51 protein-coding genes, 1 other RNA gene and 5 pseudogenes (2 of these 57 running past the window's edge) are annotated in these 57,328 nt (G+C 55.2%); 32 read left to right on the forward strand and 25 right to left on the reverse strand.

The window, feature by feature from the left end; genetic code table 11:
- The 9 genes from LCH65_RS01665 to LCH65_RS01705 all read left to right on the forward strand — a co-directional run.
- Positions 1-561: the 3' end of an ATP-binding protein gene (locus LCH65_RS01665; RefSeq protein WP_003431607.1), read on the forward strand. It extends 699 nt beyond the left edge of the window; 561 of the gene's 1,260 nt are visible here — the last part of the coding sequence; the start codon falls outside the window, past its left edge; its stop codon occupies positions 559-561.
- Positions 558-1,121: a response regulator transcription factor gene (locus tag LCH65_RS01670; RefSeq protein ID WP_003395104.1), complete on the forward strand. Its 564-nt coding sequence runs from the start codon at positions 558-560 to the stop codon at positions 1,119-1,121. Before LCH65_RS01665 ends, LCH65_RS01670 begins: the two co-directional genes overlap by 4 nt.
- An 89-nt stretch (positions 1,122-1,210) precedes the next feature.
- Positions 1,211-2,929 (forward strand): ABC transporter ATP-binding protein/permease, encoded by a 1,719-nt coding sequence (locus tag LCH65_RS01675; RefSeq protein ID WP_226439079.1) that lies wholly within the window; start codon positions 1,211-1,213, stop codon positions 2,927-2,929.
- A 114-nt stretch (positions 2,930-3,043) separates the two neighbouring features.
- The gene (locus tag LCH65_RS01680) at positions 3,044-3,793 is read left to right on the forward strand and encodes a FadR/GntR family transcriptional regulator (protein WP_003313750.1); all 750 of its coding nucleotides are present in this window, start codon (positions 3,044-3,046) and stop codon (positions 3,791-3,793) included.
- 280 nt (positions 3,794-4,073) lie between these two features.
- Positions 4,074-4,985: a 5-dehydro-4-deoxyglucarate dehydratase gene (gene kdgD, locus LCH65_RS01685; RefSeq protein ID WP_044309446.1), complete on the forward strand. Its 912-nt coding sequence runs from the start codon at positions 4,074-4,076 to the stop codon at positions 4,983-4,985.
- A 165-nt stretch (positions 4,986-5,150) separates the two neighbouring features.
- The gene (locus LCH65_RS01690) at positions 5,151-6,536 is read left to right on the forward strand and encodes an MFS transporter (protein ID WP_003431603.1); all 1,386 of its coding nucleotides are present in this window, start codon (positions 5,151-5,153) and stop codon (positions 6,534-6,536) included.
- 10 nt (positions 6,537-6,546) lie between these two features.
- Positions 6,547-8,100: a galactarate dehydratase gene (garD, locus tag LCH65_RS01695; protein ID WP_003431601.1), complete on the forward strand. Its 1,554-nt coding sequence runs from the start codon at positions 6,547-6,549 to the stop codon at positions 8,098-8,100.
- 244 nt (positions 8,101-8,344) lie between these two features.
- A complete protein-coding gene (locus LCH65_RS01700; protein ID WP_003431600.1) occupies positions 8,345-8,584 on the forward strand; it encodes a PLDc N-terminal domain-containing protein in 240 nt (79 codons plus the stop codon).
- Between the two features lie 190 nt (positions 8,585-8,774).
- Positions 8,775-8,969 (forward strand): hypothetical protein, encoded by a 195-nt coding sequence (locus tag LCH65_RS01705; RefSeq protein WP_003431599.1) that lies wholly within the window; start codon positions 8,775-8,777, stop codon positions 8,967-8,969.
- 264 nt (positions 8,970-9,233) lie between these two features.
- Here the strand turns inward: LCH65_RS01705 and LCH65_RS01710 are convergent, their stop codons facing one another.
- The 3 genes from LCH65_RS01710 to LCH65_RS01720 all read right to left on the reverse strand — a co-directional run bounded on the left by LCH65_RS01710 (position 9,234) and on the right by LCH65_RS01720 (position 12,355).
- Positions 9,234-9,434, reverse strand: coding sequence for a hypothetical protein (locus tag LCH65_RS01710; RefSeq protein WP_003313743.1), 201 nt, complete (start codon positions 9,432-9,434; stop codon positions 9,234-9,236).
- A gap of 219 nt (positions 9,435-9,653) precedes the next feature.
- The gene (locus LCH65_RS01715; RefSeq protein ID WP_003368645.1) at positions 9,654-10,439 is read right to left on the reverse strand and encodes a sulfite exporter TauE/SafE family protein; all 786 of its coding nucleotides are present in this window, start codon (positions 10,437-10,439) and stop codon (positions 9,654-9,656) included.
- Positions 10,440-10,531: 92 nt separating this feature from the next.
- The gene (locus LCH65_RS01720) at positions 10,532-12,355 is read right to left on the reverse strand and encodes an EAL domain-containing protein (protein ID WP_226439080.1); all 1,824 of its coding nucleotides are present in this window, start codon (positions 12,353-12,355) and stop codon (positions 10,532-10,534) included.
- Positions 12,356-12,717: 362 nt separating this feature from the next.
- On the opposite strand from LCH65_RS01720, the gene LCH65_RS01725 reads away from it, so the two are divergent.
- On the forward strand, positions 12,718-13,173 hold the full coding sequence (locus LCH65_RS01725; RefSeq protein WP_226439081.1) for a GNAT family N-acetyltransferase: 456 nt from the start codon (positions 12,718-12,720) through the stop codon (positions 13,171-13,173).
- A gap of 13 nt (positions 13,174-13,186) precedes the next feature.
- Here LCH65_RS01725 and LCH65_RS01730 read toward each other — a convergent pair whose 3' ends face one another.
- The 4 genes from LCH65_RS01730 to LCH65_RS01745 all read right to left on the reverse strand — a co-directional run bounded on the left by LCH65_RS01730 (position 13,187) and on the right by LCH65_RS01745 (position 17,779).
- A complete protein-coding gene (locus tag LCH65_RS01730) occupies positions 13,187-13,687 on the reverse strand; it encodes a GAF domain-containing protein (protein ID WP_003431595.1) in 501 nt (166 codons plus the stop codon).
- Between the two features lie 415 nt (positions 13,688-14,102).
- Complete coding sequence (locus tag LCH65_RS01735; protein WP_003431594.1) at positions 14,103-15,728, reverse strand: methyl-accepting chemotaxis protein; 1,626 nt, start codon at positions 15,726-15,728, stop codon at positions 14,103-14,105.
- Positions 15,729-15,995: 267 nt separating this feature from the next.
- Entirely contained in the window at positions 15,996-16,919 is a 924-nt protein-coding gene (locus LCH65_RS01740) for a proline iminopeptidase-family hydrolase (RefSeq protein WP_226439082.1), read from the reverse strand.
- A gap of 95 nt (positions 16,920-17,014) precedes the next feature.
- Positions 17,015-17,779 (reverse strand): LuxR family transcriptional regulator, encoded by a 765-nt coding sequence (locus tag LCH65_RS01745; RefSeq protein ID WP_003368638.1) that lies wholly within the window; start codon positions 17,777-17,779, stop codon positions 17,015-17,017.
- Positions 17,780-17,962: 183 nt separating this feature from the next.
- Between LCH65_RS01745 and LCH65_RS01750 the strand changes: the two genes are divergently transcribed.
- The 8 genes from LCH65_RS01750 (at position 17,963) to LCH65_RS26260 (ending at position 26,219) form a co-directional block, all read left to right on the forward strand.
- Positions 17,963-18,118, forward strand: coding sequence for a hypothetical protein (locus LCH65_RS01750; RefSeq protein WP_003368637.1), 156 nt, complete (start codon positions 17,963-17,965; stop codon positions 18,116-18,118).
- Positions 18,118-19,065 (forward strand): ABC transporter permease, encoded by a 948-nt coding sequence (locus tag LCH65_RS01755; protein ID WP_226439083.1) that lies wholly within the window; start codon positions 18,118-18,120, stop codon positions 19,063-19,065. Before LCH65_RS01750 ends, LCH65_RS01755 begins: the two co-directional genes overlap by 1 nt.
- Positions 19,062-19,925 (forward strand): ABC transporter permease, encoded by an 864-nt coding sequence (locus tag LCH65_RS01760; RefSeq protein ID WP_044309452.1) that lies wholly within the window; start codon positions 19,062-19,064, stop codon positions 19,923-19,925. Before LCH65_RS01755 ends, LCH65_RS01760 begins: the two co-directional genes overlap by 4 nt.
- Positions 19,922-20,926, forward strand: a complete 1,005-nt coding sequence (locus LCH65_RS01765) for an ABC transporter ATP-binding protein (RefSeq protein WP_187598996.1) — start codon at positions 19,922-19,924, stop codon at positions 20,924-20,926. The genes LCH65_RS01760 and LCH65_RS01765 overlap by 4 nt, the downstream gene beginning before the upstream one ends.
- The gene (locus tag LCH65_RS01770; RefSeq protein WP_003368633.1) at positions 20,923-21,903 is read left to right on the forward strand and encodes an ABC transporter ATP-binding protein; all 981 of its coding nucleotides are present in this window, start codon (positions 20,923-20,925) and stop codon (positions 21,901-21,903) included. The genes LCH65_RS01765 and LCH65_RS01770 overlap by 4 nt, the downstream gene beginning before the upstream one ends.
- Before the next feature lie 50 nt (positions 21,904-21,953).
- Positions 21,954-23,468: an ABC transporter substrate-binding protein gene (locus LCH65_RS01775; protein ID WP_042930652.1), complete on the forward strand. Its 1,515-nt coding sequence runs from the start codon at positions 21,954-21,956 to the stop codon at positions 23,466-23,468.
- 163 nt (positions 23,469-23,631) lie between these two features.
- Complete coding sequence (nhaA, locus tag LCH65_RS01780; RefSeq protein ID WP_046718991.1) at positions 23,632-24,810, forward strand: Na+/H+ antiporter NhaA; 1,179 nt, start codon at positions 23,632-23,634, stop codon at positions 24,808-24,810.
- 101 nt (positions 24,811-24,911) lie between these two features.
- Positions 24,912-26,219, forward strand: coding sequence for a PAS domain-containing protein (locus tag LCH65_RS26260; RefSeq protein ID WP_003431576.1), 1,308 nt, complete (start codon positions 24,912-24,914; stop codon positions 26,217-26,219).
- 81 nt (positions 26,220-26,300) lie between these two features.
- Here LCH65_RS26260 and katG read toward each other — a convergent pair whose 3' ends face one another.
- Positions 26,301-28,571, reverse strand: a complete 2,271-nt coding sequence (gene katG, locus LCH65_RS01795) for a catalase/peroxidase HPI (RefSeq protein WP_122240798.1) — start codon at positions 28,569-28,571, stop codon at positions 26,301-26,303.
- A 392-nt stretch (positions 28,572-28,963) separates the two neighbouring features.
- Between katG and LCH65_RS01800 the strand changes: the two genes are divergently transcribed.
- Entirely contained in the window at positions 28,964-29,395 is a 432-nt protein-coding gene (locus tag LCH65_RS01800; RefSeq protein ID WP_003431571.1) for a GNAT family N-acetyltransferase, read from the forward strand.
- A gap of 15 nt (positions 29,396-29,410) precedes the next feature.
- On the opposite strand, the gene LCH65_RS01805 is transcribed toward LCH65_RS01800, so the two are convergent.
- Both LCH65_RS01805 and LCH65_RS01810 read right to left on the reverse strand, forming a co-directional pair.
- Entirely contained in the window at positions 29,411-30,496 is a 1,086-nt protein-coding gene (locus tag LCH65_RS01805; RefSeq protein WP_345945902.1) for a GGDEF domain-containing protein, read from the reverse strand.
- A 201-nt stretch (positions 30,497-30,697) separates the two neighbouring features.
- Positions 30,698-30,876 (reverse strand): annotated as a pseudogene (locus LCH65_RS01810) (chromosome segregation protein SMC); the annotation flags it as partial.
- Positions 30,877-31,739: 863 nt separating this feature from the next.
- On the opposite strand from LCH65_RS01810, the gene LCH65_RS01815 reads away from it, so the two are divergent.
- The 3 genes from LCH65_RS01815 to LCH65_RS01825 all read left to right on the forward strand — a co-directional run bounded on the left by LCH65_RS01815 (position 31,740) and on the right by LCH65_RS01825 (position 34,669).
- Positions 31,740-32,261 carry a hypothetical protein gene (locus LCH65_RS01815; RefSeq protein WP_226439085.1) on the forward strand — a complete coding sequence of 174 codons (522 nt, stop codon included), beginning with the start codon at positions 31,740-31,742 and terminating at the stop codon, positions 32,259-32,261.
- A 2-nt stretch (positions 32,262-32,263) separates the two neighbouring features.
- A complete protein-coding gene (locus tag LCH65_RS01820) occupies positions 32,264-33,475 on the forward strand; it encodes a DGQHR domain-containing protein (protein WP_226439086.1) in 1,212 nt (403 codons plus the stop codon).
- Between the two features lie 396 nt (positions 33,476-33,871).
- On the forward strand, positions 33,872-34,669 hold the full coding sequence (locus tag LCH65_RS01825; RefSeq protein ID WP_226439087.1) for a hypothetical protein: 798 nt from the start codon (positions 33,872-33,874) through the stop codon (positions 34,667-34,669).
- A gap of 319 nt (positions 34,670-34,988) precedes the next feature.
- On the opposite strand, the gene LCH65_RS01830 is transcribed toward LCH65_RS01825, so the two are convergent.
- The 6 genes from LCH65_RS01830 to LCH65_RS01855 form a co-directional block, all read right to left on the reverse strand.
- Entirely contained in the window at positions 34,989-35,354 is a 366-nt protein-coding gene (locus LCH65_RS01830) for a DndE family protein (RefSeq protein ID WP_226439088.1), read from the reverse strand.
- Positions 35,351-37,363: a DNA sulfur modification protein DndD gene (dndD, locus tag LCH65_RS01835; RefSeq protein WP_226439089.1), complete on the reverse strand. Its 2,013-nt coding sequence runs from the start codon at positions 37,361-37,363 to the stop codon at positions 35,351-35,353. Before dndD ends, LCH65_RS01830 begins: the two co-directional genes overlap by 4 nt.
- Positions 37,360-38,886, reverse strand: a complete 1,527-nt coding sequence (dndC, locus tag LCH65_RS01840) for a DNA phosphorothioation system sulfurtransferase DndC (RefSeq protein WP_226439090.1) — start codon at positions 38,884-38,886, stop codon at positions 37,360-37,362. Before dndC ends, dndD begins: the two co-directional genes overlap by 4 nt.
- The gene (gene dndB, locus LCH65_RS01845) at positions 38,883-39,965 is read right to left on the reverse strand and encodes a DNA sulfur modification protein DndB (protein ID WP_226439091.1); all 1,083 of its coding nucleotides are present in this window, start codon (positions 39,963-39,965) and stop codon (positions 38,883-38,885) included. The genes dndC and dndB overlap by 4 nt, the downstream gene beginning before the upstream one ends.
- Before the next feature lie 246 nt (positions 39,966-40,211).
- Positions 40,212-41,822 carry an ATP-binding protein gene (locus LCH65_RS01850; RefSeq protein ID WP_226439092.1) on the reverse strand — a complete coding sequence of 537 codons (1,611 nt, stop codon included), beginning with the start codon at positions 41,820-41,822 and terminating at the stop codon, positions 40,212-40,214.
- Positions 41,822-43,015 carry a DUF262 domain-containing protein gene (locus tag LCH65_RS01855; protein ID WP_226439093.1) on the reverse strand — a complete coding sequence of 398 codons (1,194 nt, stop codon included), beginning with the start codon at positions 43,013-43,015 and terminating at the stop codon, positions 41,822-41,824. The genes LCH65_RS01850 and LCH65_RS01855 overlap by 1 nt, the downstream gene beginning before the upstream one ends.
- A 413-nt stretch (positions 43,016-43,428) precedes the next feature.
- On the opposite strand from LCH65_RS01855, the pseudogene LCH65_RS01860 reads away from it, so the two are divergent.
- A pseudogene (locus LCH65_RS01860) lies at positions 43,429-43,638 on the forward strand (transposase); the annotation flags it as partial.
- Between the two features lie 69 nt (positions 43,639-43,707).
- Positions 43,708-43,968 (forward strand): annotated as a pseudogene (locus LCH65_RS01865) (transposase); the annotation flags it as partial.
- A gap of 277 nt (positions 43,969-44,245) precedes the next feature.
- Here the strand turns inward: LCH65_RS01865 and LCH65_RS01870 are convergent.
- Positions 44,246-45,261: pseudogene (locus LCH65_RS01870) on the reverse strand (IS110 family transposase).
- Positions 45,262-45,332: 71 nt separating this feature from the next.
- Between LCH65_RS01870 and LCH65_RS01875 the strand changes: the two are divergent.
- Together LCH65_RS01875 and LCH65_RS01880 are read left to right on the forward strand one after the other, a co-directional pair.
- Positions 45,333-46,212 (forward strand): annotated as a pseudogene (locus tag LCH65_RS01875) (IS3 family transposase); the annotation flags it as partial.
- 41 nt (positions 46,213-46,253) lie between these two features.
- Entirely contained in the window at positions 46,254-46,436 is a 183-nt protein-coding gene (locus tag LCH65_RS01880) for a hypothetical protein (protein ID WP_226439248.1), read from the forward strand.
- 178 nt (positions 46,437-46,614) lie between these two features.
- Here LCH65_RS01880 and LCH65_RS01885 read toward each other — a convergent pair whose 3' ends face one another.
- The 6 genes from LCH65_RS01885 to smpB all read right to left on the reverse strand — a co-directional run bounded on the left by LCH65_RS01885 (position 46,615) and on the right by smpB (position 49,843).
- Positions 46,615-47,064: a DUF1493 family protein gene (locus LCH65_RS01885; protein ID WP_226439094.1), complete on the reverse strand. Its 450-nt coding sequence runs from the start codon at positions 47,062-47,064 to the stop codon at positions 46,615-46,617.
- Entirely contained in the window at positions 47,042-47,473 is a 432-nt protein-coding gene (locus LCH65_RS01890) for an STM2901 family protein (RefSeq protein ID WP_074805122.1), read from the reverse strand. The genes LCH65_RS01885 and LCH65_RS01890 overlap by 23 nt, the downstream gene beginning before the upstream one ends.
- An 11-nt stretch (positions 47,474-47,484) precedes the next feature.
- Positions 47,485-47,988 carry a type VI secretion system tube protein Hcp gene (locus LCH65_RS01895; protein ID WP_024662451.1) on the reverse strand — a complete coding sequence of 168 codons (504 nt, stop codon included), beginning with the start codon at positions 47,986-47,988 and terminating at the stop codon, positions 47,485-47,487.
- Between the two features lie 282 nt (positions 47,989-48,270).
- Positions 48,271-48,662, reverse strand: a transfer-messenger RNA (tmRNA) gene (ssrA, locus tag LCH65_RS01900).
- A gap of 110 nt (positions 48,663-48,772) precedes the next feature.
- Positions 48,773-49,057 (reverse strand): hypothetical protein, encoded by a 285-nt coding sequence (locus LCH65_RS01905; protein WP_003364180.1) that lies wholly within the window; start codon positions 49,055-49,057, stop codon positions 48,773-48,775.
- A gap of 303 nt (positions 49,058-49,360) precedes the next feature.
- A complete protein-coding gene (smpB, locus tag LCH65_RS01910) occupies positions 49,361-49,843 on the reverse strand; it encodes an SsrA-binding protein SmpB (RefSeq protein WP_003313649.1) in 483 nt (160 codons plus the stop codon).
- A 113-nt stretch (positions 49,844-49,956) separates the two neighbouring features.
- On the opposite strand from smpB, the gene LCH65_RS01915 reads away from it, so the two are divergent.
- The 3 genes from LCH65_RS01915 to LCH65_RS01925 are packed head-to-tail and all read left to right on the forward strand — an operon-like array spanning position 49,957 to position 52,109.
- On the forward strand, positions 49,957-51,360 hold the full coding sequence (locus LCH65_RS01915) for a sodium-dependent transporter (RefSeq protein WP_024648070.1): 1,404 nt from the start codon (positions 49,957-49,959) through the stop codon (positions 51,358-51,360).
- 7 nt (positions 51,361-51,367) lie between these two features.
- Positions 51,368-51,802 carry a type II toxin-antitoxin system RatA family toxin gene (locus tag LCH65_RS01920; protein ID WP_003431552.1) on the forward strand — a complete coding sequence of 145 codons (435 nt, stop codon included), beginning with the start codon at positions 51,368-51,370 and terminating at the stop codon, positions 51,800-51,802.
- Positions 51,795-52,109 (forward strand): RnfH family protein, encoded by a 315-nt coding sequence (locus tag LCH65_RS01925; RefSeq protein WP_226439095.1) that lies wholly within the window; start codon positions 51,795-51,797, stop codon positions 52,107-52,109. The genes LCH65_RS01920 and LCH65_RS01925 overlap by 8 nt, the downstream gene beginning before the upstream one ends.
- Before the next feature lie 64 nt (positions 52,110-52,173).
- Here LCH65_RS01925 and LCH65_RS01930 read toward each other — a convergent pair whose 3' ends face one another.
- Positions 52,174-52,695: an outer membrane protein assembly factor BamE gene (locus LCH65_RS01930; RefSeq protein WP_003431549.1), complete on the reverse strand. Its 522-nt coding sequence runs from the start codon at positions 52,693-52,695 to the stop codon at positions 52,174-52,176.
- A gap of 98 nt (positions 52,696-52,793) precedes the next feature.
- Between LCH65_RS01930 and fur the strand changes: the two genes are divergently transcribed.
- Positions 52,794-53,201 (forward strand): ferric iron uptake transcriptional regulator, encoded by a 408-nt coding sequence (fur, locus tag LCH65_RS01935; protein WP_003313643.1) that lies wholly within the window; start codon positions 52,794-52,796, stop codon positions 53,199-53,201.
- A 44-nt stretch (positions 53,202-53,245) separates the two neighbouring features.
- Here fur and recN read toward each other — a convergent pair whose 3' ends face one another.
- Positions 53,246-54,919, reverse strand: a complete 1,674-nt coding sequence (gene recN / locus LCH65_RS01940; RefSeq protein ID WP_003431547.1) for a DNA repair protein RecN — start codon at positions 54,917-54,919, stop codon at positions 53,246-53,248.
- Between the two features lie 270 nt (positions 54,920-55,189).
- Between recN and grpE the strand changes: the two genes are divergently transcribed.
- Positions 55,190-55,753, forward strand: a complete 564-nt coding sequence (gene grpE / locus LCH65_RS01945; RefSeq protein WP_003313642.1) for a nucleotide exchange factor GrpE — start codon at positions 55,190-55,192, stop codon at positions 55,751-55,753.
- A gap of 111 nt (positions 55,754-55,864) precedes the next feature.
- Positions 55,865-57,328, forward strand: the 5' portion of a protein-coding gene (gene dnaK, locus LCH65_RS01950) for a molecular chaperone DnaK (RefSeq protein WP_003431542.1). It continues 453 nt past the right edge of the window; only the first 1,464 of its 1,917 coding nucleotides appear in the window; its start codon is at positions 55,865-55,867; its stop codon lies beyond the right edge, outside the window.

Here is a 57,328-nt window from a genome sequence, read left to right on the forward strand (position 1 = left end):
AGCGACCCAGCGTTGCAGGATGATCTGTCCGTGCTGCAGGAGCAGGTCAAACAGTGCAAGCAGACCCTGCAGCAACTGGTGCGTGCCGCCGAAGCCAATCGGCGCATGGCCGTCGAATATCAGACCGCCACCCGCTGGCTGGACGAGTCCCTCAACCGCTGGCATCTGATGCGCCCGGAGGTGAGTTACCGTTTCTATCAGTTGGGCAAGGGCGAGGCGCCGATGCTGGCACCGCCGCCGGACCTGACCCAGGCGCTGCTCAACCTGCTCAACAACGCTGCCGATGCCTGCCCCGATGGCCTTGAAGTCAATCTGGACTGGGACAGTGCGGAAGTCTGCATCAGCATTCGCGACCATGGCGCGGGTGTGCCGCTGGCGATTGCCGAACAGATCGGCAAGCCGTTCTTTACTACCAAGGGCAAAGGTTTCGGCCTGGGGCTGTTCCTGAGCAAGGCCAGCGTCACCCGTGCGGGTGGCTCGGTGAAGCTCTACAGTCATGAAGAAGGCGGTACGCTCACCGAGCTGCGCCTGCCCCGAGATACGCGAGGAGAAGAAGCATGAGTGACGATGACATCCAGGTCGAAGGCGAAGAGCTGCCGCACCTGTTGCTGGTCGATGACGACGCGACGTTCACCCGTGTGATGGCGAGGGCCATGAGCCGTCGTGGTTTTCGCGTGAGCACCGCCGGCTCGGCCGAAGAAGGTCTGGCCCTGGCGCAACAGGACATTCCCGAATATGCCGCGCTGGACCTGAAGATGGACGGCGATTCCGGTCTGGTGCTGCTGCCCAAGCTGCTGGAAATGGACCCGGACATGCGCGTGGTGATTCTCACCGGTTATTCGAGCATCGCCACGGCGGTCGAAGCGATCAAGCGCGGCGCGTGCAACTACCTGTGCAAACCGGCTGACGCGGATGACGTACTGGCGGCCCTGCTATCCGAGCACGCCAACCTCGACACGCTGGTTCCCGAGAATCCGATGTCGGTGGATCGCTTGCAGTGGGAGCATATCCAGCGCGTGCTGACCGAGCACGAGGGCAATATTTCCGCAACTGCGCGGGCGCTGGGCATGCACCGCCGCACCTTGCAGCGCAAGTTGCAGAAGCGTCCCGTGCGGCGTTGATGAAGGTTTTTTCATAGTGATCGTTTAGGCGTTTTTTTGCTTCATTGTGCTCAGGCATCGTACTTTCGAAGAGAGCGAGCCTGAACCACATGAATCGCAATGCTGAATATTCTGCCGTCAACGATACTGTGCAAGGAGCCTTTCTACCCCGCGTCTGGAAGCTGATAACGCCGTACTGGCGCAGTGAGGAAAAGGCCACTGCCTGGCTGCTGCTGGTCTCGGTGATTGCGCTGTCGCTGTTCAGCGTGCAGGTCTCGGTGTTCTTCAACAGCTGGTACCGAGACTTCTACAACGCTCTGCAGAACAAGGATCTTGCCGCGTTCACCCACCTGATCCTGTACTTCAGCGGCATCGCCGCGATCGCCATTCTGGCGGCGGTCTATCGCTTGTACCTGACCCAGTTGCTGACCATCCGCTGGCGCCGCTGGCTGACGGAGAAACACTTCGCGCGCTGGCTCGCGGACAAGAACTACTACCACCTGGAGCAGGGCGGTTACACCGATAACCCTGACCAGCGTCTGTCCGAAGACCTCAACGAGTTCACCACCAGCACGCTCAGCCTGGGCCTGGGTTTGATGAGCGCGGTGGTCAGTCTGGTGTCGTTTTCAGTGATCCTCTGGGGCGTGTCGGGCAGTATCGAGGTGTTCGGCGTCACCATTCCCGGTTACATGTTCTGGGCGGCCATGCTCTATGCGCTGGTGGGCAGCCTGCTGACCCACTGGATCGGCAAGCGGCTGATCCCGTTGAACAACCAGCAGGAGCGATTCGAGGCAGACCTGCGTTTTGCGCTGGTGCGTGTGCGCGAAAACGCTGAAAGCATTGCCTTGTCCGAGGGCGAACGCAATGAAAACCAGCGCCTGAGCGCGCGCTTCATGATGATCTGGAATAACTTCCGGGCGTCGATGAAGGTCCAGAAGCGGCTGACGTTCTTCACCTCGGGCTATTCGCAGATTGCGCTGATCTTTCCGTTCATTGTGGCCGCGCCACGGTATTTCGCCGGCAAGATCGAGCTGGGTGATCTGATGCAGATCAACTCGGCATTCGGCAATGTGCAGGAGAACTTCAGTTGGTTCATCAGCGCCTATGGCACGCTGGCGTCATGGCGCGCCACCAGCGACCGTCTGCTGAGCTTCTGTCAGGCGATGAGTGACAATGAAGATCGGCAGCCGGCCATCGAAAGAATTCACGCCAACGACACGCTTGACCTGCGCAATCTGGGCTTGAGCATCGCCGGTGGGCGGCAATTGCTGAGCGACGCGAGTCTGCAGGTCGGCGCGGGAGAGCGGGTGATGCTCAGCGGTCGTTCGGGCAGTGGTAAAAGCTCGTTGCTGAGGGCGTTGGGCGGTCTCTGGCCTGAGGGGGCGGGGCAGATTCGCTTGCCCACCGGTACGGCGCTGTTCCTGCCGCAGAGGCCTTACCTGCCTATTGGCACACTGCGTGAGGCGATGAGTTATCCACAACCCGCGGAACATTACCCGGCTCAGCGATTTGCCGAGGTACTGGAGCAGTGCCGTCTGGAGCACCTGATACCGCGTCTGGACGAAAGTAATCACTGGCAGCGTTTTCTCTCACCGGGCGAGCAGCAGCGGGTGGCGTTCGCTCGTGCCCTGCTGGTCGCGCCGAACTGGCTGTATGTGGATGAAGCCACCTCGGCCATGGACGAAGATGACGAGACGGCCATGCACCGCGCAGTCATCGACGGGCTGCCGGGCCTGACGCTGATCAGCGTCGGGCACCGCAGCAGCCTCAAACGCTTTCATGACCGGCATGTGCGTGTCGAGGGCGGCAAATTGATCGAGCAACCGTGATTCGCAACGTTTTGAGGTCGATGCTATAGGGGACACGGCGCTTTTGAGGGTGTGATCATACAACCGCTGAGCTATGATTAGCCCCATGTTTAGCAGTCCAGAGATCGATGTTGGATGGAAAATCAAAGCGCTCTGCCCCGCGCCCGCAGAAAACACCGCAGCCTCGCGCAGGAGCTGGTGACAGAGCTGTCCGAGCGTATTCGCAGCGGTCAGCTCAAGCGCGGCGACAAACTGCCCACCGAATCCGCAATCATGGAAGAGCAGGGCGTCAGCAGGACTGTCGTGCGTGAGGCGATTTCGCGTCTGCAGGCCTCCGGTCTGGTCGAGACCCGTCACGGCATCGGCACCTTCGTGCTCGACACGCCGAGCCCCAGTGGCTTCCGGATTGACCCTGCGACCATCGTCACCCTGCGTGATGTACTGGCGATTCTCGAGTTGCGCATCAGTCTGGAAGTCGAGTCGGCAGGCCTTGCAGCCCAGCGGCGCAGTGATGAACAACTGGCAGCCATGCGTTCGGCGCTGGACGCGCTCAATGAAAGTGCGGCACACGCCACCGATGCCGTGGCGTCGGACTTTCAGTTCCATCTGCAGATTGCCTTGTCGACCGGCAATCGCTACTTCACGGACATCATGACCCACTTGGGCACCAGCATCATCCCGCGTACCCGGCTCAATTCCGCGCGTCTGGCGCATGATGACCAGCAGCACTACATGGATCGGCTGAGCCGTGAGCACGAAGAAATCTTCGACGCCATCGCCCGCCAGGATTCCGATGCGGCCCGCGCGGCCATGCGCCTGCACCTCACCAACAGCCGCGAACGCCTGCGCCATGCGCATGAAGAGGCTGAATCGCAGCGGGCTTGAGGATTAAAAGAGGACACGGAGCGTCCGGAACGGCATACCCACGCTGGAGCTTGGGTACGATAGATGGCTGGGGGAACACCTATCGTTCCTCACGCGCCAGACGCTCTGCGTCACACATCTATGCGGCAGCGCAAAAGTCAAAACCGGGCTCTGTCCGCTCCCCCTGAAAAAACCCGAAAATCCCTGTTGAGTGATTTTATTATCAGTTGTACGATGACTTACGACATCGGCACTGACCCGGTGATCCTCTAACAATTAAGTCCTCCAGGGTGTTCGAATAATGAATCCACAAGAACTGAAGTCCATCCTCTCGTCCGGTCTGCTGTCTTTCCCGGTTACCGATTTCAATGCCCAGGGCGACTTCCACCGCGCCGGCTACATTAAACGTCTCGAGTGGCTGGCCCCGTACGGCGCAAGCGCTCTGTTCGCTGCGGGCGGCACAGGTGAGTTTTTCTCCCTGGCTGCCAGCGAATATTCCGAAATCATCAAGACTGCCGTCGACACCTGCGCCACCAGTGTGCCAATCCTCGCCGGTGTAGGCGGGCCGACTCGTCAGGCCATCGAGTACGCGCAGGAAGCCGAGCGTCTGGGCGCCAAGGGTCTGCTGCTACTGCCGCACTACCTGACCGAAGCCAGCCAGGACGGCGTTGCCGCGCACGTCGAAGCCGTGTGCAAATCGGTGAAGATCGGTGTGGTGGTCTACAACCGTAATGTCTGCCGCCTGACGCCGACCCTGCTCGAGCAACTGGCCGAGCGTTGCCCGAACCTGATCGGTTACAAGGATGGCCTGGGTGATATCGAGCTGATGGTTTCGATCCGCCGCCGTCTTGGTGACCGCTTCTCGTACCTGGGCGGGCTGCCGACCGCTGAAGTCTATGCCGCTGCCTACAAGGCGCTGGGCGTGCCGGTCTACTCGTCTGCCGTGTTCAACTTCGTACCGAAACTGGCGATGGACTTCTACCACGCCATCGCCCGCGACGATCATCAGGCGGTCGGTAAATACATCGACGATTTCTTCCTGCCTTACCTGGAAATCCGCAACCGCAAGGCTGGCTATGCCGTGAGTATCGTCAAGGCCGGCGCGAAGATCGCCGGTTACGACGCAGGTCCGGTGCGCGCGCCGTTGACCGATCTGACGCCAGACGAGTGCGACATGCTCGCCGCTCTGATGGACAAGCAAGGCAAGCAATAACACCTGCCACGACAAAGCCGCTGAGCGATCAGCGGTTTTTTCATTGCACTGCATGACCCTTACAGGTGGCAGATGTCGTCGCCGTGATACTGCCAAGGGGCCTGTAACGCTACACCCAAAAAACAGATTTACCCGCGTAAAAAAATAATCAGTGGGAGCTCTACCATGCAAAAGTCCAAGCCGACGCACGTCCGCTATTTGATCCTGTTGATGCTGTTTCTGGTCACTACGATCAACTACGCCGACCGCGCCACCATCGCTATCGCTGGTTCCAGCATTCAGAAAGACCTGGGCATCAGTGCCGTCACTCTGGGCTATATTTTCTCCGCATTCGGCTGGGCCTACGTGGCCGGTCAGATTCCCGGTGGCTGGCTGCTCGACCGTTTCGGGTCGAAGAAAGTCTATGCCATGAGCATTTTCACCTGGTCGCTGTTCACCCTGCTGCAAGGCTATGTGGGCGAGTTCGGCGTCTCCACGGCAATCGTTGCGCTGTTCATGCTGCGCTTTCTGGTCGGTCTGGCCGAAGCGCCGTCCTTCCCGGGCAACGCGCGCATCGTCGCCGCCTGGTTCCCGACTGCCGAGCGCGGCACCGCCTCGGCGATCTTTAACTCGGCGCAGTACTTCGCCACCGTGCTGTTCGCTCCGCTGATGGGCTGGATCGTTTACACCTACGGCTGGCAGCACGTGTTCGTCGTGATGGGCGCGTTCGGTATCGTGTTCTCCATGATCTGGATGAAGGTCATCTACGGCCCGCGCAACCACCCGATGATCAACGAGGCCGAACTGGAGCACATTTCCAGCAATGGCGCGCTGGTCGATCTGGATCAGGACAAGGGTAAAGGCGCGCAAAAAACAGCCAGCAGCGGCCCCAAGTGGGATTACATCCGCCAGTTGCTGACCAACCGCATGATGCTGGGTATCTACCTCAGCCAATACTGCATCAACGGCATCACCTACTTCTTCCTGACCTGGTTCCCGGTGTACCTGGTTCAGGAGCGCGGCATGACCATCCTCAAGGCTGGCATCATCGCCTCTCTGCCGGCTATCTGCGGCTTCATCGGCGGGGTATTGGGCGGCATCATTTCCGACTACCTGCTGCGCAAGGGCCATTCGCTGACCTTCGCCCGCAAGGCGCCGATCATCGGTGGCCTGCTGCTGTCGACCTCGATCGTGACCTGCAATTACGTCGACATCGAATGGGTGGTCGTGGGCTTCATGGCCCTGGCATTCTTCGGCAAGGGCGTGGGTGCGCTGGGCTGGGCTGTGATGTCCGACGTGTCGCCCAAGCAGATCGCCGGTTTGAGCGGCGGCCTGTTCAACACCTTCGGTAACATTGCATCGATCACCACTCCGATCGTGATTGGCTACATCATCAGCAGCACCGGCTCGTTCAAATGGGCGCTGGTGTTCGTGGGCGCCAACGCGCTGCTGGCGGTGATCAGTTACATTTTCATCGTGGGTGAAATCAAGCGTGTGGAATTGAAAGAGCCGCCTGCCAAGGGGCCATTGCTGAACGACTCGGTCAGCGACCTTTCCGAAGCAAAATCCTGAGGAAACCGTGATGAACCTGATTCAACATGCCGATTCGCCACGCTATATCCGGCTGCATCCGCTGGATAACGTCGTGGTCGTGGTCAACGACCAGGGTGTGCCGGCCGGAACCGAATTCGACAACGGCCTGGTCACTGTCGATAACGTACCGCAGAGCCACAAGGTCAGCACCGTTGACCTGGCCGTGGGCGAAGCCGTGATTCGTTACGGCCACACCATTGGCTATGCATTGCAACCAATACCGCGCGGCAGTTGGGTCAGGGAAGACCAGTTGCGCATGCCTTCCGCGCCTGCGCTCGACAGCCTGCCGATGTCCGATGCCGTGCCGGAAAAGCAGGCGCCGCTCGAGGGTTACACCTTCGAAGGCTATCGCAACGCCGACGGCACAGTGGGCACTCGCAACATTCTCGGCATCACCACTACCGTGCAGTGCGTGACCGGTGTGCTCGACCACGCGGTCAAGCGCATCCGTGACGAGTTGTTGCCCAAGTACCCGAACGTCGATGACGTCGTGGCGCTGACCCATAGCTATGGTTGCGGCGTGGCAATCACGGCCACCGATGCCTACATCCCGATTCGTACAGTACGCAACCTGGCGCGCAACCCGAACCTGGGCGGCGAAGCGCTGGTGATCAGCCTGGGCTGCGAGAAGTTGCAGGCCGGACAGGTCATGCATGAGGGCGACAGCTCGGTGGACCTCAGCGAGCCTTGGCTGTATCGCTTGCAGGACTCCAGTCATGGCTTCAATGAAATGATCGAACAGATCATGGAGCTGGCCGAAACACGTTTGAGAAAGCTGGATCTGCGGCGTCGCGAAACGGTTCCGGCGTCGGAGTTGATTCTGGGCATGCAGTGCGGCGGCAGTGATGCGTTTTCCGGCATTACCGCCAACCCGGCGCTGGGTTATGCATCGGATCTGCTGTTGCGCGCTGGGGCGACAGTGATGTTTTCCGAAGTGACCGAAGTGCGGGATGCCATCTATTTGCTGACTTCCCGCGCACAGGATCAGGACGTCGCACAGGCGCTGGTGCGGGAAATGGACTGGTACGACCGCTATCTGGCCAAAGGCGAGGCTGATCGCAGCGCCAACACCACGCCGGGCAACAAGAAGGGCGGGTTGTCGAACATCGTCGAGAAGTCTCTAGGGTCGATCGTCAAGTCAGGCAGCAGCGCCATCAACGGCGTACTCGGCCCGGGCGAGCGGGTCAGCGGCAAGGGCTTGATCTTTTGCGCGACACCGGCCAGTGACTTTGTCTGCGGCACCTTGCAACTGGCTGCCGGTATGAACCTGCACGTGTTCACCACCGGCCGCGGTACTCCGTACGGCCTGGCGATGGCGCCGGTGGTGAAGGTCTCGACCCGCACCGAACTGGCCCAGCGCTGGCCTGACCTGATCGACATAGACGCCGGACGCATTGCGACCGGACGCGCGAGCATCGAGGACCTGGGTTGGGAGCTTTTCCACTTCTACCTGGACGTGGCCAGCGGCAAGAAGAAGACCTGGACCGAGCATTACCGGCTGCACAACGACATCACGCTCTTCAACCCGGCACCGATTACCTGACGGAAGTGTGACGCGCAGCGTCACGAACGGCATTCCCACGCTGGAGTGTGAGGCGCGATGTGCAGAGGAATACGCCTATCGTGCCCATGCTCTGCTTCGGCGTGCCGTTCTGGACGCTCTTGCCTCTGCGCTGAGCACCCGGTCACAATCCGAAATATTCTCTGAACTTTAAGGCTCTTTTTGACCTCTTCTACAGTAGGGCAGCCGATCTGGTTGCCTTCGTTGATGGTGCAGGAGATTTCAAATGGGTTGGATATCGGAAAATCATTTGTGGTTGTTCGCAGCGCTGACCGCCCTGATCGTGATTTCGGACATCTGGGCAGTACTGCGTATTCGCAAGAGCAAGGCACAATCCAGCAACAAGCTGATGTGGATCATTGTCGTTGTTGCCGTGCCAATCGTTGGCGTGCTGGCTCTGCTGATTGCGGGTCCGAGTCATGTGGACACACCGGCCAGACCTGAGCAGCAAAGCACCAAGTACTGACCCCGCTTTTCAAAAATACCCCGCCTGCGGGCGTGGGTATTTCCTCATGTAGATCGCTCCCTCCTGTTTTTCGACACCTTTGCTCACAAAGGTGGAATGTCGGCTGGCAAAAATAAAAATCTCTGCAATTCTTCTGCAATGGTGAGGTGTTTACATGCTTGCCATCCAGACCTGAACAAGGAGAAAGCGTATGTCGATCATGACCAAGTGGGCGTTACAGGCAGCTGCGTTGTTTGTGCTGGGTTGGATGGCAGTTTCGGTGGCGAGCTGGAGCAATCACGTTGCCAATGGCACCGGCAGTGATCGGCTGGCAGAGCTGAATGCTGGCGTATTGGGCAGCCAAGTGCTGGCTGTATCATCGTCGCCCGCAGCGCAAGACGAGTAATCCCGCCGCATCAGCGTGGGAGCACCGGCACTTTTCTGCAGGCAAAAAAATGGCCCACAACGGGGTGGGCCAAATGGGATTCATCAAAGGAGTAGGGCCAATTTACGCAGCCGGACGTGAAGGGGATGTGAAACGGATGTCATGGAAACGAGAAGTGGTTCGATAATTCAAGCGGCGTTATGACAGGGCGAACATGACAGGGTGAAGCAGCGTCGCCCATTGCCTGGCAACGCTGTAGGGATTAATTCGCGGGGAGGGGGCGGTCTAGCGGGCGGCCGCCTGAACACTTATTTCGGCCGCTGCGCGGCGTGCCATATGCGGCAGCGAATGAGGCGCGTCGATTCTGGATTTCATGCGGTCGGCAAATTCTCTGGCTTCCTGCCAGCTCCGGCATTTGACCGGGTAGTCGTCCAGTATTACAACCCAAGCGTCGCCATATACACCTTCTTCAATTCGGATGAGCATTGTTGGCATCTCCTTTCAGTGAGGGTAAGTCTGTGCCGGGTCATCGGCGCTGAAGCTGACGCACGAAATCCTGCGCCGAAAATCGGTGTCTCGCTACAGAAAATTACAATTCCCGATGAGTGCGCACAGCCTGCAAGCAAACCGGCTCTGCGGCTTTCGAGGCTATGTTCGTGGGCAAGCCTGACTCAGAAATGTGACAGGCTGATGGATAGGCGCCGATCAAAACGCCAGCTTGAAGCCGATCGTGCCCAGCATGATGGCCAGGAAGGGCCGTAGCAGGTCATCGGAGACGCGGCCGGCCATGTGGCTGCCCAGGTAGATGCCGGGCAGTGAGCCCATCAGCAGCCAGCCCAGCAACTCCCAGTTCATGTTGCCCATGCTCGCATGACCCAGGCCTGCGACCAGCGTGAGCGGGACCGCATGGGCGATCTCCGTACCCACCAGACGTCGGGTCGGCAGCAATGGATAGAGGATGAACAGGGCCACCGTGCCCAGCGCGCCTGCACCGATGGAGGTGAGTGCAACCATGGTGCCGAGGATCAGACCGGTGATGACGGTCAGTACCGTCAGGCTGGTGCCGCTGAAAAACGAGTACCCGTCTCCGCGCCGATGAGCGAAGGCCAGCAGTTTTTTCTTGAACAGAACGGCGAGTGCGGTAAGCAGCAGCACATAGCCCAAGGCCTGCTTGATGATCGCGTTAAGTGCTTCGGGGGCGGTGTGCAGGGTGCTCAGAAACCACAGCGTCATGAGCACCGCCGGGACGCTGCCCAGAGTCAGCAGCCCGGTAACTTTCCAGTCGATGTTGTCGTTCCTGCGATGAACCAGAACCCCGCCGGATTTGGTAATCGCCGCGTACAGCAAGTCCGTGCCGACCGCCGTGGCCGGATTGATCCCGAACCACAGCAGTATCGGAGTCATCAGCGAGCCGCCGCCGACTCCGGTCATGCCCACGATGAAACCGACTACCAGCCCTGCAACTACGAAACCCAGACCACCCGCTTCCATATCCAACCTTTTTCAAGCAAACGCATCAGGCAAAAAGTGGCGGGCAGCATAACGGCTTGCGTTGTAATCGGTTATGAAGATGTGTTCTAAGGTTATAACCGTTTGTCGCGGATGATGGCGGCTTCTGCGGCTTCGGAGGCACTCTGCAGGCGCTGGTTGGGGCCCAGCCAGTTCAGCAACGCCTCGGCTTCCATGGGTTTGGCGATCAGATAACCCTGACCTTCATCGCAGCCCCACTGCTTGACCAGGCGACGAATCTCGTCGGTTTCGATGCCCTCGGCCACGACGCAGTAACCAAGTTTCTTGGCCAGACCGATCAGTGCCTTGACCAGACGCTGATCGGTTTTGTCGGACGCCAGATTGCGGATCAGCGACTGGTCGAGCTTGACCGTCGTGGCAGGCAGCTGCCGCAGGTAATTCCAGTTGCTGTAGCCCGTACCGAAGTCATCGATCGCCACATCCATGCCCTCCTGGCGCATGCGCTCCAGCTGGTGGCGCACTTCTGCCGGGTTGTGCATCAACGCGCCTTCGGTGAACTCCAGCTCAAAGCGGGTGGGGTCAATCTTGTGCTTGCCCAGCAGGCGTATCATCCGGTCGGTGAACGCCGGGCCGGTGAGGTCTTCGGGCGTCACGTTGATCGCAATACGGAAATCGAAACCCTGCTGCTGCCAACGAGCGGCCTGTTCGATTGCACTGGTCAGCACCCAGAGGCTCAGCGGGCGCATCAGAGCGGTCTTCTCGGCCAGCGGCACGAACTCGGCAGGCCCGATGGCGCCGAGCGTCGGGTGATTCCAGCGCAGCAAGGCCTCTACCGAGGTGCACAGGCCGGAGTCGAGGTCGATGCGCGGTTGGTAGACCAGACGCAGTTGATCGTCAGCATGCACCGCCCCGGTCAACGAACTGAGCAATTTGAAAGCACGCTGCTGGGCGGCGTCAAAGTGCGGTTCATACATCGCCCAGCCGAGGTCGCGGTCGCGGGCATCGTCGGCAGCGCTGATCACCATGCGCATCCAGTCCTGTTCTTCGACCGGATTACGGTTAAGGGTCACGACGCCCAGGCCGACCTGCATCTGCACCGGAATTCCCCGGCACTCAACGGGCGTCTCGAAATCCTTGAGGATGGTGCGGAACAGGTGTTCGGGCGTACGGTCGCCTGCCAACAGAAAGCCGAAGCGCGTAGGACTGACCTTGTATAAAGAACAGGTCGGCGGCAACAGTCGCTCCAAGCGGCTCTTGATACTTGTTACCAGGTCTTGGGAGAAGCTGTAACCCAGGGCCTTGACGATATCGTTGAGGAACGCGGAGGTAATCATGTCCACCACGACCAACTGATAATCGACACTGGATGCCACGGCCTGATGAATATCTTCCTGCAGGCGCGAGCGGTTGTACAAGCCGGTGGGCTGGTCGATAAAGCAACTGAGCCTGAGGCCGACAATGCGTTTCATGACCAGCGACGCAAAGCGCTTGAGCATCTGCGTCTGGTACTCGCTCATCGGCTCGCGCGGCTTGGTATCAATCACACACAGGCTGCCCAGGGCAATGCCGTCATCGGTGATCAGTGGCGCGCCTGCGTAGTAGCGAATGTCAGGGTGTCCGGTCACTAGGCTGTTGTTGACGAAGCGCTCGTCGAGCGTGGCGTCGGGAATCTCGAACAGTGTTTCGGAAAGGATGGTGTAGGCGCAGAAGGACACGTTGCGTGGTGTTTCGCGGGCATTCAGGCCTACCCTTGCGCGGAACCACTGACGGTGCTCATCGACGATCGAGATCAAGGCAATCGGCGTCTCGAAAAAGGCAGCGGTCATCGCGACGATTTCATCGAATACGTCATCGGACGTATCTTCAAGCACGCACAGCTCCCGTATGCGCAACAGACGTTGCGTTTCATTCAAGGGAATAGGGGCACTGGCGTTCATGACAATTCTCAATGGGTGCTCGATGATGACTATATGACATCACGAAACTCACTTTAACAGACGAAAATATTCCGACCACAGCGGCGAGATACCGATTAATCGGCCGCAGATCGGATTTTTTGAACGGTATCGTTGTTCAAGCCGCGCACGGCGAGGGGTTGGCCATTTGTTTACGGTATCTTGTGAGCACTACCATTCGTCGACTGGCCGAAAATAAGTTGATCGAACGTCGTTATTCGGGCTGTTCGCCTACATTTTTTGTATGAGGAGTGCGCAAATCCTTCGCCGTATGAGCGGTGTCTTGCTTGCCATTGCGCGTTCGAAATGAATTCACCTACTGCAGGGTAACCAGGAACCACGCCATGAGCATCAAGGTAAGACCCGCCCGCATAGCCGAAGCGGATGCCATCAGTCGAGTGATATTGGCGGCCTTGCGAACCAGCAATGCCAGGGATTATCCCGTCAGCGTGATCGAGCGCGTGCAATCGGGTTTCGGCCCGGGTGCGATCGAGCGGTTCATGCTGCAGCGTCAGGTGTTCGTGGCGTCAGAGGGCAATGTGGTGGTGGGCACTGCGAGTCTGGAGGGGGAGGTCGTGCGCTCGGTATTCGTCGACCCTGACAGGCATAGGCAGGGGATCGGACGTTTATTGATGGCCGAGCTGGAGGCTGTCGCACGCAATGCGGGCGCGGTGCGAATGGTTGTACCGTCATCCTTGACTGCGCAGGCGTTCTACTTGGCGCTGGGTTTCAACGTGGTGCGGGAGCATATGGAGGGAGAGGAGCGCACATTGATCATGGAGCGGCAACTACGCGTCTGAGGCATTCCATGCCTTAAGCGGTGACTTCCTGCATTTCCTGCAATTGATAGTGCGCATACAGCGTGCTGGCGATCAGCGTGCAAAACACTTTCAGGGTATCGAGGGTATTGGCGTCATCGAGTGGCGCAGGCTTGGTATCCAGGCCACACAGGGTGCCGAAGAACTCTCCGTTGGGAAAAATGATCGGCAACGAGAAGTAGCTCTGGAAACCGTACATTTTAGTAATGGGATGCTCTGCGTAGACGGGGTCGGTCGCGACTTCGTTGATCACGATAGGCTGGCGGTGCTGACGCAACTCATTGCAGAACGTGGTCTCCAGCTTGAGCTGATGACCGGGTTCCAGCCCGAACTGGATTTCATCGTATACAGCACATGCGGTCCAGCTGGCCTCGGTTACTTTGGCAATTGCCGCAAATCTCAGCCCGGTCAGCCGGGTCACCAGTCGTAAAAGACTGGAAGTGGCCTCGATTTCACTGATGACTGCCAGCTCTGCTGAAGTCAGTTTGTTGTTCAAAATGTGTCACCCTGGTCATAAAAGCACTGATGCGGCCTTGGCGGTACGCCGGGCGCTGCCGATCCCGTGCAGGAAGTGATCGTGTCATACCTGATCGTGGCTTACATAAATATTGTGTTGTTCGACGCCAACTATTGAATGAGTTCAATGCCCCTGTCAACGTTGCGGGCTTTTTCAAATAGCCTGTGCTTGTAAATAGGTCTTTATGGATCCTATTTCAACTAATGAAGACTATGTGTCTGAAAGGCTGTCAGCAGAGAGACGCGGCTCACAGTTTTTGAGAGGAGGGGACCGCCGGCTGGAGGAACCATTGCGGGTTTTTTGCCGAAAACGGTACTGACGCTATATAAAGAAGGGCAGCAGACGAATCTGCTGCCCTTCTGTCATGCCCGGCATGTGTGGGTGTTGTTCTGGATTACGTCTTGAAGCGCAGCACCAGATCATTCAGGTTGACCGCCAACTGCGAAAGTTCGGTACTGGCGATCAGGGTCTGACGGGTGCCTTCGCTGCTCTGCACGGCCAGGTCGCGAATGCTGACCAGGCTTCTGTCGACATCACGCGCTACATGCGCCTGCTGCTCGGAGGCCGCTGCGATCTGCAGGTTACGGTTATTGATCTCGAGTACCGAGTTGGTGATCTGACGCAGCGACTCTCCGGCGTCCTCTGCCGTCTTGCGGGTGCTGTGAACTTCCTCAGTGCTCTTCTGCATGGACTCGACCGTGGCGGAAGAACCGGCCTGAATCGCTGAAATCATCTGTTCGACTTCCTGGGTGGACGTCTGTGTGCGATGCGCCAGAGCCCGCACTTCATCGGCTACCACAGCAAAGCCGCGACCCTGTTCACCGGCACGCGCCGCTTCGATGGCTGCGTTGAGTGCCAGCAGGTTGGTCTGTTCGGCAATACCGCGAATCACGCCCAGCACTTTGCTGATGTCCTGAGCCTGGCCAGCCAGCGCAGTGACTTGCGCTGAAGAGCCCTCGACCAGGCCTGTCAGGTTCTGCATGGCCGTCAGGGTTTCGTTAACGCGCTGGTTACCCAGGTCGGCGGAAAGGCTCGACTGTTGGGCGGCCTGCGAGGTCGACGTAGCATTACGAGCGACCTCTTCTACGGCAGCACTCATTTCGTTTACCGCAGTAGCAGCCTGCTCGATTTCGCTGTTCTGCTGCTGCAGCGTGCGGTCGGCACTTTCGGTGATCGACGTCATCTCGACGGCGGCAGTGCTCAGTTGTGCGGAGGCGCCGGAAATTTCGTGAATGGTGGTGCGCAGGTTCCCCGACATGGTATTCAGGGCCGTCATCAAGCGTGATGCTTCATCACTGCCGGCAACGCTAAGTTGTCGGGTCAGGTCACCGGCGGCGATGTCTTCTGCGAGTTTAAGCGAGACGCTGATCGGGTCGACGATGCTGCGTGTCAGGGCAATCGCGAGGACCACGGTAAGCAGGAACGCTGCGATCAGCACAATCATCAGGACGTTGACGCTGTGATTGTAGACCTCGGTTGCATCTTTCCCGGAGCTCACGGCTTCCGTGGCATTTTGCTCGCGCAGTCTGGTAAGTTTTTCCTGGTACGCAGTGGCCTTTTGGGCCTGCTCTCCGTTGGCAAGGGAGACCGCTCTTTCATGATCAGAGCTGTCCAGCGCGACGACCTGTTTCAAGCCATCAATGTATACGCTCATCTTGTTGTTGGCTTCTTCGAATTGCGCGCGGTCGGCTTCACCTGAAAGCAGGTGTTTTTGATAAAAGTCGCTGTTGGCACGCAGCGCCTCGATCGCTTCCCGGACCTTGGCTTCCGCGGTGGCGTGTACAGCGGGATCGGTGCTCGCAAGCATCCTGATGCTTTCCAGGCGAGCGTGAAGCAGGGCGATCTGAATGTCGTCGACTACCTGGATGCTGGGCAGTGAGTTTTCTTCAATGTTCTGCTCAGCCTTGCGCAGATGGTCGATCTGCACGTAGGAGAAGGCACCCAGACCGATCAACAGTAAGGTAATGACGCCAAAGCACAGGGAGGCCCTGCGTGAAATACTTAACGATCTGAGGTTCATGGTTGCCTCCAGCGGCAAAACAGGCGGAAGGCCAATACTTTCCTTCCAGTAACTGTTTTTCTGCTGAAAACGAGAGAGCTTTAACAAAATAGCGATGAAAGTTATTTCATAATGGCCTTTTGCAACTATCTGCTGTAAGGCAGCGGTATGTTGGCAAAAAGTTCCAGTAACACTGTGAGCAAAGTTAACCGTTAGTCGGGTGAATGCTACTAAAGTATTTACTCTAATAATGCAACTCTCAGGGCGTGTATCCATCAGGCCTGAACATCAAGCTGCGGACTCTTCAACCGATTCGACCAACGTGTCCAGAAAACCTGCGATGCATCCCATGCAGGCCATTCTTTCTTCTACATGGGGCATGTGACTGGACTCTTCGAAAACAGACCAACTGATGGTGGGGACGTTATCCACATAGGGCTTCACGACGAGCGGTGTGGCTTCGTCATACTTACCGGAAATCAGCAAGGTCGGAACGCTGATGAGTTTCAGGCGATCGACGATGGTCCAGTCCTTCATCGTGCCGATAACGTGAAACTCGGTAGGGCCATTCATGGCGTGGTACACGGTCGGATCGGCGTCAATCGCGTCGAAAGTACGTTTTACCTCCTCCGGCCACGGTGTGATGCGGCACACGTGACGGTCATAGAATGCTCGCGAGGCTTTCAGGTATTCCGGGTCTTTCAAGGTTTCCGCTTTTTCATGCTTGAGCAACGCGGCCTGTACGTCAGATGGCAGATCCTCGCGCAGCCGGTTGGCCTCACTTACCCAGGTGCGCATGTCTGCGGGGGAGTTGGCGATGATCAGCGCTTTCAGCCCTTCGGGCTGACGCACGGCATGCTCTGAAGCCAGCATGCCGCCCCACGACTGGCCCAGCAATGCGTAGTTGTTTTCGATGCCCAGGTGCTCAAGCAGGTTATCCAGCTCACTCAGGAACAGTTTGACCGTCCAGAAGTCGCGACCCTTGTCGGGCAAGTGGGTCGACTTTCCGTTACCCAACTGGTCGTAGTGGATAACGGCCCGGCCGGTGCTGGCGATGTCCTTGAACGAATCGACGTAGTCGTGCGTACAACCGGGGCCGCCGTGCAGAATGACCAATGGTGTGCCGGGACCGTGCAGGTCGCCTGTGATGCGATACCACGTCTGATAGTCGCCAAAAGGCGCAAAACCTTCCTTGATCGTCATATCTGCCATGTCGCCGGTCCCTGCTGGATAGTTTGGGGGCACCATAGCGCGGCGTCTTGCGCCTCATAACTATAGAAAATGATAGGTTTTGGCCGATAAACCGGTCAGTGGTCGAGTAAACGGTAATGAACGGCACGCACTACCGCCTGTACACGGTTTTTGGCCCCCAGCTTCTGCATGGCCGAATTCAGGTGCAAGGTCACCGTGGCGACAGAGCGGTTGAGCTGATCGGCAATCTCCCTGGCCGTCAGGCCCTCGGCAGACCAGCTCAGGCATTCGCGTTCGCGCGGGGTCAGCCTGATCGCATTGCACGAGCGAATTTTCTGGTCGAACAGCGGGTAGGCGACCTCCTGAAAGGCGTGAGCCAGCAGGCCGAACTCGGCCAGGCTCTGGCGGGCGTCCTCAAGGGCGACGTCGCTGCCGTCCGCACACAGACCGGTCAATGTGGCGAAACCGCCTTTGGGCATGTGGATCGGCACCGTCACGCCACAGGTCATGTGTGAGTCATGCAGATAGCGCACCACCGGCTTGTGCATATCCGTGATGAAGGTTTTCAGGACCGTCTCGGCCCTGGGCTGGTATGACCATACAAAAGGCGAGACGCTGGCGACGGCCAGGTGTTGCACCGGATCGATCTGGTAATAGCCCTGACTGCACCAAAGCGCGTACCAGTCCGCAGGTGTATTGCGCAATGACAGCAGCGACGGGGTGATCAGTGCCCCATCATGGGACACCGGCACCGGGCTGTAGTCATAAATCACGGCATCGAATCCGAGATCCGATGCCAGCAGCAGCGCGCAATCCATTTGCTGATCCAGCGTGGATGCAGACTGCAGCCGCGAATTGAAATCCGACAACCTGATATGCATGGCATGACCTCCTTTGTCATTGAGCCGATGTAGGGCCCTAATATAGCAATTAGCAAGGACGGTGCCACGCGTGCGCCCAATCGGCTGCCAGTCCTGTAAAACCTATAAGAATTGCTAGCTGTCTGCGCTCTCCTTGCAGGATAGGGTTGATGCCATGAGCGTCGTCCGCAAAGGTGCAATGCAATGGGCTATGAACACAGGCCGGATGAGCTGAAAACAATCAAAGTCGACGGATGGTCAATGTTCGACTACAACTTTGCTCTGCCCTTTTACGTAGAGGGGGCGGCGGCGTACTTTCCGGTCCTGCTGAATTTTCTGTCACAGCATCGGGGCGTCTGATGAATCTGGGTCGTTATCGTTTCATTCTCCAGCGTCCGTTGCAGCTGCTGCCGGTGCTGTTCGGCATCAGCCTGGTCACCTTCATTCTGGTGCGTTCGATCCCCGGCGATCCGGCGCGCATCCTGCTGGGTTCGCGTTCCACACCGCAGGCCTTGGCCAACATCCGCGCCCAGTATGGTCTGGATGAGCCTCTGTGGACACAGTACGTGTATTTCATGAAAAACCTGGTGCAGGGCGATATGGGTAAATCGCTGCTGTACAAGATAGACGTACTCAAGCTGATCAGCACACGGATCGAGCCCACCGTATTTCTGGTGTTGGGCAGCGTTCTGCTGGCGTTGCTGATTGCCGTGCCCCTGGCCACGCTCGCGGCGCGCAACAAAGGCAGTTGGAGCGACAACCTGATCCGCGTCTTCACCACCACCGGGCTGGGCATGCCGGCGTTCTGGCTGGGGATCATGCTGATCCTGATGTTCAGTGTGCAGCTTGGCTGGTTTCCGGTGTCGGGCTACGGCAGCGACTGGCTGGACAAGGTTCATCACCTGGTGCTGCCCTGTCTGACCATCGCTCTGGCCCTGTCTGCGGTGCTGATTCGCAACCTGCGTGCGAGCATGCTCGTGGAGCTGCAAGCCGATCATGTGACGGCGGCCCGGGCGCGTGGCCTCAGTGAAAGTGCGCTGTTTCGGCGCCACGTGTTGCCCAGTTCGCTGGTGCCTTCGATCAACCTGCTGGCGGTGAACATCGGCTGGCTGATCAGCGGCACCGTGGTGATCGAAAGTCTGTTTGCGATTCCCGGCATCGGTCAGTTGCTGGTGCGCGGCATCTTCAGCCGCGATTACATGGTGGTGCAGGGTGTGGCGATGGTGCTGGCATGCGCCACGGTGATCGTGAACTTCCTTGCCGATGTGGCCACGGTGGCCATCGACCCGCGGGTGAATATCAAATGACCGTAGCCCATGCGCATCTTCGTCCGCACTGGCGTTCCCGGCTGCGCCTGCGTTTGCGCAATGGCCGGCTGGCGATGCTGCTGGGCGGCTGCTTACTGGGCGGGTGGCTGATACTGGCGCTGTTTGCGCCATGGCTGGCACCTTACGATCCGATCTACCAGAACACCGAGCTACGCATGCTCGCGCCGCACCTCGCGCATCCGTTCGGCACCGACAATTTTGGTCGCGACATTCTGTCCAGAGTGATCTGGGCGGCACGCGTCGACCTGCAGATCTGCGTGCTCGGGGTGATCTTCCCGTTCATGATCGGGACCTTCATCGGCGCCTTGTCGGGCTACATCGGCGGGCGCTTCGACAACCTGTGCATGCGCGTGATCGACATCGTGCTGGCGTTCCCGTTTCTGGTGTTGATGCTGGCGATCATCGCGATTCTCGGGCCGGGCCTGGGCAGCTTCTACATCGCCATGGCGCTGGTGGGCTGGGTGTCTTATGCGCGGCTGATCCGCTCACAGATCCTGGTGCTCAAGGAAAGCGATTTTGCCTTGGCGGCCAAAAGCCTGGGTTTTGGTCACTTGCGTATCCTGTTCCGCCATCTGCTGCCCAACGCGATGTTCGGCTCGATTGTGTTTTCCATGTCTGACGCGGTTCTGGTGCTGCTCAGCGGCGCATCGGTCAGCTACCTGGGCCTGGGTGTGCAACCACCGATGGCGGAGTGGGGGACCATGGTCGCCGAAGGGCAGGCGTTCCTCACCTCGGCGTGGTGGATCTGCACCTTTCCGGGCCTGGCCATCGTGACGTTGGCTATGGGCTTCAGCCTGTTGGCGGACGGCGTCGCCGAAACCCTGGGAGAACGGCAATGAGTACGCCCGTGCTGCAGGTCAGCGAGATGAGCGTGGTGGCGAGCCATGCAGCGAACCATCGAAATCGCGAAGTGACCTTGGTTGACCGGTTGTCGTTCGACCTGCACCAGGGCGAGATTCTCGGGCTGGTCGGTGAAAGTGGCTCTGGCAAGACCATGGCCTGCAGGGCGTTGATGCAATTGATGCCGTCGCCGGATCTGCACGTGCGCGGCGGCTCGGTACGCCTCAATGATGTCGATCTGTTGACGCTGGATGCCGCTGGAATGCGTGCCATGCGCGGACGGCGGATCGGCATGATTTTCCAGAATCCCAGCAGCCACCTGGACCCGCTGATGCGCATCGGCGAGCAGATCGCCGAAGGTGTGCGTCTGCATCAGGGCGCGTCGAAGCGTGAAGCCCGGGCGCAGGCCATCGATCTTTTGCGCCAGGTCGGCATTCCCGATCCGGCGTCGCGTGTGGATAACTTCCCCCACGAATTTTCCGGTGGCATGCGCCAGCGCGCAATGATTGCCGTAGCGCTGGGCTGTGGGCCGCAGGTCCTGATCGCCGATGAGCCGACCACCGCACTGGATGTGACAGTGCAGGCGCAAATCCTGCGTCTGTTGCTGGACTTGCGCGACCGGCACGGGCTGTCGTTGATCATGATCACCCACGACCTCGGCGTGGTGGCGCAAACCTGCGACTCCATCGCGGTGATGTATGCCGGTCGCCTGTGTGAGCACGGCAGCAAGCGCGACGTGCTCGCTCGCGCACGTCATCCTTATACCCACGGCCTGATCGAATGCCAGCCCGCCAGCAGCGCGGGCAGCGAACTGCTACGGACCATTCCCGGTCAGCCGCCCTTGCTCGACGCACTGCCAAGCGGCTGTCGTTTTCATGCCCGCTGCAGTCATGCGGGGGCAGACTGCCCTGACAAGCTGCCGCTGATGCGGCCGATGGGCGTTGCCCATGCTGCGGCCTGTCACTACCCGTTGGTGCAATCCCGGGAGGCCGTTTCATGAGCGGCACCACACTGCTGAACGTCAATGATCTGGTGGTGCGCTTCCCGGCCCCCGGCTCGGGTTTCCTCGGTCTCAACAAGCGTTGGGTGCACGCCGTCAACGGGGTGTCGCTGAGCATTTGTGCGGGTGAAACGCTGGGTCTGGTCGGCGAGTCCGGCAGCGGCAAGAGCACGCTGGGGCGGGCTATTCTGCGTCTGAATGACATCACCTCCGGGCAGATCGTCTTCGATGACGTCGACATGGCCCAGGGCAGCGGTATCAATCTGCAACGCCTGCGCAGCGAAACCGCGATGGTCTTTCAGGACCCGTCCTCTTCGCTCAACCCGCGCATGACCATCGGTGCGACGCTGGCCGAGGTGCTCGCCGTGCAGCGCAAGGTCGCCACTTCCGACATTCCGGCGCGGGTTATCGAACTGCTCGACATGGTCGGTCTGCGGCCCGAATTTGCCGAACGCAAGCCGGGTGCCTTGAGCGGCGGACAATGTCAGCGTGTCGGTATCGCCCGCGCGCTGGCCATCGAGCCACGGCTGATCATTGCCGACGAATGCGTGGCGGCGCTGGACGTCTCCATTCAGGGACAGATCATCAACCTGCTGCTGGAGCTGCGCCAGCGCATGAACCTGGCGATTCTGTTCATTGCCCATGACCTGGCCATCGTGCGTCGCCTGTGCGATCGGGTGGCGGTCATGTACCTGGGCAAAATTGTTGAAGAAGGCCCGGTAGAGGACGTCTTTCTCTCGCCGCGTCACCCCTATACCGCTGCGCTGATTCAGGCGATTCCGGAAATCGATCCGGATCGCCCGTTGCCCGGCGAGCCGTTGCAGGGTGAGCCGCCAAGCCCCCTGCAGCTACCCGACGGCTGCGCGTTTCATCCGCGTTGCCGGTTTGCCAGGCCGACCTGTTCCAGCGTCGCGCCACCGACGCGGCATGTCGGCCAGCAGCGCTACGACTGTGTGCTGGAAGCCCCGATTTTTTGATCCTGATCTGTAACGACATCTGTCCCGACATCGACAAGGAGTTCATGCGTATGAAAGCTCGACCAATGAAAATGCTGACCGTCGCCATGCTGGCGGCCTGTTCACTGGCGGCGGGTGTTGCCGAAGCTGCGGGCGTGCTGACCATCGGCCGTCGTGAGGACGGCACAACGTTCGACCCGATCAAAAGTGCGCAGAACATCGACAACTGGGTGTTTTCCAACGTTTACGATGTGCTGATCCGCGTAGATGACAAAGGCACCAAGCTGGTGCCGGGGCTGGCGGAAAGCTGGTCGATCTCGCCTGACGGGCTGACCTATACGCTCAAGATGCGCCCGGCCAAATTCTCCGATGGCTCGGACCTGACGGCCAGTGACGCAGTGTTCAGCCTGCTGCGAATTCGCGACGACAAGGGTTCGCTGTGGAGCGATTCCTACAAGATTATCGACAAGGCCGTTGCGACAGATCCGCATACGCTGGTCATCACGCTGAAGAATCCTTCGGCCTCGTTCCTCTCGCAACTGGCCCTGCCCAACGTGTCGATTCTCTCCGAGAAAGCCATGAAGAGCATGGGCGAAGAGGCGTATGCCGAGCAGCCTGTCAGCTCCGGCGCATTTACCGTGAAGGAATGGCGTCGCGGTGACCGGGTAATTCTGGCGAAGAACCCCAACTTCTGGGAAGCGCCGAGCGTGAGCCTGGACGGTGTCGAGTGGATCTCGGTGCCGGACGACAACACCCGCACGCTCATGGTCCAGAAGGGCGAGCTCGATGCTGCGATATGGATACCGTTCTCGCGCATCGCAAATCTGCAGAAGGACCCCGATCTGGTGGTCCACCTCGACCCCTCCACTCGCGAGGATCACCTGCTGATCAACCACGAACACGGCGCATTGGCCAAGCCTGAAGTGCGTCAAGCGCTGGACATGGCCATCGACAAGAAATCGCTGGTCGAAGCCGCTACCTTCGGGCTGGGCACCGTGGCCAATTCCTACATTCCCAAAGGCGCTCTGTACCACTACGCCGACAACCTGCAACGCCCTTATGACCCGGTGAAGGCCAAACAGATGCTGGCGGACGCCGGCGCGTCGGACCTGAAACTCAATTACGTGGTCAACGCGGGCAACGAAGTCGATGAGCAAATCGCGGTCATGCTGCAACAGCAACTGGCCAAGGTCGGCGTGACTACAACGCTGCAGAAAGTCGACCCGAGCCAGAGCTGGGACATGCTGATAGCCGGTGACTACGACATCTCCGTGATGTACTGGACCAACGACATCCTCGACCCGGACCAGAAGACCACCTTCGTGCTCGGCCACGACACCAACAATAACTACATGACCCATTACAAGAACGACAAGGTCAAAGAGCTGGTCGCTGCCGCACGGGTCGAGATGGACCCGAAAAAGCGCGAGCAGATGTACATCGACCTGCAGAAAATGGCCAAGGCCGACGTCAACTGGATCGACCTCTACTACAGTCCCTACATCAGTGTTTCGCGCAAGAACATCGAGCACTTCGGTCAGAACCCGCTGGGCCGCTTTACGCTCGAGGAAACGGTCAAGAAGTGACATGAACAATGCCTGCCTGATCGGCAGGCATCGTTCAGCGACGTTGCCCGGCCCGGTTTCGGCCGGGAAGCGTTAATTTGTATCCTCAGGTTTACCAAGCCTTCAACAGACTCTGCGGATGGTAAGGTTGCGGCCTTTTTGCGCTGTACCCCGCGGAGCCGTCATGCATAAACCCACCCCCCGTACCGAATCCCCGAACGCGCTGGCGTTCATCACGCGTTTCTTCGCTGCTGAATCCGCTGGCGGGCTGGTGTTGATGGCGGCTGCGCTGGCGGCCTTGATCGTCGCCAACTCACCGCTGGCCGACAGCTACTTCGCCGCGCTGCACGCAGTGTTCGCCGGGTTATCGGTTTCGCACTGGATCAATGACGGTCTGATGGCGATCTTCTTCATGCTTGTCGGCCTGGAGATCAAGCGCGAAGTGCTCGCCGGTCAGCTCGCGTCGTGGAACCAGAGAGCCTTGCCAGGCTTTGCGGCACTGGGCGGCATGGTGGTTCCGGCGCTGATCTACGTGGCGTTCAACTGGGGACGGCCAGACACCATCGGCGGCTGGGCCATTCCGGCAGCGACCGATATCGCATTCGCTCTGGGCGTGCTGTCACTGCTGGGCAAGCGCGTACCGCTGTCGCTGAAGATCTTCCTGTCGGCACTGGCGATTCTCGATGACCTCGGCGCTGTATTGATCATCGCGCTGTTCTACACCAGCGATCTCTCCATGCCCATGTTGCTGGCAGCGCTGGGTTCCATCGCCGTGCTCGTCGCGCTGAATCGTCTGGGTGTTAAAAAACTGCTGCCTTACCTCATCGTTGGCGCGCTGCTGTGGTTCTTCATGCTCCAGTCCGGCATCCACGCCACCCTCGCTGGCGTTGCGCTTGCGCTGTGCATCCCGTTGGGCAAACCCGATGAAGAGGCTCGCTCGCCACTGCTGCATCTGGAAGAAAAGCTGCACCCGTGGGTGGCGTTTGCCGTCGTGCCGATCTTTGGTTTTGCCAACGCTGGCGTGTCACTGTCGGGCATTACCGCCGACAAGCTCGTGGACCCGGTCCCGCTCGGCGTTGCGCTAGGGCTGCTGGTCGGCAAGCAGGTCGGCATATTCGCCATGGCCGCGCTGGCGATTCGCGCAGGCCTGGCCCGTTTGCCGGACGGCAGCAACTGGGGTCAGCTTTACGGCGTTGCGGCCTTGTGTGGTATCGGCTTCACCATGAGCCTGTTCATCGGCGCACTGGCTTTTCCGGGCGCGCCGGAACTGGTCGACGAGGTCAAAGTGGGTGTGCTGATCGGTTCGGTGTTGTCGGCTGTGTTGGGTGTGGTTGTGTTGCGCAGGTTTGCGCAGCGGGGGTGAATCTGATCGCAATCTGGCATTACAGAAACCGGGCGGCAGGACGATAAAGACGGGACGCGCCAGGGACTCGGCCAACTTCTCCTACTTTGAGAGCCCACAGCATGCTTCACCTGTTCAGTCCCCGTCGTGACAAAAAGGCCCTTCAGCAACTGATCTCCTCGCTCAAGGGCGGCACTGAGCCCGCGCTAGGGGGATGTGCTGAAAAAGCCGCGGTACTTGAATGCTGGAGCTCGCTGAGCACCCAGCGTCGCCTTGACGAGCAACGTATTGCCGATCTTGAGCAAGAACTGGAAACTGCCCGCCATCTACTGGGTGAAGCCTCTGCCTCGGCTGCCGCTTATGAAACCCGCTTTGATCTGGTCAACCGTGCATCGAGCGAGGGCCTCTGGGATATGGAGGTGGTCGCGGGCGATCCGGTCAACCCGAACAACCGATTCTGGTGGTCTCAGCAACTACGCACGCTTCTCGGTTTCAACGACGAGCGCGACTTCCCCAACGTACTGGCGAGCTGGGCAGACCGGCTTCATCCTCAGGATAAACAAGCCACGCTCGACGCATTTGCCAAGCACCTGAATGACCGTTCCGGCAACACGCCGTACCGAGTCAAGAATCGTCTGGCGATGAAGAACGGCACGTATCGCTGGTTCTATGCCCAGGGCGAAACGTTAAGAGACGCACGCGGAACGCCGCTGCGGGTCGCCGGCTCTCTTCGGGATATCCACGACGAGCTTGAACGTGATCTTGAACACGATGTGATCATTACCCGATTCGAACTGGCCCGGGAGATGCTCTCCGACGGGCTCTGGGACATGGAGGTCATTGCTGGCGACCCGGTCAATGCGCGCAATCCTTTTTGGTGGTCTCCACAATTCAGGCGTCTGCTGGGTTTTGAAACGGTGGAAGAGTTTCCCGACGTACTGGATAGCTGGGCGTCACGGCTGCACCCTGAAGATAAGGAGCGCAGTCTGACGGCTTTCGGTGAGCACCTGAATGACCGGACTGGCAAGACGCCGTTCGATATCGAGTACCGCCTGAAGATGAAAACCGGCGAGTACCGCTGGTTCCGTGCGCGCGGCCAGACTCGCCGTGACCCCGAAGGTGTTCCACTCAGGGTGGTGGGTGCGTTGGTGGATGTGCATTTGAAGCATGAACAGGACGCTCTTCGCGACACCGAAGCACAGCATCAGAAAAACCTGGAAGAGAACATCGCTCAACTGACCCAGATAGTTGGCACTATCCAGAGCATTGCCAGCCAGACCAACCTCCTGGCGCTCAATGCGGCAATCGAAGCTGCGCGCGCCGGTGAGGCAGGGCGGGGCTTTGCGGTTGTGGCAGATGAAGTCCGCAAGCTGGCGACCCGAACGACCGAAGCGACGGAGCAGGCGGCAAGCATGATGAGCCGCTCATGAGACCAGCCTTCGCTTTTTGATCGCAGCAAAAAAAACGCCTCCGCAAGGGAGGCGTTTTTTCAACTCAGCACATCAGACACATCAAGCCAGGTCGAAGCGGTCCAGGTTCATCACCTTGGTCCAGGCTGCCACGAAGTCTTTGACGAACTTCTCGTGCGCATCCGAGCTGCCATATACCTCGGAAATCGCACGCAGTTGAGCATGCGAGCCGAAGACCAGGTCAACACGGGTGCCGGTCCATTTCACTGCGCCAGTCTTGCGGTCACGGGCCTCGAAGGTATCAGTGCCACCTGCAGTCGCTTTCCACTCCACGCCCATGTCCAGCAGGTTCTTGAAGAAGTCGTTGGTCAGGGTGCCCGGCTGATCAGTGAAGACGCCATGCTTGCTCTGTCCGACGTTGATGTTCAAGACCCGCAGGCCGCCCAGCAGTACAGTCATTTCCGGTGCAGTCAGGGTCAGCAATTGCGCCTTGTCGACCAGCAACGATTCTGCCGAGACCTTGTAATGCCCCTTCTGATAGTTGCGGAAACCATCAGCGATTGGCTCAAGGAAGCCGAACGACTCAACATCGGTCTGCTCTTGAGACGCATCGGCGCGGCCCGGTGCGAATGGAACGGTGACGTGCTGGCCTGCATTTTTCGCAGCCTGCTCGACACCTGCGTTACCCGCCAGGACGATCAGGTCGGCGATTGAAACCTTCTTGCCGCTCGACTGACCCGCGTTGAATTCGCTCTGAATGCCCTCGAGGGTCTTCAGCACGCCCGCCAGTTGGTCAGGCTGGTTGACCGCCCAATCCTTCTGCGGAGCCAGACGCAGACGGCCGCCATTGGCACCACCGCGCTTGTCCGAGCCACGGAAGGTAGAAGCTGCCGCCCAAGCCGTCGATACCAGCTGCGAGACCGAAAGGCCCGAAGCGAGAATCCTGGCCTTGAGTGCGGCCACATCCTGATCATCGATCAACGCATGATCAACGTTTGGAATCGGGTCCTGCCACAGCAGCTCTTCGGTCGGTGTTTCCGGGCCGAGGTAGCGGGCCAGCGGGCCCATGTCACGGTGAGTCAGCTTGAACCAGGCGCGGGCGAACGCGTCGGCCAGTTGCTCAGGGTTGTTCAGGAAGCGGCGGGAGATCTGCTCGTAAGCCGGATCGAAGCGCAGCGCCAGGTCAGAGGTCAGCATGCTCGGTGCATGACGCTTGGAGGGATCGTGGGCATCCGGAATCTTGCCCGCGCCAGCGCCGTTCTTCGGCGTCCACTGATGCGCGCCTGCCGGGCTCTTGGTCAGTTCCCATTCGAAGCCAAAGAGGTTTTCGAGGTACTCGTTGCTCCATTTGGTCGGCGTCGAAGTCCAGGTCACTTCCAGGCCACTGGTGATGGTGTCGCCACCCTTGCCGCTGCCGAATTTGTTTCTCCAGCCAAAACCCTGCTCTTCAAGGCCGGCTGCTTCAGGCTCCGGACCAACGTTGTCGGCAGGGCCGGCACCGTGGGTCTTGCCGAAGGCGTGACCACCGGCGATCAGCGCCACGGTCTCTTCGTCATTCATCGCCATACGACCGAAGGTTTCACGGATATCCCTTGCCGAAGCAACCGGGTCCGGCACACCCTCAGGGCCTTCAGGGTTCACATAGATCAAGCCCATCTGCACGGCGGCGAGCGGGTTTTCCAGGTTGCGTTCGCCGCTGGCAGTACGGCTTTCTTCGTTGGCATGGTTCTCCGGCTCGGCCACCAGCGTGCCGTCGCCCGGTTGCTGCATTTTCTTCTGCGCGCCGTAGCGCTCTTCACCACCCAGCCAGGTGGTCTCGGAACCCCAGTACACGTCTTCTTCCGGTTCCCAGACATCCGCGCGACCACCGGAGAAACCGAAGGTCTTGAAGCCCATGGACTCCAGCGCGACGTTACCGGTCAGCACGATCAGGTCAGCCCAGGAAATCTTGCGGCCATACTTCTGCTTGACCGGCCAGATCAGGCGGCGCGCCTTATCCAGGCTGACGTTGTCAGGCCAGCTGTTGAGCGGCGCAAAACGTTGCTGACCGGCACCGGCACCGCCACGACCATCGCCTGTGCGGTAGGTACCGGCGCTGTGCCAGGCCATACGAATGAACAGTGGGCCATAGTGGCCGAAGTCTGCCGGCCACCAGTCCTGGGACTGGGTCATGACGTTGCGCAGGTCCTGTTTGACCGCTTCGATGTCAAGGCTCTTGAATTCCTTGGCATAGTCGAAACTCTCGCCCATCGGGTCGGAGAGCGAGGAATGCTGATGCAGGATCTTCAGATTCAGCTGCTTGGGCCACCAATCACGGTTGGTAGTGCCGCCGCCAGCAGCGTGGTTGAAGGGGCATTTCGATTCAGTTGACATGCTTGATACACCTTTTTTGTCATTTGCATCCGGCCATCCAGTCCACTCGCGGGACCTCAGACAGTGATGACGAAACTCAACAGCACTGGGTTCATGCCGGCCGCTCGGTCAACGATCGGGCCAGCTCTACAGATACGCAGCACAGCGATCATCAGATTGCTTCGAGGCAAGCCCGCAACGTGCGTCGCAAACTTGAGCTCATTCTTATCTCCTCATCAGGGTGAAACCGCGCGGCTCTCACCGACGCTTATCCAGATTAGCCTTCTTCGCGAAGATTTCTAATAGAAAGAACATTACGGGTTGATAGGCAGACTCTGGCGGCGCTGTCATCAAGGCATCAAGCGGCTCTGCTAACCTGTCCAGCCCATGAGACTGCAGGCCAGGCTTAGCCCATGATCACGATTCGCCGCATGACCCTGGACGACTACGACGCGGTCATCGAACTGATGCGCAGCACGCCGGGCATTTCCCTGCGCGACGCCGATTCACGCGAAGCGACCGCACGTTACCTTGAGCGCAACCCCGGCATGAGCTTCGTCGCCGAGGCAGGCGGCGCCCTGTGCGGCTGTGTGATGTGCGGGCACGACGGACGCCGCGGTTATCTGCAGCATCTGATCGTGCTGCCCGAGTATCGCCGGCGCGGTATTGCCCATGAGTTGGTTGAACGCTGCCTTGAGTGTCTGGACGCGCTGGGTATTTACAAATGTCACCTGGACGTCATGAAGAGTAATGAAGCGGCCGGGCGTTATTGGCACGGGCAAGGGTGGACGTTGCGGGAGGATATCGATCGGTATTCGAAGGTGCGGCGGGGCGGGAATGTTTGAAGGGGGAGACGGGCGCTACGCATGCGTAGGCGCGTCAACTAATTGCATCGCTTGATTCTGCTTTGTCGTGCTGGCAGCGCTCGGTGAAACTATCCTGCCTTCAAAGGCGATACATTTTCTGCCACTGCGCTTGGCGTGATACAGGTTCTCGTCAGCCTCTTTCAACAGGTCATTGAACGTTTCAACCCGCGACAAACTTGCAACACCGCCACTGAATGAATAGGGCACTTGAGCCGTTTCATCCTTTTGCGTGAGCATCAATAACTCTTCCAGTGCGTGTACAGCGTCTGTGGCGTTCGCCGCCGATAAGATCACACCAAACTCTTCCCCACCCAAGCGCCCAAAAGCGATTCGCCCCTTAGTGTCTTTGAGGCGTGTCGCAAAACTTATAAGGACATTGTCACCCACCTCATGCCCATGGGTGTCGTTGATACTTTTAAAGTGATCCAGATCAAGCATGGCAAACCACAACGACGACTTTTCAGCGGACGCCAGCGCAGTATTCAGACTGTCAACCAGCGCACGGCGATTGGGGGCGTGCGTCAGGGTGTCGGTTTCGGACAGTTCCTGATAGCGGTCCCTGGCTGCCATGGTCTGCATGATCAGGCTCAGGAAGGTCGCATTCAGGCAGCCGCCCAGCAAGGTCGAACTGATCAGGAACACATAAAACAGAGGCTTATGGCCCACGCCGATGGCCGTCAGGTCCGTGTGCCACATGATCAACCAGATCAGCGCAGTGGCGGCGATGTAATCAATAAACTTGACGAAGAACACGCTCATTCCCGTGATGAGCAGGGAGGTGACAACCAGCCCCCACATCGACGCTTGCTCGTCCATGCGTTCGATCTGTTCATTGAACAGAAATGTCAGTGACGCCATGTAAATAATGCCGAACAGACGCCACGCCAGCATGCTCCTGCTATTGGACGTGACAATGATCGACAGCGTCGCCCCCGTCAGCGCGCAACAGATGAATACATCCAGCGATCGATCAATGGACGGATTCAGGCACCAACTGATAACCCAACTGAAAAGACCGATCAGTTGAGACAGCTTCAAGGGTATGAAAATAGAGTTTTTCAGGTTTCTTCTTTGCGGCATGTGCAGTTTTCCATACTTATGCCAGCCGAACCATTATCGACGGCACACGCCTTGGTCGAGAGGGGTGATGATATATGGCCACTATACGTGATTGTCAGATGGGGGGGCATGGCCGCTGGTCTTGCTGTGGGCGGCGCGCGCAGGCCTTGTTGAATGAGGGGCAGGGCAGCGGCCAGTCTGTTCTACAGTTGCTTGCGCATTGCGCGAGTCGAAGCGCCTTTTCAGCTCTTTGTACTTGTCGCGCAATTCGCGCTCCTGGGCAGGCCTAATGGACTGCTCATTTCCAGCGCGGCTTCAAAAGGCAGCATCTGGGTATGCAACTGGTCAGCCTCTTTCAGCAGTTGATCGCGGCGGTCTTGCCGTTCTTGGATCTCGTTCATGTGTCTGGTCTCTGTTCAATTCGATTGGGAGTTGGTTGTGTGGCTGGCGAGGCCGGGAATCAGCTGGCGCTACCTCGATCAGCGGGGAGGCACTCAGGCAGTCCGCCCACAAAAAAAGACGCCTTAGGACGTCTTCATTTGCAATTTGGTGGGCCGGGGTAATCTGAATGGAAGCAGTAACTTACTGATTTATTTAGTTAAATTTGTTTTTTATTTTTGCCTGGAATACCAGTTGGAATACCGGTCAGTCGAAAATTGCTTCACCGAGGATTATTCAGGATTTCCAGTAGAGTAACGTCCGGTGTAAGAAATGGTCATTGCCGGAAGTGGCGCGAATATTTATGCGCAGTAGGTGCTTTTTTAGGTACTAACATCGCAGTCGATCCGTATCCCTATAGAGAGAGGAGGTTCCTGATCCGTTGGAGGCTAGACCTCAGTTGGGTAGCAACCCCCAGTGTAGCTTCGAGAAGGTCGTTTGATTTGTTTCCACTCACGCCATCGAAACACCTACAAGCAAACGGGATCTCGGCTTTGAGCCATATTCTCGCTATTTCAACCAAGCTATCCCTCATCATTTTCGACCTTTAGCGCGGAACGTAAGGTTCTTTTTTTGTTTTTTGCAAGTCAGCTGAACCGCAAGTGCCCAGTGGGCCTGAGTGATATAGCCTTGAGTGATGGTATGTTGCTACTATCAGTCGTTCGGATGGCCGAATTTCAAGGAGAATCACATGCCCTGTCTCAAAGCACCACTGTGGAAAAACCAAGCATTTTTGATGAAATAGTCTCGGGGTCGATAAGCGATCCAGTGCGATTCATGCCTGATCGATGGATTTAATGTTTCAAATAGATGAATGGATCGGACGATGGATGAGAATGAAAGCAATTATTGGTACCAATTTAGAGCTGCGCTTGCATCACGGTCAAAAGACCCTTGGGGGCACCCTTCTTTCGTGATGTTCTTTTTTGTAGGTGTTTTGTTTTTTGGCGGACTTGGAATATGGGTGGAGATAGTGCGATTTAGTGTGCTTCTATCCGATGAGGCCAGTTTTAAAACTATCTGCTTTGCGATAAATGTTTTTTATCCCTCATTAGGCTGTGCATCAATGCTGCAGTTTATCCTGGGGGATTATCCGAAAATGCTCCGTGCGTTAGGAGTATTGCTCTGCTTGATTTTTGTTGTTGCATGCGGATCAATTGGGTTTCTGCAGTTGTACACTCCGTCTGGTTTAATTGTGGAAATTATACTCTCAGCTCTTGCGTTATGGTGCTGGTGGATAGCCAACGCAAAGAATCCTGATTTCCTAGAGCCGAACCCAACAGCTGCATCTGGACCCGCAGATGTGAGCACTCCACTCTCAGGCACTTTAGATGGATTTAAGGTATAAAAATGAATAAGGTAATTACCTATCCGTTGACGGTGCCTGCGCTGCAGGTCCTTCAACCTCTTGGAGTGTTTTACGTTATATCACTCCCCGCTAAGATAGTTCTTCAAGTTGCTGAAAGTGAACGGTTGCGAGCGGTCTATTCTAGCGAAACAGGAACTTACCACCTAGAAGGTACCCAGCGGGAGAGACAAGAAAAGCGACTGGACTCAATTACGGATTATATAAATCGATCTGATGCCGCCTTCCCCAATGCGATAATATTAGCCGCTAATAGTCGATCAGATTTTGAATTGGATAGTGACGGCCAAGATGACCATGGAAGCGAGCAACTAGAATGGTCAGTTTCAAAAGGCGCGAATGGGGGCTATGAGCTCACTATTCCATCGGAGGCTAAAACTGCCTCAATAATTGATGGCCAGCATCGTCTATTCGGATTCGTAAACGCAAGCCCAGAGCGGCTCGAAATGGATTTGGTGTGTGCAGTATTCATAGATTTGCCGCTGCCTTTTCAAGCGCAGCTGTTCGCTATAATTAACTCCACGCAAAAGCCGGTCGACAAGAGTCTGACTTATGAGCAGTTTGGCTATAACATTGATGATGAGACTCCAGAGTTTTGGACCCCGGAAAAGCTTGCAGTTTTTTTGACCAGAAAACTAAGCACCGAGGCCGGTTCTCCTGTACAAGGCAGAGTATTAATAGCGCCTAAAAAAGATGCGCATCTATTAGCGCTATCTTTAGATCGCTCTTGGCGGGTGTCAACAGCCGTTATAGTTGAGGGCGTTCTGAGACTTATTTCCTCTAATCCTAAGCGTGACGCTAATTTCATGCTCACAGGGAAAAAAAGTTCTAGAGAAAAGCTGGTGGAGTCTCGTAAAGATAAGTCGCCTTTACGCGATCTTTATTTGCAAGGAAATGATGCTCTAATATATAAAGTTGTAAATAATTATTTGACCGCCTGCGACGCTGTATTTTGGAGTGTGGCTACAGACGAGTCGTTTATTACCAGAACAATTGGGGTGCAAGCTCTACTGGATCTACTCCGGTTGACGGTCGTAGGTGCTGTGGAAAATAAGGATATCAGTGTCGACTATTTCATAAAGGTTCTGGCGCCCGCAGGAAACATTGATTTTTCAGATGTGAAGTTTAAGAATGCATCAGGCTCCGGGCGCTCGATAATTGCGCGATCAATTAAGGATGCTATAGGCTTGACATAATAATTGGTGCGCTTGCTTCGATTGCGTTGTTCGATGTAAGCGATATTCTGTTATAAAGCTAACCAATATTGCTTCCATAGATTCAGGGCTGGAATTTGCCGATAAGCAAGAGATTCAATGGCTATGGAATGGAGTGTTATATTTTTGAAACTGGTTTTTAACAGTAAATATCGCTTGAAACCATGAGTTAACTCAAGCGCGTTTTGTGTATTCGAGGGCTGGTAGCGTACTCATATAGGAATTCTGAGTTTTTGGTTCTCGGAGATTATGCGTTGGTTTGAATTTGTGTGATTCGACGGTATCTGCATTTTTATATGCTACAAGCTACAAGCTACAATCGTATAGGTGTATTTTGGTTGAAACTGTTGATATCTGGTTTTGATAGGGCGGTGAGTTATGAATGATTTGAGTTTGAAATCTATAGATGCTCATTGTGCGGCAATAGTCCAATTGTTTATCCACGGAATGGAATTCGATTACGATGGGGAGTGGTTGGAGGGCATCTCAATGTTAGGGATTGCTTCGGGAGTAGACAGTGTTAACTATAGTCGCGAAAGATTTGATATTACGCTAGGCTATTGTGAATCAGCGGATGATTTTTCAGAACACCAGGAGATCTTAGAAAGCAGGCTCGTAACGTCTCTGTGTAGATTTAATTTTATCTGGTCGGCGGTCGAATCTATCATCGATGTGGCGGTACCTCGTAGGCTGATTGCTAATCCGCCAGGGAAAATTAATAATGCTTGTTATTTTCTAAAGCATAACGCAACTTTTAAGTTCGGATTTTCATCTTATATTGTTTGTCTCGATAAACTTAAATCCTTGATATTTCATGAGTCACATTATGGTGAATATATAGGAGGTGGTAATTTTGGTGAGCATGTCTCTTTGGCGGGGCAAGGAATTTATATGGCTTATAAGTTGCGTAATAGGTTGGCTCATGGGTCGTTAGGGTTTCCTATTACTAAGCAAGAGGATGAGAGTCATGTGGATAATGAAATTGTAGAACTTTGTAGTCGGCTAGTTTTGTACTCTATTCAGATTATGATTATTGCATGCCATCGGGACTCGGTACCTAAAGTTATTTGGCATGGGGAAGACGTAGATTTAGAACTTGCGTATACTCATGTGCAATATGAAGGATGGCTGAAAATACTGGAGGATGTAATGCAGCTGGAATTGGTTTTTAATTAGGTTGTCAGTATCTAGATAGTTTTTAGTTGGCTGTTTTTGTGCGATTAGTTGTTGTGTGGAAGGCCGGGGTACAAGAGGTTTATCGACTTTGAACACGTTTTTATTCCCGACCGTTGCGTGCGCCAGTATGCAGCGTGGTAGGGTGCACGTCAAAGTCGAACAAAATTCAAAGCAGGAGTAGTATTGATGAAGTTGCACAAATGGTACTCTTAGGTTTGTTATTGCTCGCACAAACTAAACCTAAGAGTTCTTTTCTAAAATGTGAGGTGAAGTTGAGTTTTATATGTTAGGCAACTTTATCTCACCCGCTAGACTCAATTCAGGCTTTTACAGTTAGTAAAGCTACATCTTTAATAGAGCGCACATGTCCCATTTTGTGCAGGCCTACCTCAATCAGAGATGCTACATGCCTGACGGGATCCCAGACCAAATCGCTTTGATGTGTGAATTGTCTGAGCAGCGCTTCGTAAATATCCAAGTGCTCACCAAAAAGGGTGGGAGCATTGAACTCCTGTCCTTCTAAATCCGATACGCTGGCATTGCCTAAGCCATTTTCATCGGCCAGCGCAAGGGCGATTGCGTACCGGCTCAAGATATTAGGGGTTAGGCCAGTCTTGGATTTCAGATATTTTAGTTTCGCGCTCGACGAACTGGATATCTTGAATTTATGCGGAAATGTATTCATGCGTTATTAACCCACCGCCAGAAATATCCTTCCTCGGCTCGAGTGGACCGAGTTTCTGGGTTGTATACCAGATGATAAGAGTGCGAAATGCTTCCCTGTAGGCCTTCATAGAAGGCGTAATCAATTTCCGTATCCGTCGAGAGAATGATGACTTGGTGACTTGTTTTAGGGAAATAATTTTCCACGAGCTTTTTCCGATGAACCGAGTCCAGTCGACCTAGTGGTGTGTCGATCACAACTGGCAGGCTTCGCCCTGAAGTGCGGGCCAGCGCTTCCAAGATAGAGATCGCAAAGATTTGCTTCTCGCCCGCTGACAGCTCTTCTTTACGAAGTATTACGCCTTCATCGTCGATCAGTACGACCTCGAAGGTGTTCGGATCGATCTGAATACTGAGATTCCGATCATCTTTGCGAGCCAGGCCATTGAATGAGGTGTAAAACTGCGACTCGAGCTCTTTGAGTTTTTCGATTCGAGCGCGAGTAGAGAACTCTTTCAATACATCTTTGGCATTCTGTGCAAGACCGGTCAGGCGCTCCTCTTCCTGGGACTCCGCTATTTCGGTGTAGAGATCGTCTAACTGGCGTGCAGCTACCGACAGACGTGCGAGGATGGCCTTTGCCTCTTCAGCCATTACAGATTTCTGCTCCTCAAGAGCGGAAAGCCGTCCTTGTAGCTGCCCTTGTTCGTTAAACAGTGGGATCAGTACTTTTTCGTCGGGCGCTCTAGCGATATTTTCCCGGGCGGATTCGATCTGGATATCGGTTTCCTGAAGCGTCATCACTAAGTCAGCAGCACGCTGTTGGAGCGAGCCAACATCGTTCTGTAGGCGATGAGTGATGCTGAATCGTTGAGTATCCGAGAGCTCATGTACTGGAGCTTGTTGTTCAGCGCTGTTCGAGACCTCTGAGCCGAATGTCCTCAGAAATATATTTTGAAGGGCAGGGAGCTGATCCTTTGTTATAGCGAAGGCCGATTCGACTTCTGCTAGAAAATTGCTCTGCTGACGTTGCAAGTATTCGGAGAGTACCTGTGCTTTTTCCGCGCGTTGCTCAGCGTCTATTTGCGCTAGCAGTTTCTCGTTGAGACTTTGAGTTATAGCGAAAGGTAGCAGGCCGCTGAGCATGTCATGCAGGGTGTGCTCTATAGCGTTTTTGTCGCTAACCAATGAATCGAGGTTGACCGTTTCCTCTTGCCTGGAGGCGCTCCAGGCGCCACCGCGTGCATTGATGCTCGCTTCGATGTTGCCAAGGTTCTTGTTTGCCTCGACAGTATTCACGCGCATGAGGAGAAGCTTTTCGCGTACTTCTGCCAGTTGCTCGTTCAGATCGTTATATGTCCGTTCTGCTTCAGCAATTTTTTGCTTGCGATCTGCAGAAGCCTTTTTGACCGAGCGCCCTCTAATGATAACGGAGAGGTCAGAGTGCAATCTATCGATGAGATCCAAGCCCAAAAGCTTGTTGATGGACTCACGCAAAGCATCTCCGGATGTTTCTTCGGCAAGGCTCGCGATTTTTTCACCGTCGAAGAAAAATAGCTCAGAAACGCCGATCGGGATCAGCTCGTTGAGAAAAGCTTGTGCCTGATCATAGGAAAGCTCGGTCAGGGGGTGTCCGTCCCTCGAAATGATCAGGCCTTCTTTTACCTTGCCAGTGTGGTCAACAAACCAATCACGTGTCAGTTGATAGCTCGAAATAACGCCATGTTGTGCATAGCGGAAGGTCAGCTCGACAGCTGCTCGCGTAGGCTTGGCGATGCTGTTGTGAGCTCTGTGTATGCATTCACGAAGATACTGATGGTACTCGGCAACCGTTGCGCCGGAGCCCAGTACGCCTTTACCGTACAAGGCAAGCTTCAGCGCACTCAGGATAGTTGTTTTGCCGCCGCCGTTTAGGCCGCCAAATAAAACGATAGGCGCATTTTTGCCTCTTTTGATCTTAGGAACCAGGTCAAAGTCGTGGGCGCCGCTAAACACTCGGAAATCTAGTACTGAAAGGGAGTCAATAATCATTGCAGCAAGCCATCTATGTCGGCTTTCAGAGATTCGAAAGCGGTCTTATACGTGTCGTTAACTGTAGGTATGGCGCGTCGTTCCATCGCTTCGTCCAATCCACCCCAGTCTTGCTCCAGGACTTTCTGCAGCTCGTCCAGAATGCCTTTTCGGCGCGAGAGCCCTGAGAACGACAACTCTGTATCTATGAGCTTCATGATCAGAACTGCTGGTACGCCGCGCTCAGCCTCGAGTGCGTTGAGAATGGCAGCATCAGGTTCAGTAAACGCGCCGGCATCATTTTTGATCCATTCGACCGTATCTTCGGGGTAAATTTCACCGTAGATTTTAGGAAGTGAATCAATCCAGTCCGGTTCATTTGGATCCTTCAACCACTGCTGGCGGATCACTTGCAACTCATCACGACCGATCAGCTCAATCTCGCGATCCGTTTCACGAATGCCTTTCTCAATTTCCAAAAGTAGCTTCAGCCACTCACGGCGATATTTCATCCAATACGGACCAGGTACATGTTTGGTGGCGGCATTAGAGTCGTCATCGATAGCCCCTCTTGCGAAGGTCACTTTGCCCGTACGACGTTTATAATTACGAAATTCGGTTTTATTTTCGGGCAGGGAGCTGGCGTGCAGTTGGTTACGGAACTGGAGTAGCGGTAGCATCCAGTCCTCTCCGCTGTCTACGAGTCCCTCGATCGCTTTGTCGTGTGTCACGACTGTGCATGTCCAGCAGCCGAAACGCGAGTTGCCGCACGATGGTGTATTGGTGTCGATGACGAGCGGGCATTCTCCGGCATTGGAGTCTTTGTAGAGCTCAAACAGTACTCGGTTAGAGCCGCCCCAAGGCCTTGCAGCACTCATGAGGTATTCCCAGACATCGTCGGCATGCCATAGCTCAATGGGCATATAGGTATACGCATTTGGCAGGGTGGTGTGCCGGCCTAAAGCAGATCCATCGATTTTGTGGCGTGTGATCACCTGCGCACGCGTGTTGCTTTCCTCACGTCTCGAGCCAAGCACCACCACGACTTCACCGAAACGGGCTACCTTGTCTTTGATAAACTCGCTAACCGGATCGATTTTCATCCGCTCTGTGCACCAGCGAAACGCCTTGGTCGGCGCTGGGTACCCCTTACCTAGGAGGTTGGCCCAGAACGTTTCTCCAACTTTAGGGGTGACAGAATGGGCTGTCATCGGAATCTGATCTGCAACGGCTTGAGCGTTCACCGAATCAAGCACTTGGCGGATCATGTCGACTACTACGGGTGTTTCTACTCGAGTGTCGGAGGAGACGACGTACACGTGCTTGTGGCGTTCCTCAGGCGGCAACATTTTTAGGGCATAGTAGGTGAGCGAAAGGACGACGGTAGAGTCCTTGCCGCCGCTGAACCCCACTACCCATGGGCGATTATCCGCCTTGTAGATGCTTTGAAGCTCACGGACAGCATCCGCTAGCGGCCTTCCAGAAATAATCGCTTCTTGAACGAAATCATCGTGCGATGGATAGAGGAATTGATCATTACTCATTGTTGAGGGAACCTATTTTCTAACTCGCGTTCAACCGTGGATAGCGGGACACCAAGTTTTTTCTTGATAAGACTTGCTGTGAGCGCCACGTTCGTTGTGGCTTTAGAGATCCGGCCGTGAACCATGGCGCGACCTTCCCACTCCGGGTTTGCTCGAGACCAATCGATGCTACGGAGCTGACTGATGGTTTTTTTCCATTCGGACTCTTTGCGGATAATCAGCTCAGCACCGACGAGCCCCATGGCTTGCAGCATCACGCCGTGGGCATGGATGTAGTTGTCTCGCAGTTCAGACGTCGACAGCTCTTTGTTTTTTGCCCTGATCCAGTCGGGCATCTGTAGAGAGACCTCTTCCCAGAAAGACTTCGCGAGCTCTCTCTCGTTTTGCGCGATGAGGTCACCTTTTCCCTTTTTCAACAGGACGCGGGACGCATTCTTGATGGCGCTGAGGGTAAAGAGCTTGGAGCTGCGAGGAGAGAGGCTGGACTTCTCCAGCTCAGTCATCCTGGAGAAGACTTCTACATTTTTTGCCAGATACCTGGCCAAATCAGAAATCTGGTCTCTGAGATCGTACAGGGTGCTGATTGAGTTGCTGGGCCGTACGGCATGCTTGTTAAGGTCGGCGAACATTTGCTGGCTGCGATTGAGCCCTTCATCGATAAAGAAAAGGACTGGGATGTTGTCGTGGCCAAGCTCTGGATTCTCACGAATTGCTTGCTCGATGGCTGCGCGGCGATGCTGGCCGTCGTTGATCAGGATAGGAGCATCCATGGGGATTGTGAGCGTTCCAATGCTTTGGCCTAGGCCTGTGTCGGAAGCAGGAGTGAATTGGACAACGCCGTCTACCGATGCAGTGATCGCGGACAGGGTGTAATCGTCGCGATTGTCAGTCAGATATGCTGATATCTCTGGGACCCTAGCAAGATTCAATGTGCGCTGGGCGCGTAGGTCAGGGGGCACATTTTCTTCGTTAAACATGAATATTTTTGGCACAAGACGCATCGGGCACATTGCGATATAGCATGGCCGCCCGGCCTGGATGCCCCTGACGCATGGGAAGGAGTGGATGAAAATATTCATGGTTCAGAACGTGTTTTTACTGTGAGTACGTCATTTTGCATATTTTTAACGTACACGCAAGGGTAGGAACGATTCTGAAGCTTCACATGAGCCTGGGAAAGCTGACCAACGAACTTATTCCTTTCTGATTATGTGCTCCCCCTTAGTTTTAAACTAAGGGGGAGCGATTTGATCAGTCGGTTTCGAAAAGGCAAATTTTTGGTGGGGTGCCTATGATCTTCACATAGCAACTTAACTATTGCTCAACTACACAAAAAACTGTGCGCCATCAAAACCAACTCTCGTTTCAAAATAAGGCTTTGAGTGCCCCGTGTAGTTGACGTTGCACAGATCTCTTGTCAAGTGCTCAGTAAAGCTTGGTGCAATAATTTCCATCTCGATCGAATCAGCGATGCGTTGCACAGCGGACTTTTCTTTACGTGCTTTTATAGCTAAGTAAAACTTTTTAGCCAGTGCACTATTTTCTGAAGATTGATACCACTTTCTAAGAATCGCATCAACGAGTTCGCGCTTGTTTTTTCTACACGCAGTCGCAATTTTGGCATAACGATCATGATGATCTCCATGACGGGAATCTTCGACTGCATCTCTAAGGCGATCGGCGTTGATATCTAGCCATTCAGCGATAACGTCTATGTTTGAATCTAATACGCTCCAAAGCTCTTGCTCGGGAGTAAGTTTTTGTGCGGAGGGTAACGCCGTGGTGTAAATGTGCTTGCCAAAGAGAGGTTTTATTTCTGCTGACTGGTCAGCATCTAAAACGGCAATGATTTCAAAGGGAGGTGCAGGCGTAGGCTCATAGTGCTTGACTATTTTCTCAATATTAGAATCACAACGCATCTGTATAACAGAAAAATCAGTAAGCATATCTGGATCATTTTTTTCTAGAATGTACTCAAGGAAAAATCGAGCTAGCTCGTCTTCCACAATATAGATGCCCAATGTATTACTAGATAGTCCCAGTGCTGATAGATACTTTCTCACATGCTTTGGGTTTGAGATCGCTGACCGACTTTCCATACAGTACTGTGACAGAATTCTGATGTTCTCAATCCCGACTTTAGAAAGAATGTGTTCTGAATGAGTTGATAGAATTACCCATAATTTTTGCGAGAAGGATTGATCGGCAATCAAATCCATCAATCTTAACTGGCTGTATGCAGAGATGAAATTTTCAGGCTCCTCAATAAGTAGTAGGCTTTTTGGTTCTATGTAGTGATAGATGAACCATGTAACGTATAGGCAAGCAAGCTCCCCCATCCCCATGTCGGTATTCGTATAGCTCGATCCATTAGGAAGTACTACCTTGAAATATGGAAACGGGAAGTTGTACTCATGCGGCATAGCGTCGGCGATTTCATAAAAAACTATTGACGCATAACTCTTGCCTATTAAGTTTTCAATAAGGGGTTTGAATTTTACATCGCTGAAAGACCGATTATCATCAATACCCTCTAACAGTTCTTCGACATTGTCAGTGTTTCTTAAGTATTCAATGATTTTAGTGCATTCTCTGGACGGCTCTAAATAATACGCATTAAAACCGCCTTGGGCCGACTCTTCGGGTGTGCACAACTTATTGTTCTTGAAGACCGAGGCTGTGAAATTTGACTCGCTGAATTTGCTGTGTGCTGTAACAACGTTGCCGTCCACGAATGCGGAGTACAGAAACTTGATTAACGTTGTTTTTCCGACCCCGTTTTTCCCACAGATGGCAGTAATTGCGGACTTGAAATCCAATTCGATTTCGCTCCTGAATCCGGAGATTCCGCGGACTTTAATATCTAAAAGCCGACAAGGATATTTTTCGACTTTCAGTACGTCGCGCCAGGCATCGCTAATGGCGGCTAATCTCATTACTCCATTCTCCATTTGGCTGCTGCATCCTCAATCAGTGTTTTTATTTCAAAACTGCCATTTCTTATTGATTCTACAATCTCAGAAATAAGCTCATCTTCCGCGAGGTATAGAGAGCGATTTTCGTATCCTGAAAGTGATAGGCTGATATTTATTATCAAATCGCGAATTAGGATGGAGCTAGTGGACGTAACGCGCGATGATGAGCGTTCAATATATAGAAGCAAAAGCTCGCGCAAGGCGCCTCGATCGAAGCCGAAATATTCTGCGAGATCTTTGTCGAGCTGCAAGTTGTTTTTTACTTTGTTTTTTGCAAGCTCAAGGTAAATGAAACCTTTAAAAAATCTGTCGTCATTCAGATCTCCTCCATCAATCAACTCGCTAGCTAGTAGATAGAGCCAGTTAAATGATGAAGCTTTCGTTAGGTTTATATCATCCTCGCTGGAAATTAAATTCTCTTTGACTTGAACGAGGAAGTCTATGGCTCCTTTAATGGACTCAACAATTTCCTGTGAGAAACCTTCTTTGTTTCTAAATCTAGCGGTAAGTGCTCGGTCGCTTATTGGCGTTCTTAGTCCGGAGTTCTCGAGAATGAAACAAACTCTTGTCAGGAGGTCGTTGTACGCCATTCGGGAGTTGGAAAATCCAAGTACCGTTTTATCAATTCCTTGCTTCGCCATATATGAGACCAGCGACGAAACCTGATCTCTTATGCTGCCAAAAAAAGCATTTCGCTGTTCTGCTGATGTTAGTTTTACCGATTGGTTAAGGCGATGAAATAACTCGCCTGGCTCGCCATGATTGTAATGGGTTATTTCATAAATTTTTAAAAGATATCTTTGGAATTCGATTTTTTTATCTTCAGGCAAGTTTGAGTACTTAAGTCCGCCAAGCTCTACAATGTCGTCATCTAATGGCTCGATTGCACCATCGATAGCAAATTTGTTTTGCATAAAATCTCGAATGGCTGTTAGGCGCTGCTGACCATCTAGAACTTCTGCTTTGTGAGCGTCAATACGTACTAAGTGAATTGGTGGAACTTGCCATCCGCGAAATATCGAGTCGATAAGTAACTTTTTTTTGTTTGAGTCCCATACCTCGCCTCTCTGAAAGTCGGGTCTCAAGTCAATGTTGTCTGAAATAATATCATCAAAAACGCTTTTTATCTTCTCATCTCTAGGTGTTACGTTCATTGGGTTACCTAATTTAGATTATTCAGCTTGTAAGAATTAAAATTTCCAGAAGTAAAAATCGGACGCGGCAGTGCTCACCGAGGATCTTGACGACGCTGGGCTAGTAGTACTTGGAGGCGGGACGTTTTTTTGTTTGGAGGGCTTGACATGACATCCTTGTCCTTCACGGCTACTTTGATTGAGTAGAAGAGGCGCCTATTCCGCATAAACGAAGAATGCTGGCGTCGGTGCCTACCAAAGTCACGATATCGAAAGTGATCTGTGACACATGATGGCATTTTAGCCCACCCTACGCTTTTGTGCATTGCTCGGCAAATTGAATCGCCCCCTAGTTTCGTAGACACCTCCAAGCCTTAAAATGAGGCCCATTAGGAGGTGCCACGAGCAACCAGCGATATCCCCAAGAGGTCAAAATCCAGGTGGTCAAGCAAGTGACCGAAAAGCAGCTTCCTGTCTTGGAGGTGGGTGCACGATTAGGTGTGTCCGTGAACAGCCTCTATGCCTGGGTTAAGCGCTACACCAAGCCCTAGGAGTAGCCCGTTGAGGGGGATGATCAGAGCGCAGAAATTCGTCGCCTAAGTGCCGAACCGAAACAGGTGACGGAGGAGCGAGACATCTTAAAATGGCTGTAGTGGTCTAATGATTCCAGACACTCATTTAGGCGAGAATATCGCCAGATATAGAGGTGTCTGATGACCAAGCAACGCCTTACCTTTTCCGCTGAATTCAAACGCGAGGCCGCAGGCCTCGTGCTCGACCAAGGCTATAGCCATATCGAAGCCGCCCGCTCGCTTGGGGTGGTGGAATCTGCGCTGCGTCGCTGGGTGAGCCAGCTCCAGCAGGAGCGCAATGGCGTAACGCCTCAGAGCAAAGCCATGACGCCCGAGCAGCATAAAATTCAGGAGCTGGAAGCCAGGATCGCTCGTCTTGAGCGGGAGAAATCCATTTTAAAAATCTATGGTCACCCCCTTTTTTGGCAATGCTGATTCATGGGCGAAGTAGTTGGCTTGCTTAAATCTATCCGGCGTCTATTGGATGATTCACCCGCGCCATGATGAGAGTCGCGCCTAACGATCCTGAAAAGGCTAACGGCTTCTTGCTGAGTCAATTTTTAAAACAGGTTCTTCGTCAGGCTGATAGGCCGTTTACGTCATCCACTATTCAGCTATCGCAAAACCTGAAAGGTAAATCGTGGTACAGCAACAACTGCCGAATCAGGCGCTCAGGCGCTCAGGCGCCTGGCCCTGCTTCGTACTGCGTATGGTGCGCGGCTATCGCCCAAGCGATTCGCGCCAGCTTGTTAGCCAAGGCACAGGCCACAACATTGGAGTGACGTCGACTCAGCAATGAACGAACCCAGTCGGCCAAGGCTCCTTTCTGGTGATCGAGTCTCTGCATGTAGACCCTGGAACATTGCACGAGCAACTGTCGAAGGTGCTTGTCGCCGCGTTTACTGATCCCCAGTAAGTTGGCCTTGCCGCCGGTGCTGTATTGCTTGGGTACCAATCCCACTGATGCGGCAAAGTCCCGGCTGCATCGATACTGCTTACCATCGCCCATCTCCACAGCTAGCAGGCTGGCGGTGATCGGGCCTACACATGGAGTACTCAGCAAACGGCTACCCTGATCATCATCGGCCACTTGGCATGCCAGCTCTTTATCCATTGCCTTGATTTGCTCATCCAGATAGATGAAGTGATTGTGCAAACGCTGCAGCAGCACCGTCAGACGAAAGGGAAGTTCATGCTCAGCCAAAACAACCGCCAGACGCTTCATGATGGCCAAACCTCTGGGCAGGCTGACGCCAAATTCCAATAGAAAACCGTGCATCTGATTAGCGGTTCTGGTGCGATCACGCACCAACGATTCGCGCATCCGATGGAGTACAGAAAGGGTTTGCTGGGATTCAGCCTTGGCGTAACGAAACGCATCGAAGTACGAGAAGCGGCTTCGCAAATCGCCTCAGCGTCGACAAAGTCGTTTTTGTTGCCCTTGACGAAGGGCTTGACGAACTGCGGGGAAATCAGCTTGGGCGTGTGTCCAATTGCCGCCAACTGACGAGCAACACAGTGCGACCCCGCACAGGCCTCCATTGCCACGACACAGCTCTGCGAGCTGGCAAGAAATTGCATCATTTGCGCCCGTGAACATTTTTTGCGAAACACCTCCCGGCCTGACTTATCCTGGCCGTGCAGATGGAACGTATGTTTACCGAGATCAATACCTATGAGCGCTGACTCGCTCATGATGCCCTCCGAAAATAAAGCACCCTGCTAAAGCTTAGCCCTCGCAGGGTGTGGGGGTGACCATCTCATTAGGCTATCGCGCTCTTGATGTCGGAAGAACACGAGCGCTTGCGCTGACCGATCAGCTAGGCACCCATGAGCCGATCGAATTGCTGTGCGAGGTGTTACTACGACTATTGCCAGCGGCGTCGGGCTCCAGACGCCGAGCGGGTTCGTTTACTTAGCCGAGTCAATAAATTGTTCGGGCAAAGTCGAAGCGCTGCCGGCAGCCGCAGTATCGTGTCGATGATGCAAGAAGATGGCGAGCAAATCGGTCGGTTCAAGGTGCGTGGCCTGATGCGGGAACTGGGATTGATCAGCAAGCAACCGGGCTCGCATGCTTATAAAAAAGCAACAGTAGAGCGGCCTGACATTCCGAGCATTTTGAATCGAGAGTTCAATGTACCCGCGCCCAATCAGGTCTGATGTGGCGACATAACGTACATCTGGGCGAAAGGAAAATGGCATTACCTGGCGGTGATTATGGATCTTTATGCGCGTCGGGTGGTGGGCTGGGCGTTTTCAAACGAACCGGATACGGACTTGGTGATCAAGGCGCTGGACATGGCTTATGAGCAACGCGGCAAGCCTCGGTGCCTGCTGTTTCATTCCGACCAGGGCGCCCAATACGGGAGCCGACAGTTTCGCCAGCGGCTTTGGCGATACCGCATACGCCAGAGCATGAGTCGCCGAGGTAATTGCTACGATAACTCGCCGATGGAGCGTATATTCCGCAGCTTGAAAACTGAGTGGATACCGACCTTGGGCTATATGACGGCCCAAGAGGCTCAGCGAGATATCAGTCATTACCTGATGCATCGTTACAACTGGATTCGGCCACACCAGTTCAATGATGGATTGTCGCCCGCTCAGTACGAGAAAAACCTTAACGTCATGTCCTGGATCAGTTGACCACTACAGAATACACCACAACAGCGGATGGGGTTTAAGGCCTGCGCAACGCCAAGCTCGGCAGACGAGCGGTGGACGGTAATATCTGGTTTGGCACCACGATGATTTTCAGAATCATCGATGACCGGGTCTACTCCATGCATGAGCAGTATCTGGGCAGGCTCCAGTACGGCATGGCGATGACTGAAAGCTGGAAACGCAGCGCGGCACGATTACTTGACTGAAACGGTTACTACCTCACGGATGAGTCTTTACCGGACCGCAGGCGTCGCGCAGAATTCGACGGCCAAGGTCGCACAGTTCGGGATTCGTAAGGTTTAAATATTTATACCGGGCATGAGGAGCTCTTTTGAACGAGCTCAGTCATTTGTGCTTCTGCTCAGCTATCCTCTAATATAAATATCATCTGGTGTTTATGCTAAAACCCTCAATAGGGATTTCTTCGGTACGATTGTAAATTGGTAAAGTGCTAAAGTTAATCTTTTCAAGGGTTTCGCAGTCCCATGCCTTGGTTTGGGCTGCGTTATACAACATGCCTAAAGTCATTACGGTCTTTGCGCGCCGATCTTTAGATCTGAAGAAAACGAAAATGTCAGTCCCTTCTGGCTTGAAGTAACGATAGTGGTCGTAGTCGCCGGGGTCAACGCCAAAGTGTTCGAAAAAATCTTCCATGAAAGCACTGGCATCGTCACCGTCAAGCCCTAGATCCCAACTGACTCTGGTGGCGAGGCTAAGTGTTTCAAATGCCTTTTTTCCGAATCCAACATAAAAGTAAATTCTCTCTACGAGGTAATTAAGTACTTCATGGTTCAGATCATTTTTATCCATCTTAAAAAACCTGATCTTGTTCATCTACGATAGAGTTGTAGGTGTTCACCGTTACGTATCCTATCTTACCCAGTTCGTATGCAGTATAAGACCATCCGATAACCGGTGTTGCTCGTGCGATGAAGCCACCAATGCTTCGTGTCCATCGGAGGTGCGGCGGAAACCATCCTGTAAGAGAGGGTGCTCTGAAGTCTCCAGGAAATTTGCGGTTGTTTAGAGTGCGTCGCATGACTATGGACATGATGGAAGTGTTGTTAATCGCTCCGCCAGGCTTTGTTCTGGTTGGTATTATGTTGGCACCTAAGACGATGGCTAATGCAGCCCCTGCATCGTCCAATCCAAATTCATCCATTGCCACCTCTGTGGCAATTACAAATAGCAGCTCATTTGCAGTTAATCCGCAGTCGCCGTCGTAACAATATATTCTAGCCACTTAAACTATCCTTATGCGTAAGTGCTATTTTTTACTTGATCCCAGCCGCCGGAGATCTGTCCAATTATCAAGCCTGTGGTTCGGCTTTGCTGTGAATACTGCATGCTGATCTTGGCGTAATTAAATCTAACTACCTCCTCAGGAAAGTTTGAGGGCGACCGCTCAAATAGATTGCCGGATACGACGCCGCTTACTATGACTTCGTCAAATACGTATTCCAGATATTTTTGCTTGTCACCGCCCGCACGACGTACATACAGCTTCATCTGCTTGATATGTCGACCAGCGCAACATGCTTCGAGGATTTTTGGAGTCGCACTGTCAGCGAGTTTTACAATACTGAAGTCGCTTAAATAGACCCTGGCTACGGTAGCCCCGCCTGCCGAGCTTGCAGTCCTAGAAACTGATTGAGAGGCTGATAGGCAAAATGTGTTAATCTCAATCCAGTTTTTGCAGTCAGAGTCCGTAGACTCTCCGCTAATGCCATCAATCCAAAGATATGCATCAATACTCATTCCAGCTCCTTGGAATATCTCTTAATGTAATTCATTGACGCCGTACGATAGCACAACTCATACATTTGAGATTCGTCGTCAAGCACCTTTTGCCTGTGCGGGTTAACGTTCCGTGACGTGACCACCTGAAATCGCAAAGCCAGGCCCTTACGGTGCGCGAGCTATGCTCCTTACGAACAGTAGCTTCTCATCGATGATGCTGCATTGAAGGCAGGCTTGTGTGCGAGTCCACAGAATCTCACCCACAAAAAAAGACGCCCTAGGGCGTCTTCATTTGCAATTTGGTGGAGCCGGGGGGATTTGAACCCCCGTCCGCCAGTACTCCGCTGTCGGTACTACATGCTTAGCCGTGTCTATTAAGTTAACCCTCAGCGACCCGACGGGCAGGGTGCTTTGGGCGAGTTGTGTAAGTTTTAGTCGCTTCGTCCACAACGTACTAGGCGACGATCCTGTTCTATATGACAATCATTTCGGGTTTACAGGCATCCCCTGATGATTGCTGGAGCCGAAGCTACCAGAAGGAAGGCTAGCACCGCTTACGCGGCGAGAGCGTATTCCCCGTAGGTTTCGTCATTGGCAACTATAGAAAGTTGCAACAGTGGATTTACGAGTTCTGTTACCAACTCGGCATGCACCTAAAGTTTCATCACCGGCGTCGAATCCAAATCGGCCCCGAGACTGCTTTCGCAATCGCTGGGGCGCAGTGTACGCCAATTGGCGTGGCACGTCGACCCGTCTGCTGCAATCGTTCAGGCCAGCCTGAGTGGCTGGCCTGCTCGAAGGTTTACTTGGTGCCTTCGCTGCCCGAACCGGTGTTTTTCAGGGATGTGATGGTCTTGGTGGTGATCTCAACGCATTTTTTCTCGTCATTCTGCGCTTGAGCCGCTTTGGCGTTCTTCACAGTGGTCTCGAGCATAGTCTTGTTTTCGGGACTCAAGTTGGTGCTGGACGAGGTGTTGGCGTTTTCGATGGTCTTGATGTTTGCAGCGCACAAATCATCGGCGGCAAAAACCGGCGAAGCCAACAGGGCGGCGCTGAGGAACAATCCAGTGAGGGCGGTACGCTTCATGTGTGTCTCCTTATAACCTGTGGACTCGGTATGGCCGGTATTTGAGGCCGTCGCCCGAGGGTTTGAAAGCCCGTTTAACAGTTGGGCCTAAAGGATTGACTGTGGTGTGACGCAGGCGTTCTATTTTATTTTCGGAATACTGCGAAATAGCCACATTGCGCATTCAAGCACCAAAATGAGGCGATCTTCGCTTTGGGGTATCGAACGGGTTTAAGCGGGGGAGTGGAGAGGGGGGGATAAAGGGGTGGATACGAAGTGCCAAATGTCCGGGTCAGGACATTTGGCACACGCCAGCGCCAGGGGCTAGTCTTCCTTGCCTTTGGAGCGTACGGCACGCTGCAGCTCACGGTCCGAATCGCGTTCACGTTCGGTGTGGCGCTTGTCGTATTCCTTCTTGCCTTTACCCAGCGCAATTTCGCACTTCACCAGGTGCTCCTTCCAGTAAACGGAAAGGGCTACGCAGGCATAGCCTTTCTGCTGAACCGAGCTGGTGAGCTTTTCGAGCTCGCGCTTGTTCAGCAGCAGTTTGCGGGTGCGTGTCGGGTCAGCGATGACGTGCGTGCTGGCAGTCTTGAGAGGCGTGATGTGGCAACCCATCAGCCAGGCCTCGCCATCCTTGAGCAGCACATAACTGTCGACCAGCTGTACCTTGGTGGCACGCAGGCTTTTTACTTCCCAGCCAGACAGGACCAGACCGGCCTCGAACTTGTGTTCGATGAAGTAATCGTGACGCGCTTTCTTATTTTGCGCGATGGTCCCTGTAGGGTGTTTCTTGAGCTTAGCCATAGGGGGCGCATTATAGGCAGTTGCATCAATGTCGGCTACGGGAAAGCGCGTGCTTGAGCACAAAGGTTGAATCCCGGACAATGCGCGATCTTTTTTGGCTGGGCGTTTCGATAATGTCGACGGACAAGGTTTCGGTCCACGGTAGCTGGGCAAGTCGCTGGGTGTTCATCCTGGCTGCTACCGGCTCTGCTGTGGGGCTGGGCAGTATCTGGAAATTTCCGTACATGGTCGGTGCCTATGGCGGCGGTGCATTTGTACTGGTTTTTCTGGCGTGCATCGCGCTGATCGGTATTCCGGTCATGATCGCCGAGACGCTGATTGGCCGTCGTTCCCGGCTCAGTCCTGCGAATGCGCTCAAGACGCTGGCGCAGGAAGCCGGGCATTCGCCGCGCTGGTCCTGGGGTGCGTTTGCCGGGATGATCACGGCGCTGCTGATTCTCTCCTTTTATAGTGTGGTGGGCGGCTGGTCGCTGGATTACATCATCGACATGGGGCGCGGCGACTTTCAAGGCGTGTCGCCGGATCAGGTCGGTGCGTATTTCGGTGCGGTGATTGCCGACCCATGGCGTCTGATTCTGTGGCACACCATTTTCATGCTGCTGTCGGCGGTGGTGATCGGCAAGGGTGTCGAGGCCGGCCTGGAGAAAAGCCTGCGCATCATGATGCCGATGCTGTTCCTGCTGATGCTCGCGCTGTTGGGCTATAGCCTGACCACAGGGCATTTCATGGAAGGCGTGCATTTCATGTTCGACTTCAACCCGGAGAAGGTGCTGGATGGCTTGCTGCCCGCGATGGGCCATGCGTTCTTTTCCCTGAGCGTCGGTGTCGGCTCGATCATGGTTTACGGCGCGTACATGACCAAAGGCGCGTCGATCAGCAGTACGGTCGTCGGTATCGCGTTGCTCGATACCTTCGTTTCGCTGTTGGCCGGCCTTGCGCTTTTCCCGATCGTGTTTGCTGCGGGCCTGAACCCCAGCGAGGGGCCGGGCCTTATGTTCGTTACGCTGCCTTACGCGTTCGGCAACGTCGCATTCGGCCAATTGATGGGCATCGTGTTCTTCGTGCTGGTGGCCGTCGCAGCCTGGAGTTCGGCGATTTCGTTGCTAGAGCCAATGGTCGCCTACCTGGTCGAGCGCACCCGTATTCGCCGCGCCTGGGTGACGTTCTGGCTGGCCTTTACCTGCTGGTTTGTGGGCCTCGGCACGGTGTTCTCGTTCAATATCTGGCAAAAAGCCAAGTTTTTCGTGAACGATGGAGGCGCATTCCACCTCTATCAATGGGGCGCATCGACTGGCCTGGACTTCTTCGGAGTCATTGATTTCTTCACTTCGCGGATCATGTTGCCGCTGGGTGGGTTGTGTTTTGTAGTATTCGCTGGTTGGGTGATGGGCCGTGAGACAGTGCGCGACGAATTGTCGATTCGCAGTCCGCTGCTCTTCAACCTGACGTACTTTTTGATGCGCTACGTGGCGCCGCTCGGCATTCTTGTGGTGTTTGCCGCTCAGCTCTGGAAATGACGCTCACATGACTACGCATATACAACGCTCTGCTTTACTGCCTTACCCGGCCGGGTTCCTTTATGACCTGGTCAATGATGTGGCTCGTTATCCCGAGTTCCTGCCGTGGTGTTCGTCCGCTACCGTGGTTGAAGCCAGTGAGGCGCAGATGCGCGCCAGCCTGGAGATCGCCAAGGGCGGTCTGAGCCAGAAGTTCATGACGCGCAACACGCTGGTTCCCGGTGAGTCGATCGTGATGGACCTGGTCGAAGGGCCTTTCGAACAGTTTCACGGCGTCTGGACGTTCAAGCCGCTGGGCGAGAAAGCCTGCAAGATCAGTCTGGATCTGTCCTTCGATTATGCCGGCACCCTCGTTCGCGCCACACTAGGGCCACTGTTCAATCAGGCAGCCAACACGCTGGTGGATGCGTTCTGCCAGCGAGCGAAAGAGCTGCATGGCTGACGCATCGATTCAGATAGAGGTGGTCTACGCCTCTGTACAGCGCCAGGCATTGAAGACGATCGATGTCCCGGCCGGATCTTCGGTACGTCAGGCGCTGGCACTCAGCGGTATTGACAAGGAGTTTCCCGAGCTGGATCTTGGTCAGTGTGCCGTGGGTATCTTCGGCAAAGTGGTGGCTGATCCTGCTAAGCGGGTGCTCGAGGCGGGTGAGCGGATAGAGATTTATCGCCCGTTGGTGGCCGACCCCATGGAGATCAGACGTCTGCGTGCCGCCAAGGCGCGTGAGAAAAGAACGTCTCCCGGCTGAACGCTGGCTGAATGGAAGGCACAAAAAAGCCCGGCATGCCGGGCTTTTTGTTGGGCGCTTTGGACTACCGGGTGTTGGTGTCCAGCGGCTCCTGGGTCGGGACCGGTACGGTCTCGACGCTGTCCACGTCCTTCTGGATTGTATCCAGCAACGAACCTGGCTTGGCCGGTTCTTCAGGCTGCTGCACTGGCTGGTTCTCTGCCGGGACAGTGGTGTCGCTGCCCTTGCCGAGAATGGCTTCATCGCGGCTGACGCCGGGCATGAAGTCGCCAGACAGGCTCACGAGCTGGTCATTGCCGTTGAATATAAGGCTGACACGCTCCTGCTGGCGTTCACCGCCACCTGGTTGCAGGCTGTACAGGTAATCCCACCGATCGGAGTGGAAAGTGTCGGTCAACAGGGGGTTGCCCATGATAAACCGTACTTGCCGCCGGGTCATTCCGGGGCGTAACTGGTCTATCATGTCCTGCGTGACGACATTACCCTGCTGGATGTCGATTTTGTAAACCCCGGGGAATGAACAACCGGCGAGTGCGAGCAGTCCCACGAAGGTGAAACTGGTTAGCAAGAGCTTGGTGTTTTGCATCGGTGGGCGACTTCCACTATCTTGGCTGGGACAACGTAAACTCCGATCATACCTGCATTAAGAGAAGCTGCGAAGCAGCGTCTGCGAGAAAGCTGACCATGGTTGAAAATAACGAACTACGTAAAGTAGGACTCAAGGTAACCTTACCGCGGGTCAAAATACTGCAAATGCTCGACTCTGCAGAGCAACGCCACATGAGTGCCGAGGATGTTTACAAGGCTCTGATGGAGGCCAGCGAGGACGTCGGTCTGGCCACGGTTTATCGTGTTCTGACTCAGTTCGAGTCCGCTGGACTGGTGGTGCGCCACAATTTCGATGGCGGTCATGCGGTATTCGAGCTGGCTGATGGCGGCCACCACGACCACATGGTCAACGTGGAGTCGGGTGAGGTGATCGAATTCTTCGACGAAGAAATCGAGAAGCTTCAGAAAGCCATCGTCGAACGACACGGCTTTGACCTGGTGGACCACAATCTGGTGCTCTACGTCCGCAACAAGAAGGCGTAATCAGCAACAGGGGCGACCGCGGTCGCCTTTGTGCTTTCTATGGCTCAGCTTTTAGCTGTAACGACCATCTTTTTGGCGTGCGCCAGAGATTCCTTGGTCAGGTCGATGCCGCCCAGCATTCGGGCGACTTCCTCTATACGTTCAGTCTTGCTGAGCTTGGACACGGCGGTGCGCGTTGCGTCGTTGTCCCGCACCTTGTGCACGAACAGGTGCTGATGGCCCTGCGCCGCGACCTGCGGCAGGTGAGTGACGGTCATGACCTGACCGCGCTCGCCCAGGCGACGCAGCAGTTGCCCCACGATCTCGGCGGTCGGCCCGCCAATCCCCACATCCACTTCATCGAATACCAGCGTCGGCACCCGAGATGTTTGTGCGGTGATGACCTGAATCGCCAGGCTGATGCGCGACAGTTCGCCACCCGACGCGACTTTCGCCAGCGCTTTCAATGGCTGGCCGGGGTTGGCGCTGACCAGTAGCTCTACCTGCTCCAGGCCGTGAGGCGAGGGTTCTACGCTGGCGTTGGCTTTGAGGTCGATCTGGAAACGGCCGCCGGGCATGCCCAGACGATGAATTTCCTGTTCTACAGCGCTGGCCAGTTTCGTCGCCGAATTGTGGCGCAGGTCGCTCAGCTCGCGGGCTTTATCCTGATAGTGCCTGGCAAATGCCTGCACTTCATGCTCCAGCCGTTCGATGGATTCGTCGTTGGCATTCAGTGTTTCTATTTCATCCAGCAGCTTTTGTTGCAGTGTCGCGACTTCGCCCGGCTGGATGCGGTGTTTGCGCGCCAGTGTGTAAATGGCATCGAGACGTTCTTCAAGCTGTTGCAGTCTGGCCGGATCGGCATCGAAGTGATCCAGAAAACGATTCAGTTCGCCTACCGCTTCTTCTACCTGTATCTGCGCGCTGGACAGCAGCCCTGTGGCCTCGCTGAGGGCGGAGGGTGAATGGTCGACGCTGCCAAGACGATGCAGGCTGGCGGTCAGGGCATTGAGTACGTTGCCGGAATCGCTTTCGCTGCACTGCTCGACCACTTGTCGGCAAATGCTCAGCAGGCTTTCGGCGTTGGTCAGGTCCTTGTGTTCCTGTTCGAGCTGTTCAAGCTCGTTTTCACCCAGGCTCAGGCTTTCCAGCTCTTCGAGCTGATAGCTCAGCAACTGATGCCGTGCGCGTTGCTCGTCACCTGAGTTGGAGAGGCGTTCGAGCTCCTGCCGCGTCTGCCGCCAGCGCTGTGCAGCGAGATGGACCTGACGGGCCAGATCGGTCGCACCCGCGTATTCGTCGAGCAGGCGTCGATGGGTATCGGTCTTGAGCAGCGACTGGTGCTCATGCTGGCTGTGAATATCGATGAGCAGTTCGCCCAGCGCTTTAAGGTCGCCCTGAGGGCAGGGCGAGCCATTGATATAAGCGCGTGACCGGCCTTCGGCCGTGATGACCCGGCGCAGGATGCAGGGGCCGTCGTTGTCCAGGTCGCGCTCTTTGAGCCAGGTCTGTGCCTCGGGAATGTCGCCCAGGTCGAACGTGGCCAGGATGTCGGCCTTGTCGGCGCCTGGCCGGACCACGCCGCTGTCGGCACGGTCGCCCAGGGTCAGGCCGAGGGCGTCGAGCATGATCGACTTGCCCGCGCCGGTTTCGCCGGTGATGACGCTCATGCCTCGATCCAGTTCAAGGTCAAGGTGTTCGACGATGGCGTAGTTGTGTACGGAAAGGTGCACCAGCATTGAGCGGCTCCCGGGCTGTTTGTCTGGTTATTTATACAGTGTTTTATTTGTGGCTGACAATGCCCTTGCTTAGCTCGATTTGATCGGTCTGTAGTGGTTTTTAGTCCCTCTTGTGTCAAGTCGCCATTTTTTGTTGGGCTGGAATCCGGATTATTTGTCAGGGAATGCGTATCTCGATCACATGAAACCCTTGAAGCCGGAAAATCCGATCCCATATAGGTGGGCAGAAGCGCGAATCGGGATCGCGGACGTCTTTAGAGGAGAACATGTATGGCTGACGAACAGAATCTGGATGCGCAGGCGCAGGATCAGGCTGCCGAAGCGGGCGCGGGTGATGAACTGACAACTCGCGTGCAGGTGCTCGAAGAGCAACTGGCTGCTGCGCAGGACCAATCCCTTCGCGTGGCTGCGGATCTGCAGAATGTCCGCCGCCGTGCCGAACAGGATGTTGAAAAGGCGCACAAGTTTGCGCTGGAAAAATTTGCCGGTGATCTGTTGCCGATCATCGACAGTCTGGAGCGAGGCCTTGATCTGTCCAGTCCGGACGATGAAAGCATTCGCCCGATGCGTGAAGGCATCGAGCTGACCTTGAAGATGTTCCAGGACACCCTCAAGCGTTATCAGTTGGAAGCCATCGATCCACACGGTCAACCGTTCAGTGCCGACCAGCACCAGGCTATGGCCATGCAGGAAAGTGCCGACGTTGAGCCCAATACGGTGCTCAAGGTATTTCAGAAGGGTTATCAGCTTAATGGTCGCCTGCTGCGCCCGGCCATGGTCGTGGTCAGCAAGGCACCGTCGCCTGCAACGCCGTCAATCAACGAGCAGGCTTGAAATCAGCTGTAAGGCCCCCATTTAAAGGTCAAGCGTTTAAGAGCTACCGCACGGTGTAAACGCACTGGCGGCAACCCAATCCAAGTTTTGCAAGTTTCGGGAGAGTCAAAGATGGGCAGAATTATCGGTATCGACCTGGGGACTACCAACTCCTGCGTCTCCATTCTGGAAAACGGTAATGTCAAGGTTATCGAGAACGCCGAAGGTACTCGTACTACACCTTCGATCATTGCTTATGCAAATGATGGCGAGATCCTGGTCGGTCAGTCCGCCAAGCGTCAGGCGGTCACTAACCCACACAACACCCTCTATGCGGTAAAGCGTCTGATCGGTCGCAAGTTCGAAGAGGAAGTCGTTCAGAAAGACATCCAGATGGTCCCTTACAAGATCGTCAAGGCTGACAACGGTGATGCCTGGGTTGAAGTGAATGGCCAGAAAATGGCGCCTCCTCAGATCTCCGCTGAAATCCTGAAGAAAATGAAGAAGACTGCCGAAGACTATCTCGGTGAAGCGGTTACCGAAGCGGTCATTACCGTTCCGGCCTACTTCAACGACAGTCAGCGTCAGGCTACCAAGGACGCTGGCCGTATCGCCGGTCTGGACGTCAAGCGCATCATCAACGAACCTACCGCAGCTGCACTGGCTTACGGTATGGACAAGGCCAAGGGCGACCACACTGTCATCGTTTATGACCTGGGTGGCGGTACCTTCGACGTCTCGGTCATCGAGATCGCTGAAGTCGATGGCGAGCACCAGTTCGAAGTGTTGGCCACCAACGGCGACACGTTCCTGGGTGGTGAAGACTTCGACATTCGTCTGATCGACTACTTCGTCGACGAATTCAAGAAAGAAAGCGGCATGAACCTCAAGGGTGATCCGCTGGCGATGCAGCGTCTGAAAGAAGCTGCCGAAAAAGCCAAGATCGAGCTGTCTTCCAGCACCCAGACCGAAGTCAATCTGCCGTACATCACTGCAGACGCAACCGGTCCTAAGCACCTGGTAGTGAAGATCTCCCGCTCCAAGCTGGAATCGCTGGTTGAAGACCTGGTTCAGCGCACCATCGAGCCTTGCCGCATGGCGTTGAAAGACGCGGGTATCGATATCAGCAAGATCAACGACGTGATTCTGGTCGGTGGTCAGACGCGTATGCCGCTGGTGCAAAAGCTGGTGACCGAGTTCTTCGGCAAAGAAGCACGTAAAGACGTCAACCCTGACGAAGCCGTTGCCATGGGCGCTGCCATCCAGGGCGCAGTATTGGCCGGTGATGTCAAAGACGTTCTGCTGCTGGACGTCAGCCCGCTGACCCTGGGTATCGAAACCATGGGCGGCGTGATGACTGCGCTGATCGAGAAAAACACCACGATTCCTACCAAGAAATCCCAGGTGTTCTCGACTGCCGATGACAACCAGAACGCGGTAACCATCCACGTCCTGCAGGGCGAGCGTAAGCAAGCCGGCCAGAACAAGTCGCTGGGCAAGTTCGACCTGGCCGAGATTCCACCTGCTCCACGTGGCGTGCCACAGATCGAAGTGACCTTCGACATCGACGCAAACGGCATCCTGCACGTTGGCGCG

The sequence above is a fragment of the Pseudomonas sp. MWU16-30316 genome, from assembly GCF_020515645.1.
GTDB classification, from domain to species: domain Bacteria; phylum Pseudomonadota; class Gammaproteobacteria; order Pseudomonadales; family Pseudomonadaceae; genus Aquipseudomonas; species Aquipseudomonas cerasi.

Coding starts and splice junctions, on each gene's coding strand:
- LCH65_RS01670 (WP_003395104.1), top strand. CDS start 558: ATGAGTGACGATGACATCCAGGTCGAAGGCGAAGAGCTGCCGCACCTG.
- LCH65_RS01675 (WP_226439079.1), top strand. CDS start 1,211: ATGAATCGCAATGCTGAATATTCTGCCGTCAACGATACTGTGCAAGGA.
- LCH65_RS01680 (WP_003313750.1), top strand. CDS start 3,044: ATGGAAAATCAAAGCGCTCTGCCCCGCGCCCGCAGAAAACACCGCAGC.
- kdgD (WP_044309446.1), top strand. CDS start 4,074: ATGAATCCACAAGAACTGAAGTCCATCCTCTCGTCCGGTCTGCTGTCT.
- LCH65_RS01690 (WP_003431603.1), top strand. CDS start 5,151: ATGCAAAAGTCCAAGCCGACGCACGTCCGCTATTTGATCCTGTTGATG.
- garD (WP_003431601.1), top strand. CDS start 6,547: ATGAACCTGATTCAACATGCCGATTCGCCACGCTATATCCGGCTGCAT.
- LCH65_RS01700 (WP_003431600.1), top strand. CDS start 8,345: ATGGGTTGGATATCGGAAAATCATTTGTGGTTGTTCGCAGCGCTGACC.
- LCH65_RS01705 (WP_003431599.1), top strand. CDS start 8,775: ATGTCGATCATGACCAAGTGGGCGTTACAGGCAGCTGCGTTGTTTGTG.
- LCH65_RS01710 (WP_003313743.1), bottom strand. CDS start 9,434: ATGCTCATCCGAATTGAAGAAGGTGTATATGGCGACGCTTGGGTTGTA.
- LCH65_RS01715 (WP_003368645.1), bottom strand. CDS start 10,439: ATGGAAGCGGGTGGTCTGGGTTTCGTAGTTGCAGGGCTGGTAGTCGGT.
- LCH65_RS01720 (WP_226439080.1), bottom strand. CDS start 12,355: ATGAACGCCAGTGCCCCTATTCCCTTGAATGAAACGCAACGTCTGTTG.
- LCH65_RS01725 (WP_226439081.1), top strand. CDS start 12,718: ATGAGCATCAAGGTAAGACCCGCCCGCATAGCCGAAGCGGATGCCATC.
- LCH65_RS01735 (WP_003431594.1), bottom strand. CDS start 15,728: ATGAACCTCAGATCGTTAAGTATTTCACGCAGGGCCTCCCTGTGCTTT.
- LCH65_RS01740 (WP_226439082.1), bottom strand. CDS start 16,919: ATGGCAGATATGACGATCAAGGAAGGTTTTGCGCCTTTTGGCGACTAT.
- LCH65_RS01745 (WP_003368638.1), bottom strand. CDS start 17,779: ATGCATATCAGGTTGTCGGATTTCAATTCGCGGCTGCAGTCTGCATCC.
- LCH65_RS01750 (WP_003368637.1), top strand. CDS start 17,963: ATGGGCTATGAACACAGGCCGGATGAGCTGAAAACAATCAAAGTCGAC.
- LCH65_RS01755 (WP_226439083.1), top strand. CDS start 18,118: ATGAATCTGGGTCGTTATCGTTTCATTCTCCAGCGTCCGTTGCAGCTG.
- LCH65_RS01760 (WP_044309452.1), top strand. CDS start 19,062: ATGACCGTAGCCCATGCGCATCTTCGTCCGCACTGGCGTTCCCGGCTG.
- LCH65_RS01765 (WP_187598996.1), top strand. CDS start 19,922: ATGAGTACGCCCGTGCTGCAGGTCAGCGAGATGAGCGTGGTGGCGAGC.
- LCH65_RS01770 (WP_003368633.1), top strand. CDS start 20,923: ATGAGCGGCACCACACTGCTGAACGTCAATGATCTGGTGGTGCGCTTC.
- LCH65_RS01775 (WP_042930652.1), top strand. CDS start 21,954: ATGAAAGCTCGACCAATGAAAATGCTGACCGTCGCCATGCTGGCGGCC.
- nhaA (WP_046718991.1), top strand. CDS start 23,632: ATGCATAAACCCACCCCCCGTACCGAATCCCCGAACGCGCTGGCGTTC.
- LCH65_RS26260 (WP_003431576.1), top strand. CDS start 24,912: ATGCTTCACCTGTTCAGTCCCCGTCGTGACAAAAAGGCCCTTCAGCAA.
- katG (WP_122240798.1), bottom strand. CDS start 28,571: ATGTCAACTGAATCGAAATGCCCCTTCAACCACGCTGCTGGCGGCGGC.
- LCH65_RS01800 (WP_003431571.1), top strand. CDS start 28,964: ATGATCACGATTCGCCGCATGACCCTGGACGACTACGACGCGGTCATC.
- LCH65_RS01805 (WP_345945902.1), bottom strand. CDS start 30,496: ATGCCGCAAAGAAGAAACCTGAAAAACTCTATTTTCATACCCTTGAAG.
- LCH65_RS01815 (WP_226439085.1), top strand. CDS start 31,740: ATGGATGAGAATGAAAGCAATTATTGGTACCAATTTAGAGCTGCGCTT.
- LCH65_RS01820 (WP_226439086.1), top strand. CDS start 32,264: ATGAATAAGGTAATTACCTATCCGTTGACGGTGCCTGCGCTGCAGGTC.
- LCH65_RS01825 (WP_226439087.1), top strand. CDS start 33,872: ATGAATGATTTGAGTTTGAAATCTATAGATGCTCATTGTGCGGCAATA.
- LCH65_RS01830 (WP_226439088.1), bottom strand. CDS start 35,354: ATGAATACATTTCCGCATAAATTCAAGATATCCAGTTCGTCGAGCGCG.
- dndD (WP_226439089.1), bottom strand. CDS start 37,363: ATGATTATTGACTCCCTTTCAGTACTAGATTTCCGAGTGTTTAGCGGC.
- dndC (WP_226439090.1), bottom strand. CDS start 38,886: ATGAGTAATGATCAATTCCTCTATCCATCGCACGATGATTTCGTTCAA.
- dndB (WP_226439091.1), bottom strand. CDS start 39,965: ATGAATATTTTCATCCACTCCTTCCCATGCGTCAGGGGCATCCAGGCC.
- LCH65_RS01850 (WP_226439092.1), bottom strand. CDS start 41,822: ATGAGATTAGCCGCCATTAGCGATGCCTGGCGCGACGTACTGAAAGTC.
- LCH65_RS01855 (WP_226439093.1), bottom strand. CDS start 43,015: ATGAACGTAACACCTAGAGATGAGAAGATAAAAAGCGTTTTTGATGAT.
- LCH65_RS01885 (WP_226439094.1), bottom strand. CDS start 47,064: ATGAACAAGATCAGGTTTTTTAAGATGGATAAAAATGATCTGAACCAT.
- LCH65_RS01895 (WP_024662451.1), bottom strand. CDS start 47,988: ATGAGTATTGATGCATATCTTTGGATTGATGGCATTAGCGGAGAGTCT.
- LCH65_RS01905 (WP_003364180.1), bottom strand. CDS start 49,057: ATGAAGCGTACCGCCCTCACTGGATTGTTCCTCAGCGCCGCCCTGTTG.
- smpB (WP_003313649.1), bottom strand. CDS start 49,843: ATGGCTAAGCTCAAGAAACACCCTACAGGGACCATCGCGCAAAATAAG.
- LCH65_RS01915 (WP_024648070.1), top strand. CDS start 49,957: ATGTCGACGGACAAGGTTTCGGTCCACGGTAGCTGGGCAAGTCGCTGG.
- LCH65_RS01920 (WP_003431552.1), top strand. CDS start 51,368: ATGACTACGCATATACAACGCTCTGCTTTACTGCCTTACCCGGCCGGG.
- LCH65_RS01925 (WP_226439095.1), top strand. CDS start 51,795: ATGGCTGACGCATCGATTCAGATAGAGGTGGTCTACGCCTCTGTACAG.
- LCH65_RS01930 (WP_003431549.1), bottom strand. CDS start 52,695: ATGCAAAACACCAAGCTCTTGCTAACCAGTTTCACCTTCGTGGGACTG.
- fur (WP_003313643.1), top strand. CDS start 52,794: ATGGTTGAAAATAACGAACTACGTAAAGTAGGACTCAAGGTAACCTTA.
- recN (WP_003431547.1), bottom strand. CDS start 54,919: ATGCTGGTGCACCTTTCCGTACACAACTACGCCATCGTCGAACACCTT.
- grpE (WP_003313642.1), top strand. CDS start 55,190: ATGGCTGACGAACAGAATCTGGATGCGCAGGCGCAGGATCAGGCTGCC.